The sequence below is a fragment of the Streptococcus sp. A22 genome, assembly GCF_043674215.1.
Lineage (GTDB): Bacteria > Bacillota > Bacilli > Lactobacillales > Streptococcaceae > Streptococcus > Streptococcus suis_V.
In genome coordinates, this window is record NZ_JBIMJQ010000004.1 from 1 (window position 1) to 56,929 (window position 56,929).

Annotated in this window: 54 protein-coding genes, 1 tRNA gene, 1 other RNA gene and 4 pseudogenes (1 of these 60 cut by a window edge); 39 read left to right on the forward strand and 21 right to left on the reverse strand. The window is 44.5% G+C overall.

What is annotated here, in order from left to right; translation table 11 throughout:
• On the reverse strand, window positions 1-539 hold a 539-nt coding region (locus tag ACHBHN_RS02295), incomplete at its 3' end, for a transposase family protein (RefSeq protein ID WP_394733592.1).
• A 602-nt stretch (window positions 540-1,141) separates the two neighbouring features.
• Here ACHBHN_RS02295 and ACHBHN_RS02300 point away from each other — a divergent pair.
• The 7 genes from ACHBHN_RS02300 (at window position 1,142) to ACHBHN_RS02330 (ending at window position 8,636) form a co-directional block, all read left to right on the forward strand.
• The gene (locus tag ACHBHN_RS02300) at window positions 1,142-2,590 is read left to right on the forward strand and encodes an aminotransferase class I/II-fold pyridoxal phosphate-dependent enzyme (RefSeq protein WP_394733133.1); all 1,449 of its coding nucleotides are present in this window, start codon (window positions 1,142-1,144) and stop codon (window positions 2,588-2,590) included.
• A gap of 2 nt (window positions 2,591-2,592) precedes the next feature.
• Entirely contained in the window at window positions 2,593-3,450 is an 858-nt protein-coding gene (gene speE, locus ACHBHN_RS02305; RefSeq protein WP_172021900.1) for a polyamine aminopropyltransferase, read from the forward strand.
• Window positions 3,450-4,709 (forward strand): saccharopine dehydrogenase family protein, encoded by a 1,260-nt coding sequence (locus tag ACHBHN_RS02310; protein ID WP_394733565.1) that lies wholly within the window; start codon window positions 3,450-3,452, stop codon window positions 4,707-4,709. Before speE ends, ACHBHN_RS02310 begins: the two co-directional genes overlap by 1 nt.
• Complete coding sequence (gene nspC, locus ACHBHN_RS02315; RefSeq protein WP_394733566.1) at window positions 4,710-5,837, forward strand: carboxynorspermidine decarboxylase; 1,128 nt, start codon at window positions 4,710-4,712, stop codon at window positions 5,835-5,837.
• Window positions 5,834-6,937, forward strand: a complete 1,104-nt coding sequence (gene aguA, locus ACHBHN_RS02320) for an agmatine deiminase (protein WP_394733567.1) — start codon at window positions 5,834-5,836, stop codon at window positions 6,935-6,937. Before nspC ends, aguA begins: the two co-directional genes overlap by 4 nt.
• A 106-nt stretch (window positions 6,938-7,043) precedes the next feature.
• Window positions 7,044-7,919 carry an N-carbamoylputrescine amidase gene (gene aguB, locus ACHBHN_RS02325; RefSeq protein ID WP_394733128.1) on the forward strand — a complete coding sequence of 292 codons (876 nt, stop codon included), beginning with the start codon at window positions 7,044-7,046 and terminating at the stop codon, window positions 7,917-7,919.
• Window positions 7,920-7,943: 24 nt separating this feature from the next.
• Window positions 7,944-8,636, forward strand: a complete 693-nt coding sequence (locus ACHBHN_RS02330) for a hypothetical protein (protein WP_105122310.1) — start codon at window positions 7,944-7,946, stop codon at window positions 8,634-8,636.
• Between the two features lie 48 nt (window positions 8,637-8,684).
• On the opposite strand, the gene ACHBHN_RS02335 is transcribed toward ACHBHN_RS02330, so the two are convergent.
• Window positions 8,685-9,278 (reverse strand): TVP38/TMEM64 family protein, encoded by a 594-nt coding sequence (locus ACHBHN_RS02335; RefSeq protein ID WP_394733568.1) that lies wholly within the window; start codon window positions 9,276-9,278, stop codon window positions 8,685-8,687.
• A 105-nt stretch (window positions 9,279-9,383) separates the two neighbouring features.
• On the opposite strand from ACHBHN_RS02335, the gene ssrA reads away from it, so the two are divergent.
• Window positions 9,384-9,731: a transfer-messenger RNA gene (gene ssrA, locus ACHBHN_RS02340) on the forward strand.
• 2 nt (window positions 9,732-9,733) lie between these two features.
• Window positions 9,734-9,821, forward strand: a tRNA-Ser gene (locus ACHBHN_RS02345).
• Window positions 9,822-9,918: 97 nt separating this feature from the next.
• Here the strand turns inward: ACHBHN_RS02345 and ACHBHN_RS02350 are convergent.
• The 3 genes from ACHBHN_RS02350 to ACHBHN_RS02360 are packed head-to-tail and all read right to left on the reverse strand — an operon-like array spanning window position 9,919 to window position 11,778.
• A complete protein-coding gene (locus tag ACHBHN_RS02350; RefSeq protein ID WP_394731368.1) occupies window positions 9,919-10,686 on the reverse strand; it encodes an ABC transporter permease in 768 nt (255 codons plus the stop codon).
• A 17-nt stretch (window positions 10,687-10,703) separates the two neighbouring features.
• Window positions 10,704-11,411: an ABC transporter ATP-binding protein gene (locus ACHBHN_RS02355; protein WP_394731367.1), complete on the reverse strand. Its 708-nt coding sequence runs from the start codon at window positions 11,409-11,411 to the stop codon at window positions 10,704-10,706.
• Complete coding sequence (locus tag ACHBHN_RS02360; protein WP_105111857.1) at window positions 11,404-11,778, reverse strand: GntR family transcriptional regulator; 375 nt, start codon at window positions 11,776-11,778, stop codon at window positions 11,404-11,406. Before ACHBHN_RS02360 ends, ACHBHN_RS02355 begins: the two co-directional genes overlap by 8 nt.
• Before the next feature lie 149 nt (window positions 11,779-11,927).
• Here ACHBHN_RS02360 and ACHBHN_RS02365 point away from each other — a divergent pair, with 149 nt between their 5' ends.
• The 3 genes from ACHBHN_RS02365 (at window position 11,928) to pyk (ending at window position 17,698) form a co-directional block, all read left to right on the forward strand.
• On the forward strand, window positions 11,928-15,038 hold the full coding sequence (locus tag ACHBHN_RS02365) for a DNA polymerase III subunit alpha (RefSeq protein ID WP_394733569.1): 3,111 nt from the start codon (window positions 11,928-11,930) through the stop codon (window positions 15,036-15,038).
• Between the two features lie 79 nt (window positions 15,039-15,117).
• Window positions 15,118-16,128, forward strand: a complete 1,011-nt coding sequence (pfkA, locus tag ACHBHN_RS02370; protein ID WP_172021925.1) for a 6-phosphofructokinase — start codon at window positions 15,118-15,120, stop codon at window positions 16,126-16,128.
• Window positions 16,129-16,192: 64 nt separating this feature from the next.
• A complete protein-coding gene (gene pyk, locus ACHBHN_RS02375; protein WP_105111854.1) occupies window positions 16,193-17,698 on the forward strand; it encodes a pyruvate kinase in 1,506 nt (501 codons plus the stop codon).
• An 87-nt stretch (window positions 17,699-17,785) separates the two neighbouring features.
• Here pyk and ACHBHN_RS02380 read toward each other — a convergent pair whose 3' ends face one another.
• Window positions 17,786-18,892, reverse strand: coding sequence for an NAD(P)/FAD-dependent oxidoreductase (locus ACHBHN_RS02380; protein ID WP_394731364.1), 1,107 nt, complete (start codon window positions 18,890-18,892; stop codon window positions 17,786-17,788).
• 84 nt (window positions 18,893-18,976) lie between these two features.
• On the opposite strand from ACHBHN_RS02380, the gene ACHBHN_RS02385 reads away from it, so the two are divergent.
• The 6 genes from ACHBHN_RS02385 (at window position 18,977) to ACHBHN_RS02410 (ending at window position 24,471) form a co-directional block, all read left to right on the forward strand.
• Window positions 18,977-19,594, forward strand: coding sequence for a GDSL-type esterase/lipase family protein (locus ACHBHN_RS02385; protein ID WP_105122303.1), 618 nt, complete (start codon window positions 18,977-18,979; stop codon window positions 19,592-19,594).
• A gap of 52 nt (window positions 19,595-19,646) precedes the next feature.
• Complete coding sequence (gene lepB, locus ACHBHN_RS02390; RefSeq protein WP_105122302.1) at window positions 19,647-20,189, forward strand: signal peptidase I; 543 nt, start codon at window positions 19,647-19,649, stop codon at window positions 20,187-20,189.
• Window positions 20,190-20,376: 187 nt separating this feature from the next.
• Window positions 20,377-22,188, forward strand: coding sequence for a glutamine--fructose-6-phosphate transaminase (isomerizing) (gene glmS / locus ACHBHN_RS02395; protein ID WP_105111850.1), 1,812 nt, complete (start codon window positions 20,377-20,379; stop codon window positions 22,186-22,188).
• Between the two features lie 148 nt (window positions 22,189-22,336).
• Complete coding sequence (locus ACHBHN_RS02400) at window positions 22,337-22,978, forward strand: amino acid ABC transporter permease (protein ID WP_105160121.1); 642 nt, start codon at window positions 22,337-22,339, stop codon at window positions 22,976-22,978.
• Between the two features lie 9 nt (window positions 22,979-22,987).
• Window positions 22,988-23,620 (forward strand): amino acid ABC transporter ATP-binding protein, encoded by a 633-nt coding sequence (locus ACHBHN_RS02405; RefSeq protein ID WP_105111848.1) that lies wholly within the window; start codon window positions 22,988-22,990, stop codon window positions 23,618-23,620.
• Between the two features lie 20 nt (window positions 23,621-23,640).
• Complete coding sequence (locus tag ACHBHN_RS02410) at window positions 23,641-24,471, forward strand: amino acid ABC transporter substrate-binding protein (protein WP_394731391.1); 831 nt, start codon at window positions 23,641-23,643, stop codon at window positions 24,469-24,471.
• Window positions 24,472-24,516: 45 nt separating this feature from the next.
• Here ACHBHN_RS02410 and ACHBHN_RS02415 read toward each other — a convergent pair whose 3' ends face one another.
• Genes ACHBHN_RS02415 through ACHBHN_RS02425 form a run of 3 tightly spaced genes read right to left on the reverse strand, consistent with a single transcriptional unit; the run spans window position 24,517 to window position 26,974 of the window.
• Window positions 24,517-25,710 (reverse strand): cation diffusion facilitator family transporter, encoded by a 1,194-nt coding sequence (locus ACHBHN_RS02415; RefSeq protein ID WP_394733570.1) that lies wholly within the window; start codon window positions 25,708-25,710, stop codon window positions 24,517-24,519.
• A 52-nt stretch (window positions 25,711-25,762) separates the two neighbouring features.
• Window positions 25,763-26,215 carry a threonine/serine exporter family protein gene (locus ACHBHN_RS02420; protein ID WP_105160123.1) on the reverse strand — a complete coding sequence of 151 codons (453 nt, stop codon included), beginning with the start codon at window positions 26,213-26,215 and terminating at the stop codon, window positions 25,763-25,765.
• A 3-nt stretch (window positions 26,216-26,218) separates the two neighbouring features.
• Window positions 26,219-26,974, reverse strand: a complete 756-nt coding sequence (locus tag ACHBHN_RS02425) for a threonine/serine exporter family protein (RefSeq protein WP_394733571.1) — start codon at window positions 26,972-26,974, stop codon at window positions 26,219-26,221.
• 159 nt (window positions 26,975-27,133) lie between these two features.
• On the opposite strand from ACHBHN_RS02425, the gene ACHBHN_RS02430 reads away from it, so the two are divergent.
• Together ACHBHN_RS02430 and ACHBHN_RS02435 are read left to right on the forward strand one after the other, a co-directional pair.
• Window positions 27,134-27,559, forward strand: a complete 426-nt coding sequence (locus ACHBHN_RS02430) for a MarR family winged helix-turn-helix transcriptional regulator (protein WP_105122317.1) — start codon at window positions 27,134-27,136, stop codon at window positions 27,557-27,559.
• Between the two features lie 21 nt (window positions 27,560-27,580).
• Entirely contained in the window at window positions 27,581-27,940 is a 360-nt protein-coding gene (locus tag ACHBHN_RS02435; RefSeq protein WP_105111845.1) for a DUF1304 domain-containing protein, read from the forward strand.
• Between the two features lie 38 nt (window positions 27,941-27,978).
• On the opposite strand, the gene ACHBHN_RS02440 is transcribed toward ACHBHN_RS02435, so the two are convergent.
• From ACHBHN_RS02440 to ACHBHN_RS02470, 7 genes are all read right to left on the reverse strand, one after another.
• Window positions 27,979-28,845, reverse strand: coding sequence for a DUF4097 family beta strand repeat-containing protein (locus ACHBHN_RS02440; protein ID WP_394733572.1), 867 nt, complete (start codon window positions 28,843-28,845; stop codon window positions 27,979-27,981).
• A complete protein-coding gene (locus ACHBHN_RS02445; RefSeq protein ID WP_105122298.1) occupies window positions 28,832-29,416 on the reverse strand; it encodes a DUF1700 domain-containing protein in 585 nt (194 codons plus the stop codon). Before ACHBHN_RS02445 ends, ACHBHN_RS02440 begins: the two co-directional genes overlap by 14 nt.
• 10 nt (window positions 29,417-29,426) lie before the next feature.
• Window positions 29,427-30,494 (reverse strand): DUF1700 domain-containing protein, encoded by a 1,068-nt coding sequence (locus ACHBHN_RS02450; protein WP_105122297.1) that lies wholly within the window; start codon window positions 30,492-30,494, stop codon window positions 29,427-29,429.
• Complete coding sequence (locus tag ACHBHN_RS02455; protein WP_044760760.1) at window positions 30,491-30,808, reverse strand: PadR family transcriptional regulator; 318 nt, start codon at window positions 30,806-30,808, stop codon at window positions 30,491-30,493. Before ACHBHN_RS02455 ends, ACHBHN_RS02450 begins: the two co-directional genes overlap by 4 nt.
• A 150-nt stretch (window positions 30,809-30,958) precedes the next feature.
• Window positions 30,959-31,357, reverse strand: coding sequence for a DUF5684 domain-containing protein (locus ACHBHN_RS02460; protein WP_105122296.1), 399 nt, complete (start codon window positions 31,355-31,357; stop codon window positions 30,959-30,961).
• A gap of 130 nt (window positions 31,358-31,487) precedes the next feature.
• A complete protein-coding gene (gene pepT / locus ACHBHN_RS02465) occupies window positions 31,488-32,708 on the reverse strand; it encodes a peptidase T (RefSeq protein ID WP_105122295.1) in 1,221 nt (406 codons plus the stop codon).
• A 9-nt stretch (window positions 32,709-32,717) separates the two neighbouring features.
• Window positions 32,718-33,533, reverse strand: coding sequence for a Cof-type HAD-IIB family hydrolase (locus ACHBHN_RS02470; protein WP_105122294.1), 816 nt, complete (start codon window positions 33,531-33,533; stop codon window positions 32,718-32,720).
• Between the two features lie 338 nt (window positions 33,534-33,871).
• On the opposite strand from ACHBHN_RS02470, the gene ACHBHN_RS02475 reads away from it, so the two are divergent.
• From ACHBHN_RS02475 to ACHBHN_RS02510, 8 genes and pseudogenes are all read left to right on the forward strand, one after another.
• Complete coding sequence (locus ACHBHN_RS02475; protein ID WP_105122293.1) at window positions 33,872-36,562, forward strand: SEC10/PgrA surface exclusion domain-containing protein; 2,691 nt, start codon at window positions 33,872-33,874, stop codon at window positions 36,560-36,562.
• 152 nt (window positions 36,563-36,714) lie between these two features.
• Window positions 36,715-37,148, forward strand: a pseudogene (locus tag ACHBHN_RS02480) (YbaK/EbsC family protein).
• A 185-nt stretch (window positions 37,149-37,333) separates the two neighbouring features.
• Complete coding sequence (locus ACHBHN_RS02485) at window positions 37,334-38,995, forward strand: ribonuclease J (RefSeq protein ID WP_105122654.1); 1,662 nt, start codon at window positions 37,334-37,336, stop codon at window positions 38,993-38,995.
• 57 nt (window positions 38,996-39,052) lie between these two features.
• Window positions 39,053-39,829 carry an alpha/beta hydrolase family protein gene (locus tag ACHBHN_RS02490; RefSeq protein ID WP_105122655.1) on the forward strand — a complete coding sequence of 259 codons (777 nt, stop codon included), beginning with the start codon at window positions 39,053-39,055 and terminating at the stop codon, window positions 39,827-39,829.
• Window positions 39,830-39,897: 68 nt separating this feature from the next.
• Window positions 39,898-40,617: a M57 family metalloprotease gene (locus tag ACHBHN_RS02495; RefSeq protein ID WP_105110742.1), complete on the forward strand. Its 720-nt coding sequence runs from the start codon at window positions 39,898-39,900 to the stop codon at window positions 40,615-40,617.
• Window positions 40,618-40,629: 12 nt separating this feature from the next.
• A complete protein-coding gene (locus ACHBHN_RS02500) occupies window positions 40,630-40,986 on the forward strand; it encodes a hypothetical protein (RefSeq protein ID WP_238140723.1) in 357 nt (118 codons plus the stop codon).
• A gap of 95 nt (window positions 40,987-41,081) precedes the next feature.
• Window positions 41,082-41,258, forward strand: a complete 177-nt coding sequence (locus ACHBHN_RS02505) for a glycosyltransferase family A protein (protein ID WP_105122657.1) — start codon at window positions 41,082-41,084, stop codon at window positions 41,256-41,258.
• On the forward strand, window positions 41,251-41,406 hold the full coding sequence (locus tag ACHBHN_RS02510) for a glycosyltransferase (protein ID WP_394733593.1): 156 nt from the start codon (window positions 41,251-41,253) through the stop codon (window positions 41,404-41,406). The genes ACHBHN_RS02505 and ACHBHN_RS02510 overlap by 8 nt, the downstream gene beginning before the upstream one ends.
• Window positions 41,407-41,444: 38 nt before the next feature.
• Here the strand turns inward: ACHBHN_RS02510 and ACHBHN_RS02515 are convergent.
• Window positions 41,445-42,194: pseudogene (locus tag ACHBHN_RS02515) on the reverse strand (IS3 family transposase); the annotation flags it as partial.
• A gap of 304 nt (window positions 42,195-42,498) precedes the next feature.
• Here ACHBHN_RS02515 and ACHBHN_RS02520 point away from each other — a divergent pair.
• From ACHBHN_RS02520 to ACHBHN_RS02545, 6 genes and pseudogenes are all read left to right on the forward strand, one after another.
• Window positions 42,499-44,397: an ABC-F family ATP-binding cassette domain-containing protein gene (locus ACHBHN_RS02520; protein WP_394733573.1), complete on the forward strand. Its 1,899-nt coding sequence runs from the start codon at window positions 42,499-42,501 to the stop codon at window positions 44,395-44,397.
• 186 nt (window positions 44,398-44,583) lie between these two features.
• Window positions 44,584-45,060 (forward strand): DUF3955 domain-containing protein, encoded by a 477-nt coding sequence (locus tag ACHBHN_RS02525; RefSeq protein WP_208562026.1) that lies wholly within the window; start codon window positions 44,584-44,586, stop codon window positions 45,058-45,060.
• A gap of 1 nt (window position 45,061) precedes the next feature.
• Window positions 45,062-45,889, forward strand: a complete 828-nt coding sequence (locus ACHBHN_RS02530; RefSeq protein WP_208562025.1) for a putative RNA methyltransferase — start codon at window positions 45,062-45,064, stop codon at window positions 45,887-45,889.
• A gap of 105 nt (window positions 45,890-45,994) precedes the next feature.
• The gene (locus ACHBHN_RS02535; RefSeq protein WP_001809736.1) at window positions 45,995-46,090 is read left to right on the forward strand and encodes a 23S rRNA methyltransferase attenuation leader peptide; all 96 of its coding nucleotides are present in this window, start codon (window positions 45,995-45,997) and stop codon (window positions 46,088-46,090) included.
• Between the two features lie 124 nt (window positions 46,091-46,214).
• Window positions 46,215-46,952 carry a 23S rRNA (adenine(2058)-N(6))-methyltransferase Erm(B) gene (erm(B), locus tag ACHBHN_RS02540; protein WP_394733574.1) on the forward strand — a complete coding sequence of 246 codons (738 nt, stop codon included), beginning with the start codon at window positions 46,215-46,217 and terminating at the stop codon, window positions 46,950-46,952.
• A pseudogene (locus tag ACHBHN_RS02545) lies at window positions 46,927-47,004 on the forward strand (rRNA adenine methyltransferase); the annotation flags it as partial. The gene erm(B) and the pseudogene ACHBHN_RS02545, both read left to right, overlap by 26 nt.
• A gap of 54 nt (window positions 47,005-47,058) precedes the next feature.
• Here ACHBHN_RS02545 and gatD read toward each other — a convergent pair.
• Together gatD and murT are read right to left on the reverse strand one after the other, a co-directional pair.
• Window positions 47,059-47,844 (reverse strand): lipid II isoglutaminyl synthase subunit GatD, encoded by a 786-nt coding sequence (gatD, locus tag ACHBHN_RS02550; protein ID WP_248054537.1) that lies wholly within the window; start codon window positions 47,842-47,844, stop codon window positions 47,059-47,061.
• A complete protein-coding gene (gene murT / locus ACHBHN_RS02555) occupies window positions 47,844-49,187 on the reverse strand; it encodes a lipid II isoglutaminyl synthase subunit MurT (protein WP_105122664.1) in 1,344 nt (447 codons plus the stop codon). Before murT ends, gatD begins: the two co-directional genes overlap by 1 nt.
• A 157-nt stretch (window positions 49,188-49,344) precedes the next feature.
• On the opposite strand from murT, the gene cdaA reads away from it, so the two are divergent.
• Genes cdaA through ACHBHN_RS02575 form a run of 4 tightly spaced genes read left to right on the forward strand, consistent with a single transcriptional unit; the run spans window position 49,345 to window position 53,874 of the window.
• Window positions 49,345-50,187: a diadenylate cyclase CdaA gene (gene cdaA / locus ACHBHN_RS02560; protein WP_105110752.1), complete on the forward strand. Its 843-nt coding sequence runs from the start codon at window positions 49,345-49,347 to the stop codon at window positions 50,185-50,187.
• Entirely contained in the window at window positions 50,187-50,900 is a 714-nt protein-coding gene (locus ACHBHN_RS02565; protein ID WP_105122729.1) for a YbbR-like domain-containing protein, read from the forward strand. Before cdaA ends, ACHBHN_RS02565 begins: the two co-directional genes overlap by 1 nt.
• A gap of 28 nt (window positions 50,901-50,928) precedes the next feature.
• Window positions 50,929-52,281 (forward strand): phosphoglucosamine mutase, encoded by a 1,353-nt coding sequence (gene glmM / locus ACHBHN_RS02570; protein WP_394733111.1) that lies wholly within the window; start codon window positions 50,929-50,931, stop codon window positions 52,279-52,281.
• Between the two features lie 48 nt (window positions 52,282-52,329).
• Complete coding sequence (locus ACHBHN_RS02575; RefSeq protein WP_394733110.1) at window positions 52,330-53,874, forward strand: ABC-F family ATP-binding cassette domain-containing protein; 1,545 nt, start codon at window positions 52,330-52,332, stop codon at window positions 53,872-53,874.
• Between the two features lie 134 nt (window positions 53,875-54,008).
• Here the strand turns inward: ACHBHN_RS02575 and ACHBHN_RS02580 are convergent, their stop codons facing one another.
• Window positions 54,009-54,176, reverse strand: coding sequence for an LPXTG cell wall anchor domain-containing protein (locus ACHBHN_RS02580; RefSeq protein WP_105122668.1), 168 nt, complete (start codon window positions 54,174-54,176; stop codon window positions 54,009-54,011).
• 14 nt (window positions 54,177-54,190) lie between these two features.
• Window positions 54,191-55,365: pseudogene (locus ACHBHN_RS02585) on the reverse strand (hypothetical protein); the annotation flags it as partial.
• A gap of 160 nt (window positions 55,366-55,525) precedes the next feature.
• Between ACHBHN_RS02585 and cls the strand changes: the two are divergent.
• Window positions 55,526-56,929, forward strand: partial view of a cardiolipin synthase gene (gene cls, locus ACHBHN_RS02590; RefSeq protein WP_105110755.1) — the 5' portion only. The gene runs 144 nt beyond the window's last position; only the first 1,404 of its 1,548 coding nucleotides appear in the window; its start codon is at window positions 55,526-55,528; its stop codon lies off the right edge, out of view.

The following is a 56,929-nucleotide window of genomic DNA, read 5'->3' on the forward strand; positions in this document are numbered from 1 at the left end:
GTCACAATCGATCTCGTCTCAAAATCCTGAGCAATAAAGGCGAGTTTTCCCTTGTTCCGACTAAATTCATCCCAGCTCAAGACTTTTGGTAATTTCATAAAATCATGCTCAAATTGAAATTGAGCCAGTTTCCTCTGGACAACTGACACGGAGATATGTAGTCTCCTAGCGATGGCTATATTGGTCATGTTTTCTGTATGGAGTTGTGTGATTTTCTCCCAAATAGGTTGGGAAATCTGACAGTTTTTCTTGACTAGAGGTGTCTCAGATACAGTCACTTTTTGGCAAGATTTGCATTGAAACCGTCGTTTCTTAAGCAAGAGGAGGGTCGGAAAGCCCTGGCAATCCAAAATCGGAATCTTTGACGACTTTTGAAAGTCGTACTTGATACACTTTCCTTGGCAATGAGGACAACCAGGGCTGTCGTAATCTAGCTTTGCCCTGATTTCTAGATGGGTCTGATGTTTCAAAATGAAGAGAATTTTGATGTTTTTGTCTTTGATTCCGATTAGTTCTGTGGTATGATAAAGCTGTTCCATATGAACCCTTTCTAATGAGTTGTTTAGTCGCTTTTCATTATAGGTCATATGGGACTTTTTTTCTACACTCAAAAAGGCTCCATAATCTCTACAGTGGATTTACCCACTACAGAAATTATAGAGCCGGATTTTTTTGATAATTTTGTTGAAACTATCAAAAAGTTCTTGCTAAATAGTAGGAATGATGGTACACTTATCATGCCTAGGAAAAGTTATTATAGCTATTCTAGCAAATATCAGACCTATATGGGATCAGTAGCTCTGCTATTGATCATAACCAAAGCCTACGGACAGGCGGGTCGAATGCCGAAGCGTGGCGTAAGTCACATTATTGATAGGGTTAAAAGCCTACATTTTATAAGTTGATGTTGGGAAGAATTTCCTAATTTCTAATTTTGTCAGTGTGGTGAAAGCACACGTCATCTTGTGAAACGGTCAATAAAGTACGTATATATTTGCACTGGAGAGTAGGAAACGGTAGGCACATAAACTCAAGAGAAGAATAAAAAACGTCAATTTGGATTGTAGAGCAGGATGAACCCTGCTCTTTTTACTTGTTTAAAAAGGGGTAGGAGTTCCATCAAGCAAAGGAGTTTTTCAATATGAAAAATCAACACCAAGCCCCTATTTATCAGGGATTGGTACAGTTACGCCGAAAACGGATTGTTCCCTTTGATGTGCCTGGACACAAACGGGGTCGGGGAAATCCTGAATTAGTAGAACTACTTGGCGAAAAATGCGTGGGGATTGATGTCAATTCCATGAAACCCTTGGATAACTTAGGGCATCCTGTGTCCATTATCCGGGAGGCCGAGGAATTGGCGGCAGAAGCCTTTGGTGCCAGTCATGCCTTTCTCATGGTTGGAGGGACTACCTCTTCCGTCCAGACCATGATTCTGGCGACCTGTAAGGCAGGCGATAAAATCATCCTCCCTCGAAATGTCCACAAGTCAGCCCTCAATGCCCTAGTTCTCTGTGGTGCCATCCCTGTCTATGTGGATATGAGCGTGGAGTCACGGATTGGCATTGCTCTTTCCTTGGAAAATGATGCCTTTGAACGGGCGATTTCTGAGCATCCTGATGCGGTTGCTGTCTTGATCAACAATCCGACCTACTATGGTATCTGCTCAGACCTGCGTACCTTGACTGAGAAAGCTCATGCAGCAGGCATGAAAGTATTGGTGGACGAGGCCCATGGTGCGCATTTGCATTTTTCGGAAAAATTGCCAGAGGCGGCTATGGATGTTGGGGCTGATATGGCAGCTGTTTCCATGCACAAATCAGGTGGCAGCCTGACCCAGAGCTCGCTCCTATTGGTCGGTCCTGATATGAATGTGGAGTATGTCCGCCAGATTATCAATCTGACCCAGTCTACATCTGCCTCCTATCTCTTGCTGGCTAGTTTGGATATTTCAAGGAGAAATCTGGCCCTTCGTGGCAAAGAATCTTTTGAAAAAGTCATTGAAATGTCTGAGTATGCTCGCCGTGAAATCAACGCTATCGGTGGCTACTATGCCTATTCAAAAGAATTGATCGATGGTAAAACGGTGCATGATTTCGATGTCACCAAGCTCTCCATCTATACGCAGGGCATTGGTCTGACAGGGATTGAAGTCTATGATTTGTTGCGGGATGAGTACGACATCCAGATTGAATTTGGCGACATTGGCAATATCTTGGCCTATATTTCAATCGGTGACCGCTTGCAGGACATTGAGCGGCTGGTGGGAGCATTGGCTGACATCAAGCGTCTTTACTCACGCGATGGTTCGGATTTGATTTCAGGGGAGTACATCCAGCCGCAGCTGGTTTTGTCACCGCAGCAAGCCTTTTATGCAGAGCGGGAAAGCCGTTCCCTGCAAGAAGCAGTTGGTCAGGTCTGTGGGGAATTTGTCATGTGCTATCCGCCTGGTATTCCGCTTTTAGCTCCAGGTGAACGAGTGACCCAAGAAATTGTTGACTACATCATCTTTGCCAAGGAGCGTGGTTGCTCCGTCCAAGGTACAGAAGATCCAGATATTAATTTCATCAATGTCATTAAGGAGGGTTAAAGATGGAAATGTGGTTTTCAGAAGTTCAAACGCCAGATGTAAAATTGTCCATTCGGACCAGCCAACAACTTTATGCTGGAAAAAGCGAATACCAAGATATAGCTGTGTTGGACTCGCCAGCCTTTGGAAAGATTTTGACCCTTAATGGTCGGGTTCTCTTTTCAGACGCAGATGATTTTGTCTACAACGAGATGGCTGTTCATGTGCCCATGGCAGTTCATCCCAATCCCAAGAAAATCTTGATTCTGGGTGGGGGAGATGGTGGTGTTGCCCAAGTTCTCAGTATGTATCCTGAAATCGAACGTATTGATGTAGTAGAGCCGGATGAGTTATTGGTTGAAGTGTGTCGTCAGTATTTCCCAGACTATGCATCAGGACTTGAAGATGAGCGTGTAGAGGTTTATTTGCAGGACGGCCTGCGGTTCTTGCGCAACTGTGAAAATGAATATGACATCATCATCAATGATGCGACTGATCCATTTGGGCATACGGAAGGACTCTTTACCAAGGAATTTTATGGTAATGCCTACCGAGCTTTGAAGGAAGATGGGATCATGGTTTACCAACATGGTTCGCCATTTTATGACGAAGATGAGTCTGCTTTTCGTTCTATGCACAGAAAGGCGGCCCAATCCTTCCCTATCAGCCGAGTCTATCAGGCCCATATTCCGACATCTGCGGCAGGCTATTGGTTATTTGGCTTTGCCTCTAAAAAATACCATCCCATTGAAGATTATGATAAGGAAAAATGGAAGGCGCGTCAGCTTTTCACAGAATACTATACCGCAAACTTACATATTGGAGCATTTCTCTTGCCCCGCTATGTCGAAGATATTTTAGAAGAAGAGGAGAAAAAATAATGAGTCGTTTGTTAGTGATTGGTTGTGGTGGAGTTGCTCAGGTTGCCATCAGCAAGGTTTGTCAGGCAGAAGATACCTTCAAGGAAGTCATGATTGCCAGCCGGACCAAGTCCAAGTGTGATGATTTGAAGGCTGTTTTGGAAGAAAAAACAGCCGTAAAAATCGAAACTGCCCAAGTAGATGCGGACAAGGTGGAAGAAGTGATTGCCTTGATTGAAAGCTACCAGCCAAAAGCTGTCTTAAACGTTGCCCTGCCTTACCAAGACTTGACCATCATGGATGCCTGCTTGGCGACAGGTGTGGACTACATCGACACCGCCAACTACGAGTCCGAGGACACAGAGGATCCAGAATGGCGGGCTATCTACGAAAAACGCTGTGCAGAAGAAGGCTTCACAGCCTACTTTGACTACTCATGGCAGTGGGCTTATAAGGAGCGTTTTGAAAAAGCAGGGCTGACAGCACTTTTGGGGTCCGGATTTGATCCAGGGGTGACCAGCGTATTTTCAGCCTACGCACTCAAGCATTATTTTGATGAAATTCATTACATCGACATCCTAGACTGTAACGGTGGAGACCACGGTTATCCATTTGCGACCAACTTCAACCCAGAAATCAACTTGCGTGAGGTTTCAGCACCAGGTTCCTACTGGGAAAATGGCAAATGGGTGGAAGTTGAAGCCATGTCGATCAAGCGAGAGTACGATTTCCCAGAAGTGGGTCAAAAAGATATGTACCTCCTCCATCACGAAGAAATCGAGTCGCTGGCTAAGAATATTCCAGGTGTCAAACGCATCCGCTTCTTCATGACCTTCGGTCAATCCTACTTGACCCATATGAAATGTTTGGAAAATGTTGGTCTCTTGCGTACGGATCCAATCAACTTTAATGGACAAGAAGTAGTGCCTATCCAATTCCTCAAAGCATTATTGCCAGACCCAGCTAGCCTAGGTCCACGTACTGTTGGGAAAACCAATATTGGTTGTATTTTCACTGGTGTCAAAGACGGTGTAGAGAAAACTATCTACATTTACAATGTTTGTGACCACCAGGAATGTTACAAGGAAGTTGGTTCACAGGCTATTTCTTACACAACTGGCGTACCAGCTATGATTGGAACCAAGCTTGTCATGGATGGAACCTGGAAGAAACCAGGCGTTTACAACTTGGAAGAATTGGATCCAGATCCATTTATGGACCTGCTTAACCAATATGGATTGCCTTGGCAGGTAGTAGAAAATCCAGTATTGGTGGACTAGATGAGAATTGATCAAGTCCCAACGCCAGCCTATGTCATTGACGAAGCAAAGCTGGTCAACAATTTAGAAATTCTCAAGTCTGTCCAAGACCGCACAGGCTGTAAGGTACTTTTGGCCCAAAAAGCCTTTTCCATGTATGCCACCTATCCGCTGATTAGCCAATACCTAGCTGGAACCACCGCATCAGGACTTTATGAAGCTAGGCTCGGTCGTGAGGAATTTTGTGGTGAAGTCCATGTTTTTGCTCCAGCCTTCAAGGATGCGGATTTGGAGGAGATTTTGGAAATTGCAGACCACATTGTCTTCAATTCAGAGCGCCAACTCCGCAAGCACGTGGACAAATGCCGAGCAGCTGGAGTTAGTGTCGGCCTGCGGATCAATCCAGAATGCTCCACTCAAGACGAGCATGCCCTTTACGACCCCTGTGCAACAGGCTCTCGTTTTGGTGTCCGTATCAGTCAGTTTTCAGAAGACCTGCTAGACTTGGTGGATGGCCTGCATTTCCATACTCTCTGCGAGCAAAATTCCGATGATTTGAAAACCACCTTGGAGTCTGTTGAGGACAAATTCGGCCCCTATCTACACCGTATTAAATGGCTCAATATGGGCGGAGGCCATCATGTGACCAGAGAAGATTATGATCTGGACTTGCTGATTTCCTCTATCCAGTACATGCAGGAAAAATATGGGCTGGAAGTCTATATCGAGCCAGGAGAAGCCATTGCTCTCAATGCAGGCTATTTGGTGACAGAAGTTTTAGACATTGTCGAAAATGGTATTGAAACGCTAGTATTAGACGCATCAGCTACCTGTCACATGCCAGATGTCTTGGAAATGCCCTATCGCCCACCGCTTCGCCATGGCTTTGAGGCTGGTGAAAAGGCCTATACTTACCGACTGTCTTCCAATACCTGTCTGACGGGCGACATCATCGGCGATTATTCCTTTGAAAAGCCTGTGGAGATTGGTGACAAACTCTATTTTGAGGACATGGCAATCTATTCTTTTGTTAAAAATAATACCTTCAACGGCATCGGTCTGCCAAGTCTGGTCTTGATGGATCAGACAGGCGACTGTCGGATTATCAAAAGCTTTGGTTATGAAGATTTCAAGGGGAGGTTATCATGATAGAAAGTCCAAAAGCAGCGGGTTACCGCATGCCTGCTGAGTATGAGCCCCATCATGGAACCCTCATGGTGTGGCCGACCCGTCCAGGATCCTGGCCCTTTGATGGTCAGGGGGCAAAAAAATCCTTTAGCCAGGTTATTAAAAGCATTGCTGAAAGCGAGCAGGTCTATCTCTTGGTCGATGAAGTACATCGTCAAGAAGCCCAGTCTATGCTGGGTGATGGCATCACTTACCTAGATATTCCAACAAATGATGCTTGGGCGCGTGACACAGGTCCGACGGTTTTGGTCCATGAAAATGGCAGAGCTTTGTCTGTCGATTGGGCTTTTAACGCATGGGGCGGAAGCTATGATGGTCTTTATCAGGATTATGAGGCAGATGATCAGGTGGCCAGCCGCTTTAGTCAGGCTCTCGATTTGCCTGTCTATGATGCCCATCCCTTTGTTCTTGAGGGCGGAGCCATTCACAGTGACGGTGAAGGAACTATCATGGTGACCGAATCCTGTTTACTCAGCCCAGGCCGTAATCCCCATCTGACCAAGGACCAGATTGAACAGGTTCTCTTAGACTGCTTAGGTGCTGAAAAGGTCCTTTGGTTGCCTTATGGTATCTACAAAGATGAAACCAATGAACACGTGGACAATGTTGCGGCCTTTGTTGGTCCAGCCGAGATAGTTTTAGCTTGGACGGATGATGAGGCAGACCCCCAATATGCCATGTCCAAAGCTGATTTGGACTACTTGGAAAAGCAAGTGGATGCCAAGGGCAGAAAGTTGATCGTCCATAAACTGCCTATCCCCAAGTATCCAATTCTAGTAACAGAAGAGGACTTGCCAGGCTATGTTTATGAAGCGGGGGAAGAAGTACGGACAGCTGGCGAACGTTTGGCGGCTTCCTATGTGAATTTCTACGTCAGCAACGGTGCGGTTCTGGTGCCCCAGTTTGATGATGAGCATGATGCGCAGGCACTGCATTTCCTAGCGCAGCTTTTTCCAACCAGAAAAGTCGTCGGCATTCCAGCTCGCGACATCCTACTTGGGGGTGGGAATGTTCATTGTATTACCCAGCAAATTCCTCTTTATGGGGCTAAATGTCCCTGATATTGCGTCAAGTCGGTTTGGCATACTCTAGTATAGCCTGTACCGTCTTTCCTTATCTCAGGAACATTCTATCTCCCATAAAGAATTTATGAAAAGGATAAATAATATGAGAAATGTTACTGTTGCAGCTGTTCAGATGCAGTGTAGTCAGGATCTTGAGGGAAATCTGGCGACCGCAGAGCGTTTGGTCAGACAGGCTGCTAATCAGGGAGCGCAGATTATCCTCCTACCCGAACTTTTTGAGCGTCCTTATTTTTGTCAAGAACGCCAGTATGATTACTATAACTATGCCAAGTCTGTAGAAGAAAATGATGCTGTTCAGCACTTTATTCCTATTGCAAAGGAATTGCAGGTGGTTTTGCCCGTTTCTTTTTATGAAAAGGATGGCAATAGCCTGTATAACTCGATTGCAGTTATTGATGCGGATGGGACAGTTTTGGGAGTTTACCGCAAGACCCATATTCCTGACGATCATTATTACCAGGAGAAGTTTTACTTCACACCTGGAAATACTGGATTTAAAGTCTGGGAAACTCGTTATGCCAAGTTTGGTATCGGAATATGCTGGGATCAATGGTTTCCAGAAACGGCTCGCTGTCTAGCTCTGAATGGAGCAGAATTACTCTTTTACCCAACAGCTATTGGTTCGGAGCCGATTTTGGATACTGATAGCCAAGGTCATTGGCAGCGGACTATGCAGGGTCATGCTGCAGCCAATATCACACCTGTCATTGCGGCCAATCGAATTGGCTTGGAAAAAGTACGGCCTTCTGTAGAAAATGGCGGCCAATCTTCTAGCCTGCGTTTTTATGGTTCGTCCTTTATGACTGATGAAACAGGTGAATTGATTGAACAAGCGGGACGAGAGGAAGAAGTTGTCTTGCTTGCTACTTATGATTTGGACAAGGGAGCGCGTGAGCGCTTGGACTGGGGACTTTTCAGAGATCGTAGACCGCACATGTACAGGTCTATTTGTCAATAGTGTTCAACCTATTCTCCAAGTTCTGTGAGTACGGATCGGCAGTTTTCGTCAGCGGTCAGTCAAACTTGGACAGAAGCTAGTGACACAGGCGTGACAGACTTTACGCGCGGATTGACTGCTACACAAGAAGAATTTAGTTTTAATTGGACACTGAAAGACTATGATAGTTTGGTAACTGGGATGAAAGAGGATGCCACTGGGGATAGTTTGTCGGATATCATTGAGAAATATGGAAAACCTTCATCAGCTAGATTCGGCGAATATTCAGAAGAATACTTATTTTTAACTTACGCTGCTATGGAGTATGGGATCAATGAAGACCAGCGAAACCTTAAATTGGTCTTTTATAAAAATGGTTCAGACTACTATTTAATGAATAAGGAAGTCTTTTATTTACCAGATGACCAGTTCCCGACCAAGGAAGCAGATCCAAATACGAATTTGTGGACCAAAGAAGTGTTTCAGCAAGTCATCGTGGGAGATAGCAATACAGGACAAGGCGGGATGGGCTATGAAGAGGTGATTGCTTTGGGAGGTCTACCATATGAAGCTACTCTGTTTGCTTATGGAGGAGGAATTTTCGAAGAAAGGAAAGAACTTCAAATATTTTACAAAAATGGATCTGGTTCAAAGCAAACATTCGTAGATTTTCGATTTGTTCGACAAAAAGATGGAATTTACAGAGTATACGCAAAAAATGGAACCTTTTATAACTAAGGTCAGCACTAAAAAATCCTCATCTAAACGCATAGATGAGGATTTTTTTTATTGTAAGAATTGTTGTAACCACTGGCTGCCGTAAATCCAAAAATAACTATAGGCAACGATGGAAACCGGACGGCAGAGGAGGGTGATGAGAATGAATTTTCGGTAGCTCATACTGGTCAATCCTGTAATCATGACAACGATATCCGCAGGCGAAATGGGCGATAGCATACAGAGGATAAAGAATATCTCGTAACCGCGCTTGTTGTCAATCTTGCTTTCATATTTGTAGAAGGTTTCTTCAGACATAAAGAGCAGGCAGAATTTTTTGCCGTAGCGTCTGGCCAACCAGAAGAGGATAATACCGCCGACAAAAATACCAATGTAATTGAGCAAAAAGCCCCACCAAAAATTAAATACTAGAAATCCGACAACAGTAGTAACACCACCGGGAATGATAGGGAAAACAACCTGAATGATTTGTAGCAATAAAAAGGACAGACTACCCAGTGCCCCTTGACTCTTGATGAAGTGACTGAGGATATTTTGGTCATTTAGAATCCCGATTTTATAGAGCCAAAAGAGGAAAACAGCCGTTCCAATCAAGGTTAGAACGCTTAGGACCTGGATGGCTTTTTGAGAGAATTTGTACATGATATTACTTTACCATATTTCTAGAAAATTTGAAAATGAAATTAAGCGATTGCAGTCTTGCAATTTTTACTAAAATCTGTTATACTAACCAAGTATCAAACCTACGGGGTTGTTACGGATTCGACAGGCATTATGAGGCTTGTTCTGCAACTCATCGGCAGATGTAAAAATGCCAGTTAAATATAACTGCAAAAAATACAAACACTTACGCATTAGCAGCTTAATAACCTGCCTGCGTGACCAGTCGCGAATTGCTTGTGTTTGCTGATTGGTCTTAAAATAACAAGCTACGTTGGGATTGAGTTAGGCTGTCCCAAAAGAGATGTACTAACTCGCTTGGTCTGGATTTGAGTTATGTATCGAGCCCAAGTTAAAGCAAGACATAACCTATGGTTGTAGACGAATAAGTTAGCAGGTGTTTGGACGTGGGTTCGACTCCCACCAGCTCCATATATGGAAGATTACTCAAGAGGCTCAAGAGGCCGTGTTGGAAACGCGGTAGGCGTGTAACAGCGTGCGTGGGTTCGAATCCCATGTCTTCCGTATAGAAATGAAGGAACAGCATTGACTGTTCTTTTTCTTTTGCAAAATAAGGCTCTCTACTAGCTACAAAAGTAACTGGCAGAGAGCGTTTTTCTTTTTATTGTAGGTTCAATTTCTTGGTCATGATGTAATGGGTACCAAAGTAGTAGGCGAAGGCCAATATAATGTTGATTAGGACCATTACTGGGTTTGGATAGAGTGATAAGGGTGAACCGAACATTCCTTCCAGATTATTTAAATACAGCAGATTCGTCAAAATGCCGACCACGACTGTGATACCGATATAGGTGATAATCGCGAACAGGAGACGGTGGTCCTTGAAGAGTTGACCGACAGAAACTGAAAAATAGATAAGCAGAATCCAAGTAATGGCACCGATAAAACTGTCAATTAAGTAGCTAGCTAGTGATGCCACATTTATCTGTTCCAGAACAACTTGTAGATCTGGAAGAACCTCGCCGGTGTTTATCAGGAGGACTGTTATGACGATACCAATGGAAAGAACGGCTGTAATACCAGACAAGAGATACCAAACCAGAGAGGCAAAGAGCTTGCTGAGGATGATTTGGTGCTCATTGACAGGTAAAGTCATGGTCAAATAGCCCTGTCTACCATAGACATTTTTCCGGAAACGATTGATAATCATAAGGAAGGTTGAGAGGAAGAGGGCTGCTACTAGGATACCGAAAATCATGAAGGCGGATCCCACGAAAATCCCTTCAGCTATTTCAGGCTGATCAGAACGGCTGGATATGGCTTGTACCCAAAAAGCAAGCACAGTGGCTAAAGCTAGGGTTCCGGCATAGATACCGAAGTACCACTTGCCCACAGATTGGAATTCGTATTTTACCAATTTCTTAAACATAATTATCTCCTATTTGACTAAGCTTTGAAATCCTGACGGAAGAGTTGATCGATAGACTCACCCGTTTCAATCCGCAAATCGTCGACATTTCCTTGACGTATAACACTTCCATAATGAAGAAAGATGACCTCATCCAAAATTTGCTCTACATCTGAAATCAAGTGGGTAGAGATGATGACAGAAGAAGTAGGCGAATAGTTGTTGACAATGGTTGTGAGGATGTAGTCGCGGGCTGCAGGGTCTACACCACCGATTGGCTCATCCAAGACATAGAGCTGGGCCTGGCGGCTCATGACCAAAATCAACTGCACCTTTTCCTTGTTTCCTTTTGACAGGTGTTTCATGCGGGCGTTGAGGTCAATTCCTAGGTCCTGCAAGAGATGGATGGCCCGTTCCTTGTCAAAATCTGCGTAAAAATCCGTGAAGAATGTGAGGGCATCTGAAACCTTCATATGCTCGTCCAGATAGGTCGTATCTGGCAGATAGGACACGATAGCCTTGGTCTCTGGTGAAGGAGTGCGGCCGTTGATAATGATTTGGCCATATTCAGGCTGGAGCAAACCGTTTAAGAGCTTGATGAGAGTGGTCTTACCAGAACCGTTTGGACCCAGGAGACCGATGATTTTTCCAGCGCCTAATTTCAGGTTGACATTGTTGAGGGCAACAGCTCCGCCATAAGATTTTGAAACTTGTTGCAGTTCGACTAAAGTATATGGGTTATTCATAGCTAATTCCTTTCAAATAATCATCCAATCGTTCGGTCAATTCGTCCTGGCTAAAACCGAGGTCCAACATATTGTTGATAAAGTTTTCCAATTCCTTTTGCGCCAGGTGGAGGCGGGTCTGAGTAATCAGTTCCTGGTTGTCTGTCACATAGCGGCCTGTTGTGCGGACGGAGTAGACAAAACCTTCTGCCTCCAAGTCGGACAGGGCCCGCTGGACCGTGTTTGGGTTGACACCGGCAATTTCAGCCAGGTCCCGCACGGTTGGCAACTTATCTCCAGGTTTTAATTGATTGGTTACAATTTGTAATTTAATTGTATTGGTGATTTGGATATAGATGGGCATGTTGTTATCAAATTTCCAAGCCATAAGAGAATCCTTTCCGGGAGACAGGCTCCCTGTGTTCTTGTTCTGATTACATAATACAATAATATTTTTAAGAATGCAAGCGAAAAGAGACGATATTTTGAAAAAAATTAGAAGGAATTTTTGGTATAATATAGAAAAAGGAGGTAGCCATGCTAGCACAATTAGATACCAAAACCGTCTATACCTTTATGGATAGCATGGTCACCATTGACCGCTATGTCCAGCAGGCCAAAGAGCTGGGCTATCGGACCATTGGGATGATGGATAGGGATAATCTCTATGCAGCCTACAGTTTTATGGAAAGCTGTCAATTAGTTGGTCTACAGCCTGTCATTGGTTGTGAGTTCGACTGGGATTTGGCTGGCTATGAGCATCCAATTGCCACGAAATTAGTAGCCCTGTCTACGACTGGCTATCGCAATCTCCTTAAGATATCAACGGCCAAGATGCTGGGACAGGATGATTTTGAGAGCATTCGTCAGTATCTGCAAGATGTGGCCCTTATCCTGCCTTATTTTCCAGGAATTGACCAGTTAGACCTGGGGCTGGATTTTTATATTGGTGTGGGCTTGGAAACACCTGTCCAAGAGTTTACACAACCTATCTTGCCTCTCTATCCCGTTCGTTTGTTTGACCGAGAGCAGGCTCAGGCCCTCCAGGTGCTGAGGGCAATTCGGGATAATGTCCAGCTCAACCAAGTCCCTGACTTGGAGCCAGGTCAGGTCCTTTTATCGGCAGATAGTCTGAAAGACTTGTTTAGCAGCCGCTTTCCACAGGCAGTGGTCAATCTGGAAAAACTGGTTCAAGGTATTTCCTATGATTTGGACAAAAGTCTCAAATTACCACGTTTCAACAGACAACGGTCGGCAGTAGAAGAACTTCGCGAGCAGGCTGAGGCAGGCTTGCGAGAAAAAGGCTTATTTGAGCCGGCTTATCAAGAGCGATTGGATAGGGAATTGGCTGTCATTCACAAGATGGGCTTTGATGACTATTTCCTTATCGTCTGGGACCTCTTGCGCTTTGGACGTAGCCAGGGCTACTATATGGGAATGGGACGGGGGTCTGCAGTAGGGAGCTTGGTGGCCTATGCTCTTAATATCACAGGCATTGACCCGGTCAAGCACAATCTGCTCTTCGAACGGTTCCTAAATGAAGAACGCTATTCCATGCCGGATATTGATATCGATATTCCGGATATTCATCGACCAGACTTTATCCACTATGTTCGTGACCGTTATGGCTCGACCCATGCTGCCCAAATTGTGACCTATTCGACCTTTGGGGCCAAGCAGGCTATAAGGGATGTTTTCAAACGCTTTGGCACGCCCGAATACGAGTTGACCAACATTACCCGCAAGATTTCTTTTAAAGACAGTCTTGCATCAGCCTATCAGCGCAATGCTTCCTTCCGCCAGCTCATCAACAGTAAAATAGAGTACCAGAAGGCCTTTGCTATTGCCCAGCAGATTGAAGGGCAGCCTCGCCAGACCTCTATCCACGCAGCCGGTGTCGTTATGAGTGATGAAGAGCTGACGGATACAATTCCCCTAAAAATGGGTGAGGACATGCTGATTACCCAGTATGACGCCCATGCTGTCGAGGCCAATGGTCTGTTGAAAATGGACTTCTTGGGCCTGCGTAACCTGACCTTTGTCCAAAAAATGGCCCAAGCTGTGGCTGATAAATATGGGAAAACTATTGATATTGCCGGTATTGACCTGGAAGATTCGCCTACCTTGGCGCTCTTTGCTGCTGGCAAAACCAAGGGAATCTTCCAGTTTGAACAACCGGGAGCTATCAATCTCCTCCAGAGGGTCAAGCCCAACCGATTTGAAGATGTGGTAGCGACAACCAGTCTCAACCGACCAGGTGCCAGCGACTATATCGATAATTTTGTCAAACGCAAGCAAGGTCAGGAAGAGATTGATTTGCTGGATTCGTCCATTGCAAACATTCTCCGACCAACCTATGGCATTATGCTCTACCAGGAGCAGGTCATGCAGATAGCCCAGGTTTATGCTGGGTTTACTCTGGGGAAAGCCGATTTGCTCCGCAGGGCCATGTCCAAGAAAAAGGCTGAGGAGATGCAGGCCATGGAGGCGGATTTTCTGGCAGGAGCGCTAGCCAATGGACATGAGGAAACCAAGGCCAAGAAGATTTTTGCCATGATGGCCAAGTTTGCAGGTTATGGATTTAACCGCAGTCATGCCTACGCCTATTCGGCCCTGGCCTTCCAAATGGCCTATTTCAAGACCCACTATCCGGACATCTTCTTTGATGTCATGCTGAATTTCTCTAGCAGTACATATATCACGGATGCCCTGCAATTTGACTTTCAGGTGGCTAGGTTGTCGATGAACACCATTCCCTACTATGACAAGTTCGACAAGTCCAAGATTTATCTAGGCTTGAAAAATATCAAGGGCCTGCCCAAGGATTTCTCCCTCTGGTTGATTGAAAACCGTCCCTACAAGTCGGTCGAAGATTTTATCTTGAAACTGCCTGCCCAGTATAAAAAGAAGGATTTGCTAACTCCGCTCATTCACATCGGTTTATTTGATGAATTTGAGTCCAATCGCAAGAAGATAGTAGAAAATCTGGACAATCTCTTTGTCTTTGCAGATGCCTTTGGTAGCTTTTTTGCGGAGGAGACCTATAGCTGGCTCCAGTCGGACGACTTTAATGATAGTGAAAAATACCAGCTGGAACAGGCCGTGCTAGGTATCGGTATCAGTCCTCATCCTCTGATTAAGCTCCGACAGGAGACCCAGCGTTCTGTGACCGATTTAGGCGATTTGGTGGCTGGAAATCGGGTGACCATCCTGATACAAGTTCAGTCTATCCGCCGGATTCGGACCAAGAATTCGGGTCAGCCCATGGCCTTTCTACAAGTGACCGATATGAAAGATAAATCGGAAGTCACGGTCTTTCCGGAACTCTACCAACAGACAGGGCAGTTCTTGAAGGAAGGGGATATCCTCTACGTAACTGGCAAGATCCAGGAAAGGGAGGGACAGTTACAACTGGTGGCTGACAAGTTAGAAATAGTCAGTCTGGAAAAGTTGTGGATTTTACTGGAAAACCGGGAGCATGACCATGCAGTTGCTCGAATTTTAGCCAAATATAAGGGATCAATTCCTGTCGTTCTGCATTACCAAGACAGCAATCAGACCATTCAGGTAGACCAGTTTCAAGTGATGAAAACGCCTCAATTAGAGCAAGAGTTGGCTGAATTTGCTATGAAAACGGTTTTTCGTTGAAAAAGCGTAAAAAGACGAGCAAGATCTAGTCAAGTGTGTTATAATAAGGCAGTTAAATTGAAAATTGAAGGAGCATATAATGAAGCGTATTGGTGTTTTGACCAGTGGTGGTGACGCACCTGGTATGAATGCTGCCATTCGTGCAGTTGTTCGCCAAGCAATCTCAGAAGGAATGGAAGTATACGGTATCAATGATGGCTATGCTGGAATGGTTGCCGGAGATATCCATGAATTGTCTGCACGCTCAGTAGGAGATATCATTTCTCGTGGTGGTACCTTCCTCGGTTCAGCTCGTTATCCTGAATTTGCCCAATTGGAAGGTCAATTAAAAGGGATTGAACAGCTGAAAAAACATGGTATTGAAGGCGTTGTTGTTATCGGTGGTGACGGTTCTTACCACGGTGCGATGCGCCTGACAGAGCATGGTTTCCCAGCAATTGGTTTGCCAGGAACAATCGATAATGATATCGTAGGAACAGACTTTACCATCGGTTTTGATACAGCTGTGACTACAGCTATGGATGCCATTGATAAGATTCGTGACACATCTTCTAGTCACCGTCGTACCTTTGTTATCGAAGTAATGGGTCGCCATGCAGGTGACATTGCCCTTTGGTCTGGTATCGCATCAGGTGCGGACGTTATCGTTGTGCCGGAAGAAGAGTTTGACATCAAGGATATTGTTGCTCGCATCAAGGCAGGTTATGACAATGGCAAGAAACATAGCATTATTGTCTTGGCAGAAGGTGTTATGCCAGCAGCTCAATTTGCTGAAGAATTGAAAGCAGCTGGTGACACAAGTGACCTTCGTGTGACTGAACTTGGTCACATCCAACGTGGTGGTTCACCAACAGCTCGTGACCGCGTTCTTGCGTCACGTATGGGTGCTCACGCTGTTAAATTGCTCAAAGAAGGCCGTGGTGGACTTGCTGTCGGTATCCGCAATGAGCAAATGGTGGAAAACCCAATCCTTGGTACTGCCGAAGAAGGTGCCTTGTTTAGCCTCACTGATGAAGGTAAGATTGTCGTTAACAATCCGCACAAAGCAGACCTTGACATGGCTGAGTTGAACCGTAACTTGTCTATCTAATAGATAGTCTAGAAAATTAGTTATTAAGGTCATAAGACCAGAAATAAGAAGGAGTTTAGTTAAGATGAACAAACGTGTTAAAATCGTTGCAACCCTTGGACCTGCGGTAGAATTCCGCGGTGGTAAGAAATTCGGTGAGTCAGGTTACTGGGGTGAGCAGTTGGATGTTGAAGCATCAGCTGAAAAAATCGCTCAATTGATTACTGAAGGTGCTAACGTTTTCCGTTTCAACTTCTCACATGGTGACCATGCTGAGCAAGGTGCACGTATGGCAACTGTACGTCGCGCAGAAGAAATCGCTGGCAAAAAAGTAGGTTTCTTGCTTGATACAAAAGGTCCTGAAATCCGTACTGAATTGTTCGAATCAGGCGAAGGTGAGTACGCTTATAAGACTGGTGACCAATTGCGTGTTGCTACAAAACAAGGTATCAAGTCAACTCAAGAAGTGATTGCCTTGAACGTTGCTGGTGGCCTAGACATCTTCGACGACGTTGAAGTTGGTAAGCAAATTCTTGTTGACGATGGTAAACTAGGTTTGACTGTTATTGCCAAAGATGAAGAAAAACGTGAATTTATCGTTGGTGTTGAGAACGATGGCGTTATTGCTAAGCAAAAAGGTGTAAACATTCCTTACACTAAGATTCCTTTCCCAGCGCTTGCTGAGCGTGACGATGCGGATATCCGTTTCGGTCTTGAACAAGGTCTTAACTTCATCGCTATCTCATTCGTTCGTACTGCACAAGACGTTGAGTCAGTTCGTGCTATCTTGAAAGAGACTGGTAACGAACACGTACAACTCTTCTCTAAAATCGAAAACCAACAAGGTATCGACAATATTGATGAAATCATCGAAGCTTCAGATGGTATCATGATTGCGCGTGGTGACATGGGTATCGAAGTACCATTTGAAATGGTTCCAGTTTACCAAAAAATGATCATCAAGAAAGTCAATGCAGCTGGTAAAGCAGTTATCACAGCTACAAACATGTTGGAAACAATGACTGACAAGCCACGTGCAACTCGTTCAGAAATCTCTGACGTCTTCAACGCTGTTATCGATGGTACAGATGCTACTATGCTTTCAGGTGAGTCAGCTAACGGTAAATACCCAGTTGAATCAGTTCGCACTATGGCAACTGTTAACAAAAACGCACAAACTCTTCTTAACGAGTACGGTCGTTTGAACTCTGACACTTTCAACCGTTCATCTAAAACTGAGGTTGTGGCATCTGCGGTTAAAGATGCTTGCCACTCAATGGATATCAAGTTGGTCGTAACAGTTTCAGAAACTGGTTACACTGCGCGTGCTATCTCTAAATACCGTCCAGATGCAGACATCTTGGCAATTACTTTCACTGAGAAAGTTCAGAAATCATTGATGCTTAACTGGGGTGTCATCCCAGTTGTGACAGACCGTCCAAATTCAACAGACGATATGTTCGACTTGGCTGAGCGTATTGCTAAGGAAGAAGGACTTGTTGTTGCAGGTGATAACATTGTAATCGTTGCTGGTGTACCAGTAGGTGTAGCAGGTTCTACAAACACAATGCGTGTGCGCACCGTACAATAATAATTAAATTGAGAAGTCTATTGCGGAAGCGATAGACTTTTTGCATGAGCCAAATCAAAAATCCTACCATTTGGCAGGATTGTCGTATTATCTTTTAATATAATTGGCAGGCTCATAAGGACTTCTGTCAAAATTCGTATCCTTGCCCAGAATTTCTTTGGCAATTTGCCAGCCGATAAAGGGGCCATTAGTCAGGCCAGAAGAGCCCAGACCACTGGCCACCCAGATATTGTCCATTTCAGGAACAGTTCCGTAAAATGGTGCGTAGTTGGAGGTATAGGCCCTGGTACCAATACGAGTGCGAACCACAGGGTAGTTGGCCAAATCAGGCATAAATTCCGCAGATTTTTCATGCATCGTTTGGATTTTTTCAGGGTCAAGGGTCAAATCATAGCCCATGTTATCCTCATGGGTGGCCCCGACAATGATTTTTCCATTCTCAAACGGCAGGATGTCAATTTGACCATAGGGCATGCAGACTGGCCAGCCGCTGGTATCAAAATCTGTATCCAATTCCAGAAGCTGACCTTTTTGTGGACGGACATCTACCTGATAGCCGAGAGGTTCCAGCATATCTGGCAACCAGGAACCGGTAGCTAGGATAATGTGGTCGGCAGTTAGTTCTCGCCCATCCAGCTGAACAGTTCCTTCATCTATCAGTCTAGCCTGTCCCTGCAATAGAGCTCCGCCATTTTCCAAAAACTTTTCCTGTAACAAGTCAATCAGTTTTCCACCGTCGATACGGCCGCCGCCTTCCAGGTGGATACCGTAGAAATCAGGCTTGAGTGGTGGTAGATAGTTGCTGACTTCTTGTCCTTCAAGAGTAGTGATGTCTCCAATGGTAGGGGTGTCTAGCCTGCGGTCTTCTGCGATTTTCTTGATTTTGTCCAGGAGTTCGGGCTTGCTTTTGAGGCCAATGGTTCCAGTTTGCTTGAAGGGGATGTCCTTGGCTCCTGCACTTTCTAAATCAGCTACCAACTGGCGGTAGAAGACAGCACCTTTCGAGGTCAGGCGGTACCAGTCCTTGTTTTTCTTCTGGGCCATCCAGGGGCAGATAATGCCAGCAGCAGCACGGGTAGCTGTACCAACACCGTGGTCAATCAGGGTCAGGTCAATATTGCTATCTTGAGAAAGGTAGAAGGCAGCGGTTGAACCAACAATGCCTCCACCAATAATGATGATATGTTTCTTCATAATGTTCATTATATCACAAATTCAGGAGTTTATTTATTTTTTCCCCCATGTTACAATAGAATCTAGAAATCAAGGAGAGAGATTGTGTCTGATATTATGTATCCAGAGGTTCTGACGCTTGGGAGCGGAGCCGTCAAAGTAGCAACAGTGGGAGACAGTCTGACCTATGGTTATGGGCTGGACAATCGTGAAAAGGATGCTTATCCGTCTATTTTGGCTGAACAATTGGGTCACCACTACCAGGTGTCCAACTTCGGTCTTAGCGGCCGTTCCCTCCAATCGACAGCAGATTTTCCCTATTTTAAGGAAGAAAATGCCCAACTGTCCTTGGAGAGCGAGGCTGACATCGTCATCATCATGATTGGTAGCAATGATAGCCGGGGACCTTACTGGAACAAGGAAGGCTTTCAGCGAGAGTATAAGGAAATGGCAGAGCGTTATATGAATTTGCCCAGCCAGCCAGACGTCTACCTGGTTATCCCGCCTTTCGTGCCAACCAGCCGCTTCGGCCTCAATAATCAGATTATCGAGGAAGAGTTGCAGGCTATCATTCCTCAAATCGGTCAGGAGCTGGGCCTGCCGGTCATCAATCTCTATCCCATAACCAAGGGGAAATTGGAGTACTATAGCGACGGCCTTCATCTCAGTCCGCTGGGCAATCAGGTCATTGCCCAGGAAATTTATCGTCACCTCCAAGGGTAAATGTCAAGTATTTTCATGAAAATATGCTATACTAATAGAGATTGGAGAGATTATGGTAAAGAGAGACCTTTTTCGCCAACTCTTATTGTTGGTATTGCTGATTTTAGGAATTATTGGGCTGAGGGTATGGTTGTTTGAACCAGTGCGTATTACTTCAACCATGGCCAATGACTACATTAAGCGAAATGATGTCATTATCGCCCTAAAGAATACAGAACTCAAGCATGGGGAATTTGTCCTATACGAACACGAGGGCAAGGAACATGTTAGCAGGATTATCGCCCTCGAAGAGGAAACAGCGACCTATCTAGATAATGTTCTCTACCGCAACCAAAAGATTGTGCGTGAGGATTATTTGGAGCTTATCCCGGAGCAGGAGTATTATACGGAAGACTTGACGATTGAAACCCTAACAGGCGGGGAGTTTCAGGTTATTCCCAAAGGTAAGATTCTGGTCTTAAATGATAATCGAATGGACCGGAATGATAGCCGCAGCTTTGGTTTGATTGATCAGAGTGACATTATAGGGCGCTTGAGCTTTAGAATCAGCCCCTTGTCAGAATTTGGCTTTATTGAAACAGGACTAACCCAATAGAGGTTGGTTCTTTTATTTTCAAGAACTTTCATCGAAAATTAAAAGTTGACTATACCAATTTAATGATTGACAAGTTTATAAGTCTGTTATATACTGTTTTTACCGGTCTTTTTAGTAGAAAATATGACTAGACCAATTTATTGAAAATGAATGAAAGTCGGTGGAGCGAACACCGAGGTGATAGGATATGTGTGGAATTGTTGGTGTTGTTGGAAATACAAACGCAACAGATATTTTGATTCAAGGTTTGGAAAAATTGGAATATCGTGGTTATGATTCAGCTGGTATTTTTGTGACCGGTGGTTCAGAAGACCACCTGGTTAAGGCTGTGGGTCGTATTGCAGAACTTTCCGCTAAGGTAGGGGATAAGACAGATGGCACAGCTGGTATCGGCCATACACGCTGGGCTACCCATGGCAAGCCAACTGAAAACAATGCCCACCCTCATACATCCCAAACAGCTGGCCATATTCTGGTCCACAATGGTGTGATTGAGAACTATGCTGAAATCAAGGCAGACTACCTGGCAGGCCATGATTTTAAAGGGCAAACGGATACTGAAATTGCTGTTCATTTGATTGGACAATTTGCCTCAGAAGGCTTGTCAACTTTGGAGGCTTTCAAAAAGGCACTTCATATCATCCAAGGTTCGTATGCCTTTGCTTTGATTGATGTGACAGATGCGGATACGATTTATGTTGCTAAGAATAAATCACCACTCTTGATTGGTCTGGGTGATGGCTACAACATGGTCTGCTCCGATGCCATGGCTATGATTCGTGAAACCAGTGAATATATGGAAATTCACGACAAAGAATTGGTTATCGTGAAAAAAGACAGTGTTCAAGTTATGGACTACGACGGCAATGCTATCGAACGTGGAAGCTATACTGCTGAGCTTGATCTGTCTGATATCGGTAAGGGAACATATCCTTACTACATGCTCAAGGAAATTGATGAGCAACCAGCTGTCATGCGTAAATTGATTGGCGCATACACAAATACTGATGAACAAGTAACAGTTGATGCGGAGATTGTCAAGGCAGTACAAGATGCTGACCGTATCTATATCCTAGCAGCTGGTACTTCCTACCACGCAGGATTTGCCGCAAAAGACTTCATGGAGAAGTTGACGGATACACCAGTTGAGCTGGGGATTTCTTCTGAATGGGGTTATAATATGCCGCTCTTGAGCCAAAAGCCCCTCTTTATCTTCATCAGCCAGTCTGGTGAGACAGCGGATAGCCGTCAGGTTTTGGTTAAGGCCAATGAAATGGGCATTCCAAGTTTGACGGTGACAAACGTTCCAGGCTCTACCCTGTCTCGTGAGGCCAACTACACCATGTTGCTCCATGCTGGTCCAGAAATCTCTGTTGCTTCGACCAAGGCCTATACTGCTCAGATTGCAACTCTAGCTTTCTTGGCCAAGGCTGTTGGGGATGCCAATGGAAATACCTATGCCAAGGAATTTGATTTGGTACACGAATTGTCCATTGTTGCCCAGTCTATCGAGGCTACTTTATCAGAAAAAGATATTATTGCTGAGAAAGTGGAGAAACTACTTGGTACAACTCGAAATGCCTTCTATATCGGACGTGGCAGCGACTATTACGTTTCTATGGAAGCGGCTCTCAAGCTCAAGGAAATTTCCTATATCCAGTGTGAGGGTTTTGCTGCTGGAGAGCTCAAGCATGGTACCATTTCCCTGATTGAAGACGGTGTGCCGGTTTTGGCCTTGATTTCAAATAATCCTCATCTGGCCAGCCACACCCGTGGAAATATCCAGGAAGTGGTGGCGCGTGGTGCCCATGTCATGACCATCGTTGATGAGGCCATTGCCAAGGAAGAAGATGACTTCACAGTGACTAGTGTTCACCCATTCTTGTCTACCATTGCCATGGTTGTCCCAACCCAGTTGATTGCCTACTATGCGACGCTCCAACGTGGTCTGGATGTGGACAAACCGCGTAACCTGGCGAAATCAGTAACAGTTGAATAAGCTTGCAAATCCACCTGTAAATTTGGTGGATTTTTGCATGAATATTCGATTTTTATGTGAAATTTATGAAAAATTCTGACAAATTTCTTTCAAATCGCCCAATTTTCTGCTATACTAGATAAGATAATAACTCTTTTGGGAGATGTTTATGGATTATATTTTGGAAGTCTTGCCCCCCTTGGTGGATGGTGCTTTAGTCTCCTTACAAGTATTTGTTTTAGTATTAGTCTTGTCCTTGCCTTTGGGAGCTGTCTTTGCCTTCCTCATGCAAATCAAATTCAAGCCCTTGCAGTGGCTCTTGCATTTTTATGTACTTATTATGCGAGGGACTCCCTTGCTCCTGCAATTGATTTTTGTCTACTACGTCTTGCCGAGTGTGGGGATTACATTTGACAGGATGCCAGCGGTGATTACTGCCTTTACCTTCAACTATGCGGCTTATTTCTCTGAGATTTTCCGTGGAGGAATTGAGGCTATCCCAGCTGGTCAGTATGAGGCGGCTAAGGTCTTGAAATTTACACCTCTTCAGACTATTCGCTACATCGTCTTGCCCCAGGTTGTCAAGATTGTCCTACCAAGTGTCTTCAATGAAGTCATGACCCTGGTCAAGGATACCTCTCTGGTCTACGCCCTGGGAGTCAGTGACTTGCTCTTGGTCAGTCGAACTGCTGCCAACCGTGATGCTAGTCTAGCACCTATGTTTATTGCAGGGGCTATTTACCTGCTCATGATTGGAGCGGTTACGCTGGTTTCTAAACAGGTTGAAAAGAAATTTGATTACTACAAATAGGAGGAAGTCATGTTAGAATTACGCAATCTATCCAAACGATTTGGCAACAAGCAGATTTTCTCCAACTATGATTTGGTCATCCCGGAGGGGAAAATTGTCGCCATTGTTGGTCAATCCGGTGGCGGTAAGACTACGCTTCTCCGTATGCTGGCAGGTTTGGAGACCATTGATGAAGGTACTCTGATTTACAATGGTCAAGAACTGCCAGTTGAGGAATTGGAGAAACGACATTTGCTGGGCTTTGTTTTCCAAGATTTCCAGCTTTTCCCCCACCTTTCAGTATTGGAAAATTTGGTCCTCTCCCCTATTAAGACACAAAATATGTCGGCTATAGAGGCGGAAGACAAGGCTCGTAAACTTCTGGAAACACTAGGCCTGGCCAACCACGCAGCAGCCTATCCTTATTCTCTATCAGGAGGGCAGAAGCAGCGTGTGGCCCTGGCTCGCGCCATGATGATTGATCCTGAGATTATTGGCTACGATGAGCCGACTTCGGCATTGGATCCTGAGCTACGAAAAGAAGTTGAAAAGCTGATTTTGGAAAACCGTGCGACAGGAATCACGCAGATTGTGGTAACCCACGATATGCAGTTTGCTGAAAATATCGCAGATGAAATTATCAAGATTGAACCGAAGCATTAAAGAGGTAAGACATGGTGAAAATGAAAAACATAATTCTTGGAGCAACAGCTCTTGTAACAAGTTTGGCCCTTGCAGCCTGTGGCTCAGGCAGTTCTACTACAGAGTCAGACAATTGGTCTACTTATGAAAAAGACAAGTCAGTGACCATTGGTTTTGATAAGACCTTTGTCCCAATGGGATTTGAAGAAAAAGACGGTCAATACACTGGTTTTGACATCGAATTAGCAACAGCTGTTTTTGAAAAATACGGTATTACGATTGATTGGCAACCGATTGACTGGGACTTGAAAGAGACAGAGCTCAATAACGGCAATATTGATATGATTTGGAATGGCTATTCCATTACAGATGAACGCAAGGAAAAAGTTCTTTTCTCTGATGAATACATGGACAACCAGCAAGTTTTGGTGACCAAGAAATCATCTTCTATTGCTGATCCAGCTGGCATGAAGGACAAGGTTCTCGGTGCTCAAGCAGGTTCTGCAGGTTATTATGCATTTACATCTCAGCCTGAAATTCTTAAGGACCTGGTAAAAGACGGTGATGCTAGTCAGTATGCGACCTTCAACGAGGCCCTTATCGACTTGAAAAATGACCGTATCGACGGGCTCTTGATTGACCGTGTGTATGCCAATTACTATCTGCAAAAAGAAGGTATCATTGATGACTACAATATCATTGATGCTGGCTATGCTAACGAGGCCTTCGGTGTTGGTGTTCGTAAGTCAGACAAGACCTTGGTAGACAATATCAACAAAGCTTTTACAGAGCTTTATAAAGAAGGTAAGTTCCAGGAAATCTCTGAAAAATGGTTCGGAGAAGATGTGGCAACTGATGCTGTGAAAAACTAAGCAAATAAAAATTCTCAACCGTCATTTGGCTGAGAATTTTTTTCTTTACAGTTTTTTAGAAATCTGATGGAAGACGACTGTCCATTCTTCGTGGCGGCGCCAGAGAGAGGTGTGGACATAGTCACCGATTTCAAAGGTGACCAGTTTGGATTTTTGACTGACAGATGTCATCTGATAGTTGGATAAGTAGGTGGAATGGACCTGGTGCTGTTCCAGCATACCATCCTTGTCATGATAACGTCCTTTGGCATCAATCAGGAGATAGGCTGGGTCAATCAAGTCCTCATAGCCTGGTGCATGGGCCTGAATTTCAGTTTCATAACGGAAGAGTTTGTCGTAGACATGCTCGTAGATTTCATCGTGGGGGATTTCAGAGGGTTCGACATGGATGTCTACATCGAAGACCCCATGTTTGAGAATCAGGAGCTGCTCGACCTGCTCGGTGATTTCATGGCTTTCGTAAACAGAAAGGTCAGGATTCATTTCCAAGACAATATCCAGATAAATATTGGCGCCGTAGGTTCGGCCTCGCTGGGACTTGACGGAGACTATCTTGGGGAGCTTGAGGATATCCTCTTCGTACTTGTGGAGCAATTCTTCATCGAAACCGTCAGATAGGCTGAAGAAACTTTGCATGAAGATGTCGTAGGCCGTTTTCAGGATGAAGAAGGTGATGACGATGGCTGCAACCTTGTCAACAATACTGAGGTTGAAGGCGGCAGCAAAGACAGCAACGGAAGTTCCAATTGACGTAACTGCGTCGGATAAATTGTCCTTGGCAGCTGCTTCAAGTCCTTTGGAATGGACTTTTTTAGCCAGTCTGCTGTTATAGATATAGACCCCAATCATGACCAGGGCTGAGAAAATACCCACCAGGGCACCCAGCATATCGACTTGAACCACTTCCTTGCTCAGGAGTTTTTCAATGGTTGAATAGAGGACCTGAAAACCAACCATAAACATGATGAAAGAGGTAATCAGGCTAGCAAGGTCTTCCATTTTCCAATGGCCAAACTTATGGTCTCTATCAGCTGGTTTTTGGGCCATTTTCAAGCCAATCAGCACGGCCACATTTCCGATGATATCAGAGAGGTTGTTGAAGGCGTCGGCTCGAAGTGCATCGGAATGAAAGAGCTCGCCAGCAGCTAGTTTGAGCCCGGATAGGAGGATGTAGGCTGAAATGGAAATCTGTGCGCCACGTTCGGCTAGTTTGAGATTGCTTGTCGGTTGATTGTTCATCTGGTCTCCTTTTTAAGCTAATATTGTACCAAAAAAACCACCTAGTTTCAATCTAGGTGGTCGGTGTCTGGTACCAGCGTTTTTGAATGGCTCTGTACACTTGCAAGAGTACGGTACCGCTGGCCATGCCGATAGGAATGATGAGGCAGAGGGTCAGGACACTGGTGATATTGGCAAGGGCTTGGGCATAATCTCCAGAAACAAAATAGGTCGTTGTCATATAGGACCGATAGCCAGGGACTAGGGGAGCCAGGATAGCCAGAGAAAAAATGATAGAGGGTGTCTTGAGTAGGATGCTCATGACCTGGCTAATCATGGAGCCGATTACCGCTGCCAAAAAAGTGGCAATGAGCGGATTGGTTGGTCCCTGCAGTAGGAGATAGAGGAGCCAGACAAACATTCCTAGAAGTCCTCCGGGAACCAGAAGTTTCCTAGGAACATTGAGGATGACCATGAAGGCAATCATGGCTAGAAAAGAAGCTACAGCTTGTAGTAAAAAATTCATAAGTTACCCCACGAGTAAGAGTGCAACAGTGGTCCCTGCACCCAGGGACAGGATAATCAGAGCCGTTTGAAAGAGCTTGGTCATGCCGGTATTGATATGGTTGGTCATCAGATCTCGGACCGCATTGGTCAGGGTGATACCAGGCACAAAGGGCATGACAGCACCAGCATTGATAAGGTTGGGATTGATAGCCAGGCTGGTGTATTTCTCTAGTAGATAGGCGGTTAGGGAAAATAGCAGAGCTCCACAGAAGGTAGTCACAAAAGCAATGCCGATAAATTTCTCAATCTGCAGCGAGAGGGGAAAGGCCAGAGCGGTCGCAGCAGCAGAGCAAAAAGCATCCCAGGCGGAGCCGCCGAACATAAGGGTAAAGAAGGGAACGGCAAAAATAGCCGCCAAAATCAGCTGGCCAGTCGTGTAAGGTGCTTTTTCCAGTTTGATAGCAGACAGAATTTCCCAGGCCTCTTCAAGGTTAATCTGGCCTTCAACCAGCGAACGAGAGACTTGATTGACATCGCAGACCTTCTGCATATTGTAGCTGGAGGAGACAATTCTCTTCATCCGTGAAATGTTGGTGTGGTCAATGGAAAAGAAAATGGCCGCTGGAATGGCCAGCACATTGGCATCCATTATCCCTTGAGAATGGGCGATGCGAATCATGGTATCCTCCACCCGATGAATTTCCGCCCCGCTTTGGAGTAAGATGCTACCGGCCAGCATAAGCACGTCAATGACCAGGTCTTGCTCTTTTTGTTCCATTTCATCCCTAGCTCTTTCCTTGATGTTTTAGTTTATTATATCAAAATCAGCTCTGGGAAGAAGGATTTTTATAAATAATGAGCAAAATAGTTGAAAAATATTCGGATTGTAGTACAATTGACTGGTCAACAATTGACAAATCAACAAATGAGAGAAGTCATGTCAAGCATGGAAGAGGTACTTTACCAGCTGAAAATTACCGAAGAGACCATTACCAATCTATTTGAAAAGCGGTTGGGGATTTCCCTGACCCGTTATCGGATTCTTCAGATTTTGCTAGAGGAGGCACCGCTTTACCAAACAGCCTTGCAGGAGAGGCTTGGAATTGACCGCGCAGCCATTAGCCGGCATCTGAAAATTTTGGAAGAGGCGGCCTACATCCGTCGTGAGCGAAACCCTGACAATCAGAGGGAAATTTTGGTTTACCCGACCAAGAAAGCGCAGAAGGATTTGATTGATAGCCCGCCCAGCCAGCATGTGGTGGTCAAACGGGCTATGGAACATATCCTAACAGCTGACCAAGTGGAGCAATTTCAGCAGATTCTGACCAAGCTAAGTGCAGGCTTGAAAGACCTCCCTCTATAACTATTCTTAAGGAGATATAGCATGTCTATTTTTACAACTATTTTAGCTACCATCGTAGCATTGGAACACTTGTACATTATGTATTTGGAAACTTTTGCTACTCATTCGGACTCGACCAGCCGTGTCTTTAATATGGCCAAGGACGAGCTGCAACGCAAGTCTGTAACCACCCTGTTCAAAAACCAGGGAATCTACAATGGCTTGCTGGCCCTTTTTCTACTTTATGGAATTGTGACTGGCAATCTTGAAATTGTGACCATATTTGTCCTCTATGTTATCGGCGCAGCTGCTTATGGTGCGATTACTTCAAGCCCTAAAATTATCCTGAGCCAAGGAGGTCCAGCCATTTTGACCCTCTTGTCACTTTTGATATTTAAGTAGTCAAAAAGCCCCCGAGCTGGAGGGCTTTTCGTGTACTCTTACTGAACATAAATGTCGCCATTTTGGCTATGCAGGGTCAACTTGTTTTTTGCATTTGGATTGCCATGAGTGGTTTGTTCGCTATCTTCATCAGCAGAAAGTTCTTCGATTGCAAGATCCTTCAGGCTTTCCTTATGAATGGTCAGGTCAATGTCACCGTCGTAGGCCAAGACATCATAGTTGCCGATGACTTGCAGCCCAGTGGCGCGAATGTTGCCATTTTCTACGGTCAAATGGTTGAGCTGGTCACTACTTGAGTCTTCCACATCTTCTAGTTTTACTTCCTGCAAATCAATATCTCCATCCCAGACTACGATGTTAGTTGAGTGAATGGTGGTTTTTTTGGCCAAGAAGTTACCGTTGTTGATAGAAATATCCAGTTTGTCAACGGTCATATCTTCAAGATTGGCATTTCCATCAAAGAGTCCGCCGGTCAATTCATCCAAGTGGCTACCGGCTGGCAAGAGCAGGGTCGGTGTGGTGTAGGTTTGGGTTTGGGTTTGGGTTTGGTTCTCTTGGAGCATTTTTATCCCTTCTAGGAAACCGTCATAGCGAAACCCCTGGTCGTTATTATCTTCAATGGTCAGACTGCCATTTATCAGCTCGTAGACAATAGGACTGCCCTGTTTCTTGCTGACTTGAAAATAGAGGGTCGGTTTTTCGACATCACTTGTAGAGATTGTGAGATTGGTGGAGCTATTGATTTTTTGCAAGTTGTCAAATTCAACCTGCTGGACCTGGTAGGAATTATCTAGGTGATTTCCGATTTCCTGCCAGCCACCTAGTAGGAGACCCAGCAAGGACAGAAGGAGGCCAGTTGCTAGGGTAATGAGAGTGTAGCGTGTGCTGGATTTAAGCTGTTTCATAGCGGTCTCCTTTCGGCAATAACTGTTGAATAAAGTGAAGGCTGGCCTGCAGGAGCTTGTGGCCGATAAAAATGGTCGCCTTGATGCCCAAAATTCCCAGAGCTATTCCAATCAAGGCTAGGCCGGTGACCAGGATGCCTGAGCTGATAGCAGTGGTAAAGAGTTCAAAGGCTGATAGAAAGCCGGAAATTCCTAGGCTAATCAGGGCGATGCAGAGGCTGGCCATGGCTAGAACCAGGGCTAGGACGAGGAGGATGAGGCTCACAAAGAGAGCCAAGACCACCAGACCCAGAATCAAGCCCATGGGAGCAGCCAAGATAGACAGGGTTACCAGAAGTAGACGGTTGCTGGTGCTAGGCTTTTCTCCACTGACTTCTTTATCATAGAGATTGGCTAAAATATCACTAGCAGCATGCTTGGGACTGCCCAATTCTGCGATGACCTGGTCTTCGTTCTCAGGTCCAGCCTCGTCAAAGTATTCATTAAAATGTTCCATAGCATCATGGAAATCTTCTTGTGGCAGGCGTTTGAGATAGCCAGCCAATTGGTTCATATAGTCTGCGCGTGTCATCATTTTCTCCTTATTTGACAGTAATACTGGAATCGCTTGCGTCCAAAATCAGAGTAGGGGTGATGCCCTCCAGCAGGTATTCCAGGTGGAGCCAATCATCGTCACGTTCTAGGTGAGCAGCAATTTCCTGAGGCAAATGGAGCAGGCTATCGTCTGTTTCCGCTAGAAGATTGCTCTTTTGGGACATGCCCAAGGTGACCACAGAATCTTCGATTTCAAGGGCAAGTTCTCCCTGCCAGGTGGATTGGTTCATTGAAAGGTGACAATCCGCAATCTCCACATGCCCCTTGCCGAGGTTCAGACCTGTCAACATGAGGTTGCAATCTGCTGTCTGCCAGTCAAGGGTTGAACAACTAGAATCCTTGCACGTAAGGTTGATGTCTTTTGCCTCCATGATCCAGTTTTGGGCAGTGATGTGCTTGAAGGAGAGATTGCTATCGCTGGTTTCTGTTACCGTTAAGCGGTCCACAGTCAGGTTGTTGATAACCAGATTGGCATCGGTCAAACGAACATCTGCTGTGTGCAGGGCAGGTTTCTGGGGAAGTTTGAGGACAGTTTTTTGTCTGCTGTCTGAGTAAGCCATCCCAAAGCCCTTTGGTATCTCCATAGAAGAAAGGAGGAGTGTGTCGCCATCCAGGCAGAAGGTAAAGGGCTGGTAGTTGCCATCAAGAGAGGCGGGGGAGAGGAGGCTGGCGGAGTCCTTGTCCCAGCTCTCAATTATCAAGGTTTGGTCCTCCAGCTGGAGGTTAAGGCGTTGGAAGTTTGGCAAAGGGGTCTCCACAGTCTCAAAGTCGAGGGGCTTGGTGTCCTTGAAGCTGAAGTTCTTGAAAAAATTCTTCCAGTCCCAGGTCAAATCAACACGTGGTGGCTCCTGGTTCTCTATCAGGGCATCTTCAGGCAGGTTAGCTATGATTTCCTGAGCAGCAGAGATCGGATCGCCTAGCTCTGAGATAGTCGCCTGGTCATCATTTCGGTCGTCGAAGTATTCTTGGAAATAGTCCAGGGCCTCTTGTTTGGCGGTTGGATTGAGTTTGTTGAGTGCTTGTTCTAGTTGGTTCAAATAATCTGCGCGTGTCATTTTCGTAGGCTCCCTTCTATAATTCCGTCGATATGGTCTTTGTAGCTATTCCATTCACCTTGCAGGAAGGGGATATGTTCACGTCCAGCAGGTGTGATGGTATAGTATTTTCTCTTTCTCCCTTGAAATTCTTGGGTATAGGTGGTGACGTAGCCCGCCTTTTCCAGTTTCTTCAAGATAGGGTAGAGCGTGGATTCCTTTATATCAGCAACTATCTTGATGGTTTGACTGATTTCATAGCCATAAGAATCTTGTTTCTCTACGATGGCCAAGATCAGAAATTCAATCAAGATAGAGGATACGGGGTAGTACATGAAATCACCTCTTTATCTTTATGTAATTATTTTATATATAAATTATATACCTATCGTTTACTTAAATCAAGTAATTATATAAATTTTTTATATATTTTTTAAAAAAGTAAAAGCAACCCTTCCAAATTGGAAAAGTTGCTTCATTTGATATTAGTCGATAAAGAAAGTTTGTGGACCTTGGTAGCGGCTTCCGTCATTGAAGGCAATGTAGACATTGAAAAGTGGTGTAAACAAGACATAGAAGATGGCTTGAATATCAGACAAACCAAATGCTTTACCATAGCAGTAAGTCAAATAAATGCCATAAAGTGGTCCAGCGAGTGGGATGAGTAGGAAGAGGATAAACCAGCCTTTGTCCTTGCCGAATGTTATGCATTGTTGGATATAAAGGTTGTAGAAAGGAATGAGGGATTTCCAACCAGCATAGCCGGCTTTTTTAAAGAGGATGAAGTTGGAAATAGTTACGAGGACATACCAAATGAGTGAAAAAATCATACCGGCTCCCCAAAGTCCAACTAAAATACCTTGCGCAAATGTTTCTTCTGTCATAATAAAACTCCATTTGTTTTTGATGGTTCTATTATAACAGTATTAGTTCAATAATACAAGTGGTTTTTCAAAAATTACGAAAGATTTTCAGAAAAAATCAGACCTTCAATTGAAAGTCTGAACAAATTGTTTATTTATATGCTACTATTCCTAAAATTACATCAACAGCTTTTTCCATGGTTTCGAGGCTGACGAACTCGAAGCGGCCGTGCATATTTTCACCACCTGCGAAGATATTTGGCGTTGGGATGCCCATGAAGGAAATCTTAGAGCCGTCTGTTCCTCCACGAACAGGCTCAATCAGTGGCTTGATACCCAGATTTTCCATGATATCCTTAGCGATGTTGATTGGAGTCATGTCTTTTTCGATGATTTTCTTCATGTTGTAGTATTGGTCATGTAAGTTGACAATGACACGTGGCGTATCAAAGTTGTCATTCATTTTATCAGCAATGTCCAGCATGAGCTGTTTGCGGGCTTGGAAGTCTTCTCCCTCGAAGTCGCGGATGATGTAGGTGGTAGAAGCAGTATCGACACTGCCCTCCATGTTCATCAAGTGGAAGAAGCCTTCATAGCCTTCTGTTTTCTCAGGGCGGTCTGCTTCAGGAAGAGCATTGTGGAAATCAATAGCCATCTGGAAGGCGTTAATCATCTGGTCTTTAGCAGAACCAGGGTGGACATTGCGTCCTAGGAAGTCAATCTTGGCAGCAGCTGCTGAGAAAGTTTCGTACTGGAGTTCACCAAGCGGTCCACCGTCCATGGTGTAGGCAAAGTCCACATCAAAGTCTTCCACGTCAAACTTGTCTGCACCGACACCGATTTCTTCGTCAGGACCAAAACCGACACGGATTTCGCAGTGCTTGATATCAGGGTTTTGGACTAGGAATTCAATCGCTGTCATGATTTCTGCAATTCCTGACTTGTCATCAGAGCCTAGCAAGGTTGTACCATCTGTGGTAATCAGGGTTTGACCCTGGTAGTTGGCAAGTTGAGGGAAGTCTTTTGGATGCAATTCATAGCCAGAAGTTCCTAAAGCGATTGGGTTACCGTCGTAGTTTTCGATGATTTGTGGGTTGACACCATCTGCGTTGAAGTCAGCCGTATCCATGTGGGCAATGAAACCAATCTTACGTGTCAAACTTGGGTCGTTGGCAGGGAGTGTTCCTACAGCAAAGCCATTTGGCAGGTAGTGGACATTCTGTAAGCCAATCCGTTCCATTTCAGGCAGAAGTATATTCTGTGCGAACTCAACCTGGTTTTGAGTAGATGGAGTGGTGGTTGAGTTCTCGTCAGAGCGGGTATTTTCTTTGACGTAGACTAAAAATCGTTCGAGTAGTGTTGGGTATTTCATGTGGTCTCCTTACTTGTTCAAAATGTGTTTTTCAATGGCCTTGGCCACACCGTTGTTTTCATTGCTGTCGGTGATATCTTGGGCAATGGCCTTGACTTGCTCATTCGCATTTCCCATGGCAATGCCCAGTCCTGCAAAGGCAATCATTTCCAAGTCATTATTGGCATCGCCAACAGCCATGATTTCCTCAGGCAATATTCCTAGACGGTCAGCCAATTTTTTCAGTCCAGAGGCCTTGCTAGCACCGTTTGGCAGGATTTCCAGCAGGTATTCTTGACTGCGAACGGTCGAATATTTCTGGCTGAGGACAGGATTGTGGGTATTTTCAAAAGCATCAATGGCCTCTTTTTCACCGACAAACATGGCTTCAAAGAAGCGGTGTTTGCCAGATTTTGCTTCTTCTAGGTCGATGGAAATAGGTGTCATCCCAACCAGACTGGCATCATGAATAACGGTTTCATTTGCTTTTTGTGCAACGACAAAGAAATGGTCTTCGTCGAAGAGTGTGAGTTGAACCTCATCAGTATTTGTAAATGTGTCAAGGTAGTCCAAGTCTGTCTGAGTCAGCTCCTCCCAGTCGATCAGACTCCAATCCTTAGTCAAATGGGTCGAGCAACCGTTGTTGACGATGATGTACTCGTCTTCTTGGTCAAAGCCCAGCTGTTCCACAAAAGGCTTGACACCGACCAGGGGACGACCTGTGCAGAGTACGACGGTCACACCAGCAGCAACGGCCTGGTGGATGGTATCAATCTGTGGCTGGGTCAATTCCTTCTTCTCATTAAGCAGGGTTCCGTCCATATCAAGGGCGATTAGTTTAATCATAGGCACCTCCGTATAGTTCTGATATTAGTATAGCATAAATTGAAAAAAGTCGGAATCAATAGTGGAAGAATCCAAAAAATAATCAGGAAAATTTCCCTATTTTTGCTAGAAATATTTTTGACAAATCTGTAACAAAAACTTAATGTTTTGAAGAAATCCAAGCGGGTAAAGGACTTGATGAAGTTAGCTTAAAAAAGTAAATAAAAATAAGGGGAAACATACCTGTCGGAGCTTGCAAATGCTATCAAATAAGGTTAGAATAAAGAAGCGAGTATAATAATGACTCAACTGTAATATGTTTTTATATTAAACTCATGCTAAGAATGTAGGAGAAACGAATGACGAAGAAGATTGCAAAAACAGCAGGTTTTGCTGCTGCAACAACATTGGCTGTCCTAGGACAACAAGCAGTAGAAGCTAGTGAAGTAGTCGTGCCGGCAGAGCCAGTAGCTGATCAGGTATTAACTACAGAAGCAACAGATGCAACAACCACTACCGATTCTACAAGTAGTGAAACAGCTTCACCAGTAACAGAGGAAGAGGTTATCGCTGCTGAAGACGTTTATAAGGCAGCTGAAGCTGAGCAAGTAGCCCAAGAAGAAGTTGTGGCAACTGCAACTGCGGAAATGGACAGCACTCAGGCACAATTGGACCAGATTGATAGTGAGATTGCTGCAATTGATAGTGCTCAAACGATTATTGAGAATGCTCCTCAGATTATCGAGCAAACTGAATCAAAAATTGCTAGCGAGGAAGCAACGATTGCTCCTGCTGAAACAGCTATTGCAACCGCAGAATCACTTGTGGCGACTGAGGCAACTGATTTGGCAACAGCTAAAGCTGGCGAAGTAGCAGCTAATCAAGTAGTGGCAGATGCTGAAACAGCTCTTGCTGATGTTAAAGCAGACTTAGCTGAAGTTGGTCTTGAAAGTGCTCAAACAGCAGTAGACAATCTCAAAACAACTGAAGCAAAGCAGATTCAGCAAGTTTCAAGCCTTGAGAACGCTGTCAAAGTAAATGAAACTGCTGTTACAAATGCTGAAAAGGCGCTGACTTCAGCACAAACAACTGCTAAGCAAGACTTAGATAAAGAAATCAGTCAAGTCAATGCAAAATTGTCAGCTAAGAAGACGGAGTTGGCAAATACACCAGCAACAACTACGACGACAACAAATACGGTTAAATCTGTAGTTGGTAGCAATAAGATTACCTTGCCAAGCTCTTACATCAACACAGCCTACCCTGCTCTTAAACAAATTGAGAATGCTGGTTATACAGGCTCTCCAGCTTTCACTAGTGTTGTAAATCAAAATAAATCAAAAATTGTAGTTGCCAGTCAACAAGGAACTTATGGTATTCAATGGGGCGGAAGCGGTGTGAACACCTACCAATCAATTGCAGCAGATAAAACTCGTACAATTGACCCGGCTAACCTTACCAAGGAAGTCCAAAATGAGATTGCACAGTTTACAGCAGAGATATTGAATGGGGTTCGGACACAACTGGGTTTAGCATCAGTTGCTGTGACAAGTTCAGCCCAAGATTTTGCTAAGCGTGTTGCAAGTGCTTACAATAGCAAAGGTTTAAGTACACTTATCCATGATTTCTCAGCTATTGGTTCCGCAGCAACAGCAAGTGGTCTTAAATCTTCCGATAATCGTGGCTACGAGTCCTTGGGGGACTTTGGACATGCTACAACAGTCGATCAGTTAAAAGGGCTCTTCTACAACTCATTGGTTTATATGCTCTTTAACGATGAAGGTTCTAACTTCGGTCATACGATTTCGCTCCTGCAAAATTCAGGCAATGATACTTATTATCTTGGTGCCACATCTCGAGTAGCCTCAAGTCAATTCCGCAGTACCAAGGCTACGCAGACTCAAATTTACATGATTCCTTCGTCGAATATTGTAAGTTCAAACTTTAGTCAGACGCCAATTACAGGTACTACTAGCACAACAGTTGACAACACAAATGCGATTAACAAGCTCAAGGCAGAAATTAAAACTCTCGAGACAAAATTGTCTAACTTGAGAAGTACTAACTTGGCATCTGCACCTATTGTTGTTGCAGCGAATCAAACACTTCGTACGGCTCAAAATCGTTTGCAAACAATTAAGGATAGCTTGGCAACAGCGAAGGCTACACTTGAGCAGACTCAGTATCAGTTGACAGTTGCTCAGAAGAATTTAGCTTCGCTTACTGCACAGAACCAACAACTCCTAACGAAACAAGGACAAGCTCAAACAGCACTTGCTAAAGCGCTTGTGGCTCAAAAAGCAGGGGTGGCAAAAGTTGCTCAAGCTCAAGAAGACTATAACAAGTCAGTAGAAGCTGAAACGGCTGCCAGAGACAAATTAGTCGAAATTCATGCTAGAATTGCTGGCTTGAAAGAGAAAATTGCTGAGACAGAGAAATTGGTTGCAAATGCAACAACCTTGATTGCAGATAAAGAGCGACTAGAGACACAGAAATCTATTTTGGCTGGTCTCTTGTTGAAGCAAAAAGCAGACTTGGTTGAACAATATGATATTCTTAAGGATAAAACTGCTCTGACTGTTGAAGCAAAAGAAGAGTATCTTCGCCTGCTCAACTTGTACCGCTTGGCAACTGGGAACAATATCTTCCAGCTTCCTGATGGAACAATTGTTGCTGTACCAGCGGTAGCTCCTACAGCTGACGCATTGCCAGAAGGTGAACTTCCTATTCTTACTACTCTAGTATCTCCTACAAATCTAGGAAATACACCAACGGAAGGCTCAAATATTCCTCAAGGTTCAGGAGTTGCAGCTGCTGGTGGTGCCGGTGCTGCGGGTGTAAATGGTTCAGCTGGAACTGTTAACCTTACTTCTTTGAGTGCGGATGTTGCTCCTGCTCAAGGCACAAGCCAATCAAATTCTGCTAAGTCAGAATCTGAAAAAACATTGCCAAAAACATCATCAGTAAATTCAGATATCATGGCAGTTGTTGGTATGATGTCAATGGGACTTACTTTTGGACTCGCAAAAAAGAAACGCGATGAAATCTAATATTCATGATTAAGGGAATCAATTTGATTCTCTTTTTCTTATTACTGAATTAACATATACTCTCTAATAAAATATCAACATAGAGAAAAAGAGGTGTCCTTATGTATGAAGAACTGGTTTAAAAATTAAAGCAGTTGGGAATTTCTTATGGTATGGTTGAGCATCCTGCTGCCCTGACAACCCAGGAGGCTGATTATTATATTGAGGGAATGGAAGGTGTGCGGACCAAGTCCATGTTTTTGACCAATAAGAAAAAGACGGCCTTTTATCTCTTGATTATGGACGACCAGAAACAGCTGGACATGGAGGCTTTAAGGAAATGGTTGGTGCCAACCGCATTTGCATGGATTCAAGCGACAGTCTCTGGGAAAAGATGCGATTGCCTGCGGGGACAGTTTCCATTTTTTGTTTGCTCAATAATCCCCATAAAGATATTTAAGTCTATTTTGATAGGGAAATCTTGACAGAAAAGATTCTGACATTTCATCCAAATATAAATACCAAGACAATTTTTGTGGCAACCCAGGATGTTCTTGCTTTTGTAGAAAGTTTGGGTTTTGATATCCAAATCGTCGACCTGCCATAGGATAATAAAGCTCTGTCAACAATCGGCAGAGTTTTTTGTAAATTTTCCTGAAAAATTGTATAATAGAAATGACAGCTACATGTGTAGCAGACTGTAATTCGACTTGCGTCTGAACTGTGAGGAGGCAAGGACCGTTGGTATGAAAAAATAAACTGGGCAGGTATGATTGCCCCAAAGGAGAAAAGATGAGTAGCATAAAAATCATGGCGCTCGGTGGTGTACGTGAGAATGGAAAAAATCTCTACATCGCTGAAGTCAATGAGCATATTTTTGTATTGGACGCCGGAGCCAAATATCCTGAAAATGAACAGCTGGGTGTGGACGTGGTCGTGCCAAACTTTGATTATTTGGAAGAAAACAAACAGCGTGTGGCTGGCGTTTTCTTGTCCCACGGGCATGCGGATGCCATTGGTGCCCTGCCTTACCTGCTGGAAAAAGTGAAGGTACCGGTTTTCGGTTCACACTTAACGGTGGAATTGGCAAAATTGATTGTTAAAAACAATAATTCTACCAAAAAATTCAATGATTTCCATGTCATCGATGCAGATACGGAGATTGATTTTGGTGATGCGGTTGTATCCTTCTTCCAGACAACCCACTCCATTCCTGAGAGTTTGGGTGTGGTCATCAAGACTGACCAGGGCAATATCGTCTATACTGGTGATTTCAAGTTTGACCAGGCAGCTGATAAGCTCTACCAGACGGATTTTGGTCGCTTGGCTGAGATTGGTAACGAGGGTGTCTTGGCCCTACTTTCTGACTCTGCCAATGCGGATAGTAAGGTTCAGGTGGCCAGCATGAAAGAGGTGGCCAATGAAATTTACAATACCATTTCCGACTGGGAAGGTCGTATCATTGTAGCAGCAGTGGCCAGCAATATTACCCGTATCCAGCAAATTTTCGATGCAGCTGATAGGACAGGTCGTCGTGTCGTTCTGACTGGTCATGACGTGGAAAATATTGTCCGCACAGCTATTTCCCTGAAAAAATTGAAGTTGGTCAGCGAGCGTCTCTTGGTCAAGCCTAAGGACATGAACAAGTATGAGGACCATGAGCTGATTATTCTTGAAACTGGTCGTATGGGTGAGCCCCTCAATGGTTTACGCAAAATGTCAATCGGACGTCACCGCTATGTTGAGATCAAGGACGGCGATTTGGTCTATATCGTAACGACGCCAAGTATTTCTAAGGAAGCGGTTGTAGCCCGTGTGGAAAACATGATTTATAAGGCGGGGGGCACCGTCAAGTCTGTGGCCAAGAACCTGCATGTGTCTGGTCACGGCAATGCGCGTGATTTGCAGCTCATGCTCAATATCATGAAACCCAAGTATCTCTTCCCGATTCAAGGTGAGTATCGCCAACTCAACGCCCACGCCAAGGCTGCGCTGGAAATTGGCATGTATCCAGAAAATATTATCATCGTCAAACGTGGTGATGTTATGGCCTATGAGGATGGTGATTTTGTCCACAGTGGGGCCGTTCCAGCAGGGGATATTATGATTGATGGTAATGCCATGGGAGATGTGGGAAATGTGGTCCTCCGTGACCGTAAAATCCTATCAGAGGACGGTATTTTCATCGTGGCTCTGACGGTCAATCGCCGTGAGAAACGCATTATTTCTAAGGCGAGGGTCAATACCCGTGGCTTTGTCTATGTCAAGAAGAGCAAGGACATCCTGCGTGAGGCATCTGATTTGGTCAATGCCAGCGTGGAAAACTACTTCACCAAGGATAGCTTTGACTGGTCAGAACTGAAGGCAACTGTCCGCGATGACCTGGCAAAATTCCTCTTTGACCAAACCAAACGTCGCCCAGCTATTTTGCCGGTGATTATGGAAGTAAAATAAGAGAAAATAAGTGATGAGAGCCAGTCCAAACTGGCTCTTTAGAATAGGAGAAAGCAAATGGCTATTATGAAAATTGAATATCATTCGGAGGCCTTGGATATGTCACGGCAGGTTAATGTCATTTATCCAGACCGCAATCGTATACCTAATCCTGATGATAAGGATATCCCAGTCCTCTACCTCTTGCATGGGATGGGTGGCAATCAGGATTCCTGGCTCAATCGCTCGACCATAGAACGATTGGTACGCTATACCAATCTCATCGTTGTCATGGTTAATACGGACAAGGGCTGGTACACTAATACGACCTACGGCATGAATTATTACGATGCCATTGCCATTGAACTGCCGCAGGTTCTCAAGCGGTTCTTTCCAAATATGTCCGACAAGCGGGAGAAAAACTTCATTGCTGGTCTGTCCATGGGCGGATATGGTTCCTTCAAGATTGCCCTGTCTACCAACCGTTTTTCATACGCGGCCTCGCTTTCTGGTGCCCTGGCCTTTGATTTTGACAATGAAGGGACGGCTGATTTGGGAAATCTAGCCTACTGGACGGGTGTGTTCGGAGACATTCATAATGCTAAGAATCCAAATAATTTGACAGAGATTGCCAAGCAGTCAGATAAGAAAACCAAGTTTTACGCTTGGTGTGGAGAGGAAGATTTTCTTTTTGCAGGTCATGAGAAGGCTATTGCTGATTTGAAAAAGATGGGCTTGGACATCGAGGCTAGTAAGGGACCTGGTAAGCACGAGTGGCACTATTGGAACCAGCAAATCGAGTACGTCCTCCAATGGCTGCCGATTGACTTTGAGTTGGAGGAAAGACTATCCTAAGCTGCTTTAAGGTAAATTTTAGCTTTATTTGCTATACTGTTGACCATCTCCAGAAAGAGGTATAGTCTATGAAATTAATAAAAAGTGTCCTTGGATTTTTCCTAAGAATTCTTACTTGGTTGGTCAGTTTGATTTGGAATTTTATCTGGTCGACTGTTTTAATCACAGCTCTGGCCCTGGCTTTGCTCTTTGTTTTTCAGAGGGAAAATGCCTACCAAACCTTGGATAGGGTTCTGCAGGAGGCGGAGCTGATTGTCAAAGGACAGTCTCCAGTCAAGCTACAAGAGGGTGTCGATACTATCAAGCATCTGGCTACGGATACTGTCAACACAGGCGACCATGGACGGTGGGAAAGCAATCGTGCTACGGTATATATTGAGAGCCAGGAGCCAATTTTACGCCAGGCCTACGTGCAGGCCATTGCCAATTGGAACCAGACAGGTGCCTTTACGTTTGAGTTGGTCGATAGCCCGGAGGCAGCAGATATTATTGCGACAGATGTCAATGATAGTACTACCCAGGCTGCTGGGGAGGCCAATTCGACGACCAATCTTCTGACCAATTTTTATACCAGTGTGACGGTGAGACTCAATCGTTACTATCTTTTAAATCCCCAATATGGTTATGAATTTGACCGAATCCTGCACACAGCTGAGCATGAGCTGGGGCATGCCCTTGGCTTAGGCCATGAAGATGGCAGAGCTTCTGTCATGGAGTCTGCAGGGTCCTATACAGGCATTCAGCAGGAAGATGTGGATGCGGTCATTCAGCTTTATGCAAACAACTAGAAAGGATTTATTTTGATTAAGTTCATTAAGCGTTATCCCGAACAAGCTTTTCTCTTGCTTTACAATGCTGGTATCTTTGTCTGGCTGCAGTCAACCAGCTCAGCCATTGTCCGCCAGCTTGGTCTGACCACCGACTGGCTAGAGAAAATTCCAGCTCCCTTGCGAGCAATGGCAGGCTCAAGCCTGACTGGTATGGATAATCTACTCAATTCATCGGCCTGGGGCTGGTTGTTTGTGTCCATGATTTTGATGCTTATCGTTCGCTTTGTCAAAGGCTTGATAAAATTCCTAATTTTGCTTATCATTATCGGAGGCGGGCTATACCTTGTCTGGCAACATTGGGAACTCTTGCAAGGCTTTGTGAATTGATGAAATCCAATCCAGTCCAGAGCTGGATTTTTTGCTACTATAGTTGTAAAAATAATGTTACTATTAATTAAGTTGGGAAATATTTTGGAGAAATAATGGCAAAGCTAACTGTAATTATGCCAGTCTATAATAGGGAGACTATTGTTAAGGAAGCAATAGATAGTATCCTCTGTCAAAGCTACCAAGATTTTAAGTTCCTTATTGTTGATGATGGCAGTGAGGATAAGGCTGCAGACATCATAAAGTCTTATCGGGGCCTAGGATATATTTGATAAAAATCTAGGTATTTCTACTAGTATAAATCTAGCTTTGAGTGAGATTAAAACTGATTTTATTGCTCGTATGGATTCGGATAATATCGCTCACCCAGATTGTTTTGTAATTCAGATTGATTATTTGGAAAACACAGGGATTGTATGAATAGCTCCCTGTCAAGTGGACAATGAAATAATAAAAGATTAGGCGACGGCCTTGTTCCTCATTTCAAGAGGGGCAAGGCCGTTGTTGCGCTCTTGAAAACGTTGATGATTGTAAAATAGATGTTGGCATCAATATCTAAAACTAGCTCCTCAAAAGTCTTATATTTCTTCAAATCATAGCACTCCGTCTTAAAGTTCCCAAAGAAACTCTCAATTGGTGCATTGTCAATACACCTTACCAACACGAGACATATAGCGGGTCATCTGATACTGGGTCGTTAGGCGGTAATAATCTTTCGAGGTGTATTGCGAACCTCGATCGCTGTGAATCAATGGTGTCGCATCAGGATTAGCTTTTCGGACTTTACGAAGTGTTTCTAACACCAGTTCGTTATCATTAAACTGACCAACCACATAGGCGACAATTGAGCCGTCATAAAGATCCTTAATAGCACTCAAGTAGGCCTTACAATCGAGACCGTACTTCAAGAAAGTCACATCTGTAGACCATTTCTGATTTGGAGCAGTAGCTGTAAAATTACGATTGAGAATGTTGTCCTCTACATTGACAAAGCTAGTCTTGGTACAATACCCCTTGGCTCTTCTGATAATGGAACGTAGACCTAGAATGTGCATCAAGTGTCGAATCCGTTTCTTGTTGTAGCTTGTTCCAAGCTTGCGATTGACAAATCGAGTCATACGACGATAACAAAGAATACCATTATGCTGGCTATGAAGTTCCTTGATGACATTCATCAAGCCTAAATTTTCCTGTTCAGAAGTTGTTTGGAGCTTGTCTATATTTAAGTGTATATGAAACAGTTCCGCTAAGTTTTTTATCTTCTATACAAAATCAGTTGAAACAAGTTTATAGTCAGAGGAGTCGATTTAATCAGTTTAAGGTTGATTGGAGTTATTTACTACGGTTAGTCCGTTCTATTACTGGTGAAGATTCACTGTCGCTAGAATAATGTTTCTTAAGACTTATTTCTAGACATTAGTTCATAGAAGTATGGTGAACTTCCCTTTTATTGGAACTCCTCTACTTTTTCTGTGGGGGAGTTTTTGAGTGTTTTATGGTAAAATATTGAGTATGATTATATTGAACGGAAACAAGATTGAGCGCTCCTTTGCGGGCGAAGTTTTATTTAACAATATCAACATTCAAGTAGATGAACGGGATAGGATTGCTCTTGTCGGAAAAAATGGCGCAGGCAAGTCTACTCTACTCAAAATCCTTGTCGGAGAAGAAGCGGCAACCAGTGGTGAGATTTCAACCAAGCGTGATTTGTCCCTTTCTTATCTGGCACAGGATAGCCGTTTTCAGTCGGAAAATACCATTTACGATGAAATGCTACATGTCTTTGATGACCTGCGGATGACGGAAAAACGCCTACGCAGTATGGAAGAGCAGATGGGAAGCCTGTCTGGTAGTGAACTTGACCAACTGATGAAGACCTACGATAGCTTGTCGGAAGAATTTCGTCAAGCAGGTGGTTTTAGCTACGAGGCGGATATTCGTGCCATTTTAAACGGTTTTAAGTTTGACCAGACCATGTGGGACATGAAAATCTCTGAACTCTCTGGTGGTCAAAATACCCGTCTTGCTCTTGCTAAAATGTTGCTTGAAAACCCAGAACTCTTGGTCCTGGACGAGCCGACCAACCACTTGGACATTGAAACCATTGCCTGGCTGGAAAACTACCTAGTGCATTACAAGGGAGCCTTGATTATCGTCAGCCATGACCGCTATTTCTTGGACAAGGTGGCGACACTGACACTGGATTTGACCAAGCATTCCTTGGATCGCTATGTGGGCAATTATTCTCAGTTTGTCGAGCTCAAAGAGCAGAAGTTGCAGACGGAGTTGCAAAACTATGAAAAGCAGCAGAAGGAAATTGCCAAACTAGAAGACTTTGTCCAGAAAAATATTGTCCGTGCTTCGACCACCAAGCGTGCCCAGGCTAGACGCAAGCAGTTGGAAAAGATGGATCGATTGGACAAGCCGACAACTGGTCAGAAGTCTGCCAACATGACCTTCCAGTCGGATAAGACTTCTGGCAATATCGTCTTGACAGTGGAAAATGCTGCGGTGGGTTACGATGGAAACATTCTTTCCCAGCCTATTTCTATTGACCAACGAAAACTCGATGCCATTGCCATTGTCGGCCCGAACGGTATCGGAAAAACAACTCTGCTCAAATCCATCATCGGAGCTCTGCCATTTATCAAAGGGGAATCCAAACTCGGTGCCAATGTGGAAGTGGGCTACTACGACCAGACCCAGTCGGCCCTGACGCCTTCCAACACGGTCTTGGAGGAGCTCTGGTCAGCCTTTCCGACCACACCTGAAGTGGAAATCCGCAACCGCCTAGGAGCCTTTCTCTTCTCAGGAGATGACGTCAAAAAGTCCGTTTCCATGCTATCGGGTGGGGAAAAAGCCCGCCTGCTCCTTGCTAAGCTATCCATGGAAAACAACAACTTCCTCATCCTCGACGAGCCGACCAACCACCTGGACATCGACAGCAAGGAAGTCCTAGAAAATGCCCTCATCGACTTTGACGGCACCCTGCTTTTTGTCAGCCACGACCGCTATTTCATCAACCGCGTCGCCACCAAGGTGCTGGAAATCTCGGAAACTGGCTCCACGCTCTACTTGGGCGACTATGACTATTATTTGGAGAAAAAGGCAGAGCTGGAAGTAGAAGCCCAGCCTGACCAGCTAGAAAGTACTAGCCAATCAGCCGGAGCCATGGACTACCAAGCCCAAAAGGAAAACCAAAAAGAGCAACGCAAACTGGCCCGACGCATCGAGCAAATCGAGGCAGAAATCGATAGTATCGAAAACCGCCTGAGCGAACTCAACCAAGCCATGCTAGAAACCAACGACATCGGCCAGTTGACCGATTATCAGAAAGAAATCGATCAATTGACTGCCCAACAAGAAAACCTTATGGAAGAATGGGAAGAATTATCGGAACAGACGGGCTAGGTTGACAGCAAGTTGACAAGAGGCTCAAACCCTTGATAGAACAAGCTTGCAAGCCAGTCTTGCGGAGTTAGCAAGACCACCTTTCGCTAAAAAAGTCCAGAGCAAGCCAGTCTTTCTTGGCAAACATCGACCGACAGTCTAAGATGAGTTTAGGACCTGCCAGACGGAATCCAGTAAGGAGAAAAAATGAACTTTGGACAGCAAATCAAAGACTTACGTAAGAAGGAAGGCTTGACTCAGGAACAGTTTGCCCTCAAACTCAATGTGACTCGGCAGGCCGTATCCAACTGGGAAAATGACAAAAACCTGCCCGACTTGGAACTCTTGATTCTCATGTCCTCTGTCTTTTCAATCTCCTTAGATCAACTTATCTTAGGAGGAACTGACATGAACAACATGACAGAAAAACTTGTAAAAGACGGTCGCGAAGGCCGCCGTACCCAGATGCACCTGACCATTACCATTATTGGTAGTTTTCTCATGCTTATCGGCTTCGTCTGCTTTGTCATCAAGGCAAACTCGGTCGAGTATATTGATGCCGAGGGCATTCTGCATGAGAATTTTTATCTCGTTCCAGTCGGCTACTTGCTGGTCTTTACAGGAGCCATTGCCACGCTCCTATCAGGACTAGCCCTGCACCACTTTAGAAAAGAAAATACTTAACATGACCAAACACCCACGTTTTAGCAATAGCGACCAATTTTTCGCCTGTCCACATTGTGGGCAGGCTCTTGGTCTTGACCAGAGCAGTCTTCGCTGTCCCAACCGCCACACCTTCGACATCGCCAAGCAGGGCTACGTCAACCTGGCACCCCAAGTCAAGCAGTCCGCCAACTACCACAAGTCTAGCTTTGAAAACCGCCAGGCCTTTTTAGAGGCAGGCTATTACGACCATCTCTATGAAGCTTTGGAGGGGAAAATAGCAGAGCTGGGCTTGCGGTCTGTCTTGGACATCGGCTGTGGAGAGGGTTTTTATTCCCGTAAGTTAGCCGAGAAAATGGACTTGGACATTCTTGCTTTTGATATTTCCAAGGACTCCATTCTCTTGGCAGCCAAATCTGACAGGACCAAGTCGGTCAAATGGTTTGTCGGTGACTTAACCAAGTTACCTATTCAAGACAAGACAATTGACGGCATCTTGGACATCTTTTCCCCAGCTAATTACCAGGAATTTGCCAGAGTGCTGAAAGTTGGTGGGGCTATTCTCAAGCTGGTCCCAGGACCCAATCACCTCAAGGAGCTCCGCCATTTAGCTAAAGACCAACTCCGCAAGGAGTCCTATGATAACCAGGCTATCGTGGACCATTTCAAGTCTTACCTAGGGCAGGTGGAGCAAGTACTGGTCAGTCGGACCTTGCCGATTAGCCTAGAACATGCCCAAGTCTTGGCAGACATGACGCCCCTCTTTTTCCAAGTGGACCAGTCCAAGTTGGACTTGAGCCAGCTGACCGAGATTACGATTGAGGGACTGCTCTTGATTGGAACTATATAAAAAATAAAGAGTGTGTTGATAGTGCATTATCTTAAAATTTTGTATAATAGGAATTGAAGTTAAATTAGATGCTAAAAATTTGTAATTAAGAAGGAGGGATTCGTCATGTTGGTATTCCAAATGCGTTATCAAATGCGTTATGTAGATAAAACATCTACTGTTTTGAAACAGACTAAAAACAGTGATTACGCAGATAAATAAATACGTTAGATTAATTCCTACCAGTGACTAATCTTATGACTTTTTAAACAGATAACTAAAATTACAAACAAATCGTTTAACTTCTGTATTTGTTTATAGATGTAATGACTTCAGGAGTGATAACATGAACAAAAATATAAAATATTCTCAAAACTTTTTAACGAGTGAAAAAGTACTCAACCAAATAATAAAACAATTGAATTTAAAAGAAACCGATACCGTTTACGAAATTGGAACAGGTAAAGGGCATTTAACGACGAAACTGGCTAAAATAAGTAAACAGGTAACGTCTATTGAATTAGACAGTCATCTATTCAACTTATCGTCAGAAAAATTAAAACTGAATACTCGTGTCACTTTAATTCACCAAGATATTCTACAGTTTCAATTCCCTAACAAACAGAGGTATAAAATTTTTGGGAATATTCCTTACCATTTAAGCACACAAATTATTAAAAAAGTGGTTTTTGAAAGCCATGCGTCTGACATCTATCTGATTGTTGAAGAAGGATTCTACAAGCGTACCTTGGATATTCACCGAACACTAGGGTTGCTCTTGCACACTCAAGTCTCGATTCAGCAATTGCTTAAGCTGCCAGCGGAATGCTTTCATCCTAAACCAAAAGTAAACAGTGTCTTAATAAAACTTACCCGCCATACCACAGATGTTCCAGATAAATATTGGAAGCTATATACGTACTTTGTTTCAAAATGGGTCAATCGAGAATATCGTCAACTGTTTACTAAAAATCAGTTTCATCAAGCAATGAAACACGCCAAAGTAAACGATTTAAGTACCGTTACTTATGAGCAAGTATTGTCTATTTTTAATAGTTATCTATTATTTAACGGGAGGAAATAATTCTATGAGTCGCTTTTTTAAATTTGGAAAGTTACACGTTACTAAAGGGAATATAAGTTAATAGAAAATAACAAAACCGCCTCTGAATATCAGAAGCGGTTTTGCTTTATTTATCAAATTCTGCCTTGCTTTTCACATCGCCGTATTCTTCAGCGACTTCTTTGCTGAGGATGTCAGCGTAGCTGGCAAGTTGGATGTCTTGTCCATATTTTTTACGGAGGGCAGTTGTGACCAAGCGGTAGGCTAGGTTGGCATTGCGGGACAGGATTGGTCCGTGGAAGTAGCTGCCGAAGGTGTTTTTGTAGTGCAGACCTTCGCCACCGTCTTCCTTGTTATTACCATTGCCATAGACAACCTTGCCCAGGGGTTTTTGGTTGTCAGCTAGGAAGGTGCGACCTTGGTGGTTTTCAAAACCGTAGTAGGTTTCGTTGAACTCCTCATTGTGAATTTTAATGTCACCGATATAGCGGTTATTGGTCTGGTTGAGGGTGTAGTGTCCCATGATACCTAGACCGTCAATCTTGCGGCCGCCAGCTTCGATGTAGTATTGACCGAGCAACTGGAAGCCACCGCAGATGGCCAGCATGACACCGTCGTTTTCGATAAAGTCTGCCAAGCTATCTTTTTTAGTTGGTAAATCCTTAGCAAGAATGGATTGTTCATAGTCCTGACCGCCACCGAAAAAGGCGATGTCGTAGAAATCCTTGTCAAATTCATCTGTCAGTGAAACGATGTCCACCTGAACACGAGCCCCCAGCTTTTCAGCCACATACTTAAGCATGAGGATATTGCCATTGTCACCATAGGTGTTCATCAAATCACCGTAGAGGTGGGCGATATGGAGATCGTAAGTGTAGTCTTTTTCAGGACTTTTTAATGACGTATAGACCATTATTTCATCTCCTTTCCAACGGCTTGGCGTTGAGCTAGTAAGTCGCGGAATTCCAGCATAGCTGTATAGGTGGCGAGGATATAAGCATGTTGGCTACTCGATTGCTCAATCAAGGTCATGATGTCTTCCAGTTTCGGCGTTTCAGTAATCTGGTCCTCAGGATAGCCAGTCACACGGAGGCGACGGGCGATTTCAGATGAACGCACACCACCTGCAAAGACTTGTGGAATGTCCATTTGGGTAATTTGTTCAAAGTCAGCATCCCAAATCCAGCTGGTATCAATTCCATCAGCGTAGTTGGCATTGAGAAGAACAGATAGGCTAAAATCGTAAGGAGCCAATTTCATCATTTCAATGGCCTGGGTTGCACCGACAGGGTTTTTAATCAAGACCAGAGTACAATCTTTATCGCCCAATTTAAAGGTTTCTTGGCGACCGAAAACTGCCTTGGACTTGTCAAAACCAGCCTTGATTTTCTCAGGAGATACGCCGAAAAATTCTGCCACGCTGACAGCTGCCAGGGCATTGTAGATATTGTAAAGCCCACCGATGTTGATTTTGTAATCCTGACCGTCAATGGCAAAGGTAGAAGAAGTATTGGTGATTTCTTTTAACTCTGTCAACTTGTAATCCAGCTCAGGTCGGCTAAAGCCACAGTTGTTACAGATATAGCTACCCAAATTAGCGTAGGTGTTGAGCTTGTACTGGATAATCTGGTGGCAATGTGGGCAGAGAACGCCTTCGGTATTGTAGTGGGCCAGACGTGGCTCATGCTCTTCCGTCGCAAAACCGTAGTATTTTACTGGATTGATAACGGAGGTCGAGTTGAAAAGCGGGCTGTCACCGTTGGCGAGAATGGTCGCCTGAGGTGCTTTTGCAGCCCCGTCCAAAATCATCTGGTAGGTAGTATAAATTTCGCCGTAGCGATCCATTTGGTCACGGAAGATATTGGTGAAGACAATCAGGCTAGGCTTGATAAAGTCGGTCACACGAGCCAGGCTGGCTTCATCAATCTCCAAGACGGCAATCTTCTTGCCATTTTTATTTTTCTTGGCTGATAAAAAGGTTGCCGTAATCCCTGTAATCATATTGGCACCGCTGGTGTTGGTCGTAATTTCTCCAAAGGCTTCTTGGAGGATGCCGACTGTCAGGGCGGTGGTCAGAGTCTTACCGTTAGTACCTGTCACAACAACGACTTCATAATCCTTAGCCAAACTATCTAAAATATGTTTATCGAATTTGAGGGCAATTTTTCCTGGCAGGGTAGTACCACGTCCTAGTTTGTTGAGGACAAACTGACTGGATTTTCCTGCTGCTATTCCTAATAAAGTATTTAATTTCATGGGTCTATTTTATCACAAAGGTTGGGGATTTTCTAGAATGGAGAATAGTCAGAAATAGGGCGTAGCTAATCATGGGAAGAGACGGAAAAATATGGTACAATAGAAATACTAGTTTCCATTTGAAAAAGAAAATAAGAAAGAAAGTATTGAGGAATCCATGTTAAACTTAAACCAATTATTTGATGTTGGGTATTGGTCAAGTTTGATAGCCAGTCCTTGGACGGCAGCCTTGCATCTCATCGATATTAGTATCGTTCTCTATTTGATTTATAATTTTAGCAAGGCGATCGCAGGGACCAAGATTATGACCCTTATTCGAGGGGTATTCCTGTTCATTGTCGCCCAGCTTGTTGCAAGCTTGCTTGGGCTTCAGACTATTTCTTGGCTCATGAACCAGGTTATCACCTATGGGGTAATCGCAGCGGTTATCATTTTTGCTCCGGAATTGCGTTCAGTATTGGAAAAATTGGGTCGAACCACCCAGCTGTTTTCTTCTGCCAATCTTAGCACAGAAGAAAGCCTGGTTCAGGCCTATGTACAGGCAGTTGCCTACATGTCTCCTCGAAAAATCGGAGCCCTGGTAGCTGTCGAGAGGGCCCAGACCTTGCAAGAGTACAAATCAACAGGCATTCCTCTGGATGCGGATGTTTCGCGGGAATTGCTCATCAATATCTTTATTCCCAATACCCCTCTGCATGACGGTGCTGTCATTATTAAAGACGAAAAGGTAGCTGTGGCATGTGCCTACTTGCCATTGACGGAAAGTGCGGGTATTTCAAAAGAATTTGGTACGCGACACAGGGCTGCTATCGGCCTTTCAGAGGCTTCTGATGCCTTTGTTTTCGTGGTTTCAGAGGAAACAGGCGGCATCTCGACGGCTCATAATGGTATTTTCAGGCATAATCTGAGCTTGGAAGAATTTGAGCAGGAATTGCGTGACCTATTTGTGCCGACAGTTGCGGCCAAAAAATCTTGGTTGAGGAGGTTAGGTGGACGATGATGCACGAAAAATATAAGCAGATTGGACATTTGGTCCTGTCTATTCTCCTGTCTTTGTTGCTCTTCTTCTATGCTACCACGACCAATTATAAGAATAATTTAGTCGCTACTAGTGCAACAACGCAGAAAGAGTCGGAAACCTACACTTATACACTAGCCAATGTGCCGATTGATATTAGCTATGACAGTGATAAATATTTTATTTCAGGCTTTTCGCCTAGTGTGACTGTAGAGTTGACTGGCTCAGACCGGGTTATTTTGCAACGGGAATCTGATCCACTGACCAGGACCTTCCATGTAACAGCAGATTTAAATAATCTTGAGATTGGTCAACGGGCGGTAGAGCTGCAGGTGACCAACCTGCCTTCTGGTTTGAATGCCACTCTTTCTCCGGCTGAGATGAAGGTGAAAATTGGCTACAAGGTTAGCCGGAGTTATACAGTTGAAGGAAAGGTTTATAGCAATCAGCTCAAAACAGGTTATGCTATAGACAAGGTGTCTGTGACCCTAGACTCGGTTAAGGTCACGTCTGATGCCGATACCTTAGCACAAATCGACCACATAGAAGCAGTGGTCATGGACTTGGCAGAGCTTGACAAGGACTACAGTGGTAAGGCAACCATTCAGGCTGTTGACGCCGACGGCAATGTATTGCCGGTTGTTTTGTCAGAACGAACTACAAATATTCAAGTAACTGTAAAAGAAATGAAATAAATCAAATACATATTGAGGAAATTGAAAAATGGGTAAATATTTTGGTACGGACGGTGTCCGTGGTGAAGCAAACGTAGAATTGACGCCAGAATTGGCTTTCAAGTTGGGTCGTTTTGGTGGCTATGTTCTCAGTCAACACGAAACGGATACGCCACGTGTCTTTGTGGCGCGTGATACGCGTATTTCTGGACAGATGTTGGAGGCGGCTTTGGTTGCCGGCCTTCTCTCAGTCGGCATTCATGTATACAAGTTAGGCGTTTTGGCAACTCCAGGTGTGGCTTATTTGGTTCGGACGGAAAAAGCTAGCGCTGGTGTCATGATTTCTGCCAGCCACAACCCTGCTCAAGATAACGGAATTAAGTTCTTTGCGGGTGACGGTTTCAAATTGGACGATGCCTTGGAAGCTGAAATTGAAGCACTGTTGGACGCTTCAGAAGATACCCTCCCTCGCCCATCTGCCCAAGGCTTGGGTGATGTGGTGGATTATCCAGAAGGCTTGCGTAAATACCAGCAATTCCTGGTGTCAACAGGCTTGGAATTGGAAGGGATGAAAGTTGCTTTGGATACAGCCAATGGTGCAGCTGCAACCAGTGCCCGTCAAGTTTTTGCAGATCTGGGTGCTGAATTGACAGTTATGGCTGAACATCCAGACGGTTTGAATATCAACGAGGGAGTCGGTTCAACCCATCCTGAAAAATTGCAAGAATTGGTCAAGGAAACAGGAAGTCAGATTGGACTTGCCTTTGACGGAGACAGTGACCGCCTGATTGCCGTTGATGAAAATGGTGACTTGGTAGATGGCGACCGTATCATGTATATCGTCGGCAAGTACCTAGCAGACAAGGGACTTCTTGCTAAAAACACCATTGTCACAACCGTCATGTCTAACCTCGGTTTCCATAAGGCCTTGGACCGCGAGGGAATTGAAAAAGCCGTGACCGCAGTTGGTGACCGCTATGTCGTTGAAGAAATGCGGAAGTCTGGCTATAATGTCGGCGGTGAACAGTCTGGACACGTTGTCCTCATGGACTACAATACAACAGGCGACGGTCAGCTGACCGCTGTGCAATTGACCAAAATCATGAAAGAAACAGGTAAGAAATTGTCTGAATTGGCAGCAGAAGTCACTATTTATCCGCAAAAACTGGTCAATATCCGTGTGGAAAATAGTATGAAAGACAAGGCAATGGAAGTGCCAGCTATTGCAGCCATTATCGAAAAAATGGAAGCAGAAATGGCTGGAAACGGGCGTATCTTAGTCCGTCCAAGCGGGACCGAGCCACTCCTGCGTGTCATGGCAGAAGCACCGACCGACGCAGAGGTAGATTACTATGTCGATACCATCGCAGATGTGGTGCGTGCGGAAATCGGTTTGGATTAAGAAAAAGACAGAGACTGGAAGGATTTCCAGCCTCTTTTGTGAGGAAATATGAGTATTTTAGAAGTAAAGAATTTAAGTCATGGTTTTGGTGACCGTGCAATTTTTGAGAATGTTTCTTTCCGCTTGCTCAAGGGGGAGCATATCGGTCTGATTGGAGCAAATGGCGAGGGGAAATCGACCTTCATGTCCATTGTGACAGGCCAGTTACAGCCAGACGAGGGAAAAGTAGAATGGTCCCGCTATGTGACTGCAGGTTACTTGGATCAGCATGCTAAACTAGAAAAAGGCCAGTCTGTCCGTGATGTCTTGCGAACAGCCTTTGATGAACTGTTCAAAACGGAGGCTCGTATCAATGACATTTACATGTCCATGGCAGAAGAGGGAGCCGATATGGATGCCCTTATGGAAGAAGTTGGCGAACTGCAAGACCGTCTGGAAAGCCGTGATTTCTATACTCTTGATGCCAAAATTGACGACGTGGCACGGGCTCTGGGCGTTATGGATTATGGCATGGACAAGGATGTGACCGAGCTATCTGGTGGTCAACGGACCAAGATCCTCTTGGCTAAACTCCTTCTAGAAAAGCCAGATATCTTGCTCCTTGACGAGCCGACCAACTATCTGGATGCTGAACACATCGACTGGCTCAAACGTTACTTGCAGAACTATGAGAATGCCTTTGTCCTCATTTCCCATGATATTCCTTTCTTGAATGATGTGATTAACATTGTCTATCATGTGGAAAATCAACTCTTAACCCGTTATACAGGCGATTATTACCAATTCCAAGAAGTTCATGCAATGAAGCGGGCTCAGTTGGAGGCGGCTTACGAACGCCAGCAGAAAGAAATCGCTGATCTGCAGGACTTTGTTAATCGAAATAAGGCCCGCGTTGCGACACGAAACATGGCCATGTCCCGCCAGAAGAAATTGGACAAAATGGACATTATCGAGCTTCAAGCAGAGAAACCAAAGCCGTCCTTTGATTTCAAAATGGCTCGGACGCCAAGCCGCTTTATCTTCCAGACGACAGATTTGGAAATTGGTTATGACCGTGTCCTGACCCGCAAGCCGCTCAATCTGACCTTTGAACGCAACCAGAAGATTGCTATTGTCGGTGCCAACGGTATCGGGAAATCAACCTTGCTCAAGAGTTTGTTGGGGGTTATTCCAGCACTAAATGGTCAGGTGGAACGTGGAGAGTACCTGGAAATCGGATATTTCGAGCAAGAGGTTGCTGGTGGCAATCGTCAGACCCCGCTGGAAGCTGTTTGGGATGCCTTTCCAGCCCTCAATCAAGCAGAAGTGCGGGCAGCTTTGGCCCGTTGCGGTCTGACGTCCAAGCATATCGAAAGCCAAATTCAAGTTCTTTCAGGTGGTGAACAGGCCAAAGTTCGTTTCTGTTTGCTCATGAACCGTGAAAACAATGTCTTGGTTCTTGACGAGCCAACCAACCACTTGGATGTGGATGCCAAGGACGAACTCAAACGCGCCCTTCAAGCCTACAAGGGCTCTATCCTCATGGTCTGCCACGAGCCTGATTTCTATGAAGGATGGGTAGATGATGTCTGGGATTTTAATGAATTGACATAAATAAAAGCAGCCTTGTCCCTTAGCAGTAGACAAGACTGCATATATAGGCACTTCAATCTTAGAACTTGTATTCACAGCTTCTAAAATTGGGGGTCTATTTTTTTATTGTCTCCAGGTGAAAATCGGTGACCAACTTAGTGTTGCTTTTTCCAATAGAAACTAGCCACTAATATGACGCTACCCAGTGCTGTAGCGAAATAGTTGAACTCTGATCCTGTTTTCGGCAAGCTAGTTTCTTCGTTTTCATGTTGACTAGAAGATTCCTTGCTTTCAGCTTTATCAAAACGAATAGTCACAGGCATAGGTAGAGAGGATGAGCGGGCGCATCATCGGCTTGGTCTGGACTAGTTGGTTTTGGCTGAGGAACTAGAATTTCTACTGGAGGTAGGTCTTCAAGAGTTGCCAATTGGCTACCGAAGAGGCCATTTGACACCCAGCGGAAGAAATGAACAGGGTGAACCTTGTTGGTTGGATTCCTGCATAGATAAAGATAGATTGGTCTTGATACATGCCAGCTATAGCGACAGTCTTGCTAGCCAGTCCCTCATGACCAGGCCACCAGCCAGCGATATAATAATCCTGGTCAGCAATTTTAACCAGGGTTCGGAAGCCTTCTGGGATACCCTCAATCCAGTTACCAGAATTGGAATAGAAGAGGTCGTTCATGGCATATCCGCTTGTCAGAGGGTCACTATCGTCAACGACTGTCTTCATTAGTCCTTCAAAGTCATAACCACCATCAAACATTTCTGCATTAAAGCCTTCTATAATACCTAATTCTTCCAGTTTCTGCACAGCCGCACCACCGACAACAATGACTGGTTTCTGCCCAAACATGCTGGCATCAAATTGTTCGGATTCCAGGATGATTGCATCAGCTTCATCAGGAGTTTCAACGGTTTCAAATCCCCTGCGTTCCACTACCAAGGCGGTGTTGGCGCGGATGGCAAAATCTCCAGCCCATCTATAGCTGTGTGAAGGAGCGTAGACCTTAATAGCTTTCAATTCTGTGCCTACAGGTTGCTTGTAGAGGTGTTCAGCATACATAGCTCCCCATTTGGACTCATCTTAACCAGTGTAGAGGACGTGGTTGGCAAATCCACGCTTGGCTTGTGCCATATCTACCACCAAGTCGCCCTTGTTAAATGGACCGGCATTCTCTGTCAGCTCGGTGACAAGGACGCCGTTGCGCTTGAAGTAGTCAATCATTTTAAAGGCTTCTTCCATGTCATTATTCTATTCCAGAGACATTGGGATGTCATAATAGTCAGGGAAGAATTTTGGTTGATCATTCTTAATACGACCTACGACTTCTCCGTCTGGTCCGACCAGTTCTGCCACAGCCTTTGGATCTTCTACCTTATTCACACCGCGTGAATAGAAGGTGAGGCGCATGTTTATCAAATTATCAGGCTTGCTGGCCATGTGGTTGATGCCCCTGAGGACAGCATAGAATCCGGCTTTAAAGGATTCTTGGTTGGTTTCTGGAATTTCGATGGTATGTCCAAGAATACTTCGGTAGCTTGTAGTCAAAGTTTCTTTTAACTTGGCCAACATCTGGTCAGGCTGGGTAAGTCAGTCCTTCTTTTCCCTTCGTATTTTCAATCTAGGGGATTTGTGATATACTGGTATAAAGATTTAGGAGACGACTATGGAAAAACTGTGGAAGATTATTTATTCGAGGACTTTTATTGTCATTAGCCTGCTTGCTCTGACGGTCTTTCTGATTTTTTGGTTTGTGGTTGAGGCGACCAATTATATGCCGGCATTTTGGTCCATTATGCAGATTTTTTCTGTTCTGGTGGCCATTTCCATTATCAATCGTCCAATGAATACTAGTTTTAAGCTGACCTGGATTATATTTGTCAGTGGCATTCCCATTTTTGGAGCCCTCTTTTATTTCATTCTCCAATCCAATATTGAAACGAAGCGTTATCGGAAGAATTTCTATAAACAGGCTGAGCGCTTGCGCGAATTCTCCAGCACTTCTGACAAGGTCATGAAGGCACTGGCCAAGGAGGATAAGGAGCAGCTCAAGCTAGCCAACTATATGAGTGACCATGTCGGTTATGCCCTGCATACTAATACGGATGCGGTGTATTTTTCCAGTGGAGAGGCCAAGTTTGAAGCTCTTTTGGAGGAATTGAAAAAGGCAGAAAACTACATTTTTATGGAATACTTCATTGTGGACCAGGGCTATATGTGGGACTCTATTCTGGCTGTTTTGAAGGATAAAGCAGAGCAGGGAGTGGAAGTGCGCTTTATGTACGACGGGACCAATTCTCTGACCAATCTGCCCTATTCCTACTATAAGCAACTGCGGACCTTTGGAATCAAGGCCAAGGTATTCTCACAGATTATCCCGGCCCTTTCCACTATTCAAAACAACCGCGACCACCGCAAAATTGCCATCATTGACGGAGCAGTCGCCTTTACAGGTGGGGTTAATATTGCGGACGAATATATCAATAAAATCGTTCGGTTTGGCTACTGGAAGGATGCTGCTATCATGATTAGGGGGGAGGCGGTTGCCAACTTTACCCTCATGTTCCTGCAGATGTGGAACTATGACGAAAAAGGGGAGACTGAGGACCTCAAGTACCTCAAATCCCACAAGGACTTGGAGACAGAGACCATTGATGGCGAAGGTTTCTTCCTGCCCTACGGAGAAAATCCCTTTGATGGAGATGAGGTGGCCAAACGTGTCTATCTGGACATGATTCAGTCTGCGACAGATTACATTTACATCATGACGCCCTACCTGGTCTTGGATGACGAGATGATTGACAATCTAACCTACGCGGCCAAACGCGGCGTCAAGGTCAAGTTACTCCTGCCTCATATCTATGATAAAAAATCAGCCATGTTGGCTGCTCGGACAGATTTTCCGACCTACCTAGAATCAGGCATCGAAATTTACGAATACCAGCCAGGTTTTGTCCATTCCAAGGTGGTCCTTGTGGATGACAAAAAGGCAACGGTGGGGACGGTCAACATGGATTTCCGTTCTTTCTATCTAAACTTCGAGTGTGGTCTTTATATCTACAACCATTCA

Excerpts from the sequence above, each read along its gene's own strand:
- ACHBHN_RS02405 (WP_105111848.1), top strand. The coding sequence starts at position 22,988 with ATGTTAGAATTACGCAATCTATCCAAACGATTTGGCAACAAGCAGATT.
- ACHBHN_RS02505 (WP_105122657.1), top strand. The coding sequence starts at position 41,082 with ATGGCAAAGCTAACTGTAATTATGCCAGTCTATAATAGGGAGACTATT.
- ACHBHN_RS02380 (WP_394731364.1), bottom strand. The coding sequence starts at position 18,892 with ATGAAGAAACATATCATCATTATTGGTGGAGGCATTGTTGGTTCAACC.
- ACHBHN_RS02475 (WP_105122293.1), top strand. The coding sequence starts at position 33,872 with ATGACGAAGAAGATTGCAAAAACAGCAGGTTTTGCTGCTGCAACAACA.
- ACHBHN_RS02470 (WP_105122294.1), bottom strand. The coding sequence starts at position 33,533 with ATGATTAAACTAATCGCCCTTGATATGGACGGAACCCTGCTTAATGAG.
- ACHBHN_RS02580 (WP_105122668.1), bottom strand. The coding sequence starts at position 54,176 with ATGCCTGTGACTATTCGTTTTGATAAAGCTGAAAGCAAGGAATCTTCT.
- ACHBHN_RS02445 (WP_105122298.1), bottom strand. The coding sequence starts at position 29,416 with ATGACACGCGCAGACTATATGAACCAATTGGCTGGCTATCTCAAACGC.
- speE (WP_172021900.1), top strand. The coding sequence starts at position 2,593 with ATGGAAATGTGGTTTTCAGAAGTTCAAACGCCAGATGTAAAATTGTCC.
- glmS (WP_105111850.1), top strand. The coding sequence starts at position 20,377 with ATGTGTGGAATTGTTGGTGTTGTTGGAAATACAAACGCAACAGATATT.
- gatD (WP_248054537.1), bottom strand. The coding sequence starts at position 47,844 with ATGGTCTATACGTCATTAAAAAGTCCTGAAAAAGACTACACTTACGAT.
- glmM (WP_394733111.1), top strand. The coding sequence starts at position 50,929 with ATGGGTAAATATTTTGGTACGGACGGTGTCCGTGGTGAAGCAAACGTA.
- lepB (WP_105122302.1), top strand. The coding sequence starts at position 19,647 with ATGGTAAAGAGAGACCTTTTTCGCCAACTCTTATTGTTGGTATTGCTG.
- ACHBHN_RS02310 (WP_394733565.1), top strand. The coding sequence starts at position 3,450 with ATGAGTCGTTTGTTAGTGATTGGTTGTGGTGGAGTTGCTCAGGTTGCC.
- ACHBHN_RS02565 (WP_105122729.1), top strand. The coding sequence starts at position 50,187 with ATGCACGAAAAATATAAGCAGATTGGACATTTGGTCCTGTCTATTCTC.
- ACHBHN_RS02495 (WP_105110742.1), top strand. The coding sequence starts at position 39,898 with ATGAAATTAATAAAAAGTGTCCTTGGATTTTTCCTAAGAATTCTTACT.
- ACHBHN_RS02460 (WP_105122296.1), bottom strand. The coding sequence starts at position 31,357 with ATGACAGAAGAAACATTTGCGCAAGGTATTTTAGTTGGACTTTGGGGA.
- ACHBHN_RS02425 (WP_394733571.1), bottom strand. The coding sequence starts at position 26,974 with ATGGAACAAAAAGAGCAAGACCTGGTCATTGACGTGCTTATGCTGGCC.
- ACHBHN_RS02400 (WP_105160121.1), top strand. The coding sequence starts at position 22,337 with ATGGATTATATTTTGGAAGTCTTGCCCCCCTTGGTGGATGGTGCTTTA.
- ACHBHN_RS02410 (WP_394731391.1), top strand. The coding sequence starts at position 23,641 with ATGAAAAACATAATTCTTGGAGCAACAGCTCTTGTAACAAGTTTGGCC.
- pyk (WP_105111854.1), top strand. The coding sequence starts at position 16,193 with ATGAACAAACGTGTTAAAATCGTTGCAACCCTTGGACCTGCGGTAGAA.
- ACHBHN_RS02415 (WP_394733570.1), bottom strand. The coding sequence starts at position 25,710 with ATGAACAATCAACCGACAAGCAATCTCAAACTAGCCGAACGTGGCGCA.
- ACHBHN_RS02520 (WP_394733573.1), top strand. The coding sequence starts at position 42,499 with ATGATTATATTGAACGGAAACAAGATTGAGCGCTCCTTTGCGGGCGAA.
- ACHBHN_RS02455 (WP_044760760.1), bottom strand. The coding sequence starts at position 30,808 with ATGTACTACCCCGTATCCTCTATCTTGATTGAATTTCTGATCTTGGCC.
- ACHBHN_RS02450 (WP_105122297.1), bottom strand. The coding sequence starts at position 30,494 with ATGACACGCGCAGATTATTTGAACCAACTAGAACAAGCACTCAACAAA.
- murT (WP_105122664.1), bottom strand. The coding sequence starts at position 49,187 with ATGAAATTAAATACTTTATTAGGAATAGCAGCAGGAAAATCCAGTCAG.
- aguB (WP_394733128.1), top strand. The coding sequence starts at position 7,044 with ATGAGAAATGTTACTGTTGCAGCTGTTCAGATGCAGTGTAGTCAGGAT.
- aguA (WP_394733567.1), top strand. The coding sequence starts at position 5,834 with ATGATAGAAAGTCCAAAAGCAGCGGGTTACCGCATGCCTGCTGAGTAT.
- ACHBHN_RS02360 (WP_105111857.1), bottom strand. The coding sequence starts at position 11,778 with ATGGCTTGGAAATTTGATAACAACATGCCCATCTATATCCAAATCACC.
- ACHBHN_RS02485 (WP_105122654.1), top strand. The coding sequence starts at position 37,334 with ATGAGTAGCATAAAAATCATGGCGCTCGGTGGTGTACGTGAGAATGGA.
- nspC (WP_394733566.1), top strand. The coding sequence starts at position 4,710 with ATGAGAATTGATCAAGTCCCAACGCCAGCCTATGTCATTGACGAAGCA.
- cdaA (WP_105110752.1), top strand. The coding sequence starts at position 49,345 with ATGTTAAACTTAAACCAATTATTTGATGTTGGGTATTGGTCAAGTTTG.
- ACHBHN_RS02430 (WP_105122317.1), top strand. The coding sequence starts at position 27,134 with ATGTCAAGCATGGAAGAGGTACTTTACCAGCTGAAAATTACCGAAGAG.
- ACHBHN_RS02355 (WP_394731367.1), bottom strand. The coding sequence starts at position 11,411 with ATGAATAACCCATATACTTTAGTCGAACTGCAACAAGTTTCAAAATCT.
- ACHBHN_RS02530 (WP_208562025.1), top strand. The coding sequence starts at position 45,062 with ATGACCAAACACCCACGTTTTAGCAATAGCGACCAATTTTTCGCCTGT.
- ACHBHN_RS02300 (WP_394733133.1), top strand. The coding sequence starts at position 1,142 with ATGAAAAATCAACACCAAGCCCCTATTTATCAGGGATTGGTACAGTTA.
- ACHBHN_RS02335 (WP_394733568.1), bottom strand. The coding sequence starts at position 9,278 with ATGTACAAATTCTCTCAAAAAGCCATCCAGGTCCTAAGCGTTCTAACC.
- pepT (WP_105122295.1), bottom strand. The coding sequence starts at position 32,708 with ATGAAATACCCAACACTACTCGAACGATTTTTAGTCTACGTCAAAGAA.
- ACHBHN_RS02490 (WP_105122655.1), top strand. The coding sequence starts at position 39,053 with ATGGCTATTATGAAAATTGAATATCATTCGGAGGCCTTGGATATGTCA.
- pfkA (WP_172021925.1), top strand. The coding sequence starts at position 15,118 with ATGAAGCGTATTGGTGTTTTGACCAGTGGTGGTGACGCACCTGGTATG.
- ACHBHN_RS02535 (WP_001809736.1), top strand. The coding sequence starts at position 45,995 with ATGTTGGTATTCCAAATGCGTTATCAAATGCGTTATGTAGATAAAACA.
- ACHBHN_RS02350 (WP_394731368.1), bottom strand. The coding sequence starts at position 10,686 with ATGTTTAAGAAATTGGTAAAATACGAATTCCAATCTGTGGGCAAGTGG.
- ACHBHN_RS02575 (WP_394733110.1), top strand. The coding sequence starts at position 52,330 with ATGAGTATTTTAGAAGTAAAGAATTTAAGTCATGGTTTTGGTGACCGT.
- ACHBHN_RS02525 (WP_208562026.1), top strand. The coding sequence starts at position 44,584 with ATGAACTTTGGACAGCAAATCAAAGACTTACGTAAGAAGGAAGGCTTG.
- ACHBHN_RS02440 (WP_394733572.1), bottom strand. The coding sequence starts at position 28,845 with ATGAAACAGCTTAAATCCAGCACACGCTACACTCTCATTACCCTAGCA.
- ACHBHN_RS02420 (WP_105160123.1), bottom strand. The coding sequence starts at position 26,215 with ATGAATTTTTTACTACAAGCTGTAGCTTCTTTTCTAGCCATGATTGCC.
- ACHBHN_RS02435 (WP_105111845.1), top strand. The coding sequence starts at position 27,581 with ATGTCTATTTTTACAACTATTTTAGCTACCATCGTAGCATTGGAACAC.
- ACHBHN_RS02365 (WP_394733569.1), top strand. The coding sequence starts at position 11,928 with ATGCTAGCACAATTAGATACCAAAACCGTCTATACCTTTATGGATAGC.